Below are 57671 nucleotides of genomic sequence, written 5' to 3'. Positions count from 1 at the left end.
TGTAATAACTTTTTATATCAATCGCTAGCACCCCACTTTTTGTTTCAATGCGTACATCATAACGGTCTTTGTCTGGCCAAAGAATCGTTTGTAGTCTTAATTTTTGGCAGTACTTAATTAACTCTAATTCGTCTTTGCCTGGCAAACATATATATTTCATAACACCTGATTTTAACCTCATTTTTGTGTTAGGTTGAACAATGTCTTCTATGAAGAAAAAACCATCAGTTTCTAACTTGCAACGACTATCAATACATCTGCTATGAATAGTACTTTGTATAACGGTCCATCCACAATATCTACACTTTCCTAAAACATTTGCAGGTAAAGGTTCATAAGCAACCTTAATGAATTCGTCTAGAAACATTTCATTTAGTCCTGAAATTTTCCCAGTACGTTTAAAATCATAACTAGCTTTTACGTCCAATATAGGTTGTTCAATAATAAATTTACGCAAAAAACGGTATTGTTCTTCCGTCACTTGCATTAACTTTTGATACACAGCCTGTTGCATTGCATTTTGATTATATTCATGACATTGATCCGCAAGCTCTTTACACCATTCAGTAGTATAAAAAAATGTATCATTTTCATAAACATGCACTAGCACTTCTTCATCATCTGCAAGCATTTTTAATTCATTGAATGCTGGATTTACTGCACAAGGCCACTCGTCTAAAGGCTTTGAAAAATAATATATAATTGCTTCTGTTTCATTGTTCGGCGCAATGGGGATACCATCATCATCAACAATTCGATGCTCTAACATAAACAAAGCAAGCTTTTGAATAGATTTTATTAGTTCCTGCTGTTGAAAATAATAATAATTTTCATCCTTCTCCATGTTTTCATAAGCTAATTCCTTATTTACTAAACCATAAGCAATTTCTGTTAGTAATTCAAAAAACTTTTTTTTCATGTCTATCACCTCAAAAAAGTGTGCTTTGCGAAATATCACAAAGCACACTGAAATAAAAGATTGTAAAAATGAGCAAAATACACCCACTTACATTCAGATACTTTATTATATTATTCTCAGACAACTTTAAGATAACTGATTATCAAGATTATTTCAACCAGAAAAATGTGAAAATTAAGATAATATACAAAAGTAATAGCAAAGTATTACGTCATTTATAATACTAAATAAGCTCCCCACCTTTCCCTATAGAATATAAAATTCCTCCCAAACTATTAAAATGATAACTCGTCCCTACTATAATGCTTACACAAACATCCCAAAGTAAAAATATATGTAATGATTTTGATCAGCACACACCTATTAGACGTATGCCTCATATTCTAAGCGTAAAAGAAATGAGGTAGAACATGGGTACTTTAGGCGTAGATTTGTCGGCGTTACATTGGATTTATGTCGTGTTCATTGTCTTGATTATTGGGTTTATGGTGAAGCGTCGAGATACAACGTTGATCTGTATCATCGGGATCTTTATATTGGCAATTGTGGCAACTGGCGATTTAACTGCCTCCATTAGTGGTGTTTTTAACAGCTTTATTTATGCCATAACAGAGTTGTTATCAACGATTCTTATTATTTCTATTATTGTTGCGATGAGTCGAGTGATGATGACTTCAGGTATCAATGAGGTCATGGTTGCTCCTTTCACAAAGATCATTAAAACACCAGCTCTTGCCTATTGGACAATTGGTTTATTAATGATGCTGATCTCTTGGTTTTTCTGGCCATCGCCTGCTGTTGCATTGTTAGGAGCGGTACTCTTGCCTGTGGCGATTCGTGCGGGTCTGCCAGCACTGGGTGTTGCCATGGCGATGAATTTATTTGGGCATGGCATTGCGTTATCGAGTGATTTTGTCATACAAGGAGCTCCGAAGCTAACGGCTGATGCTGCGGGTATTCCTGTTGGGGATGTTGTATCAGCTAGTATTCCACTTGTTATCACGATGGGCGTTGTAACGACAATTGTTGCTTATATTTTTTTACGACGTGATATGAAAAGAGGCACATTCCTTTTAAACACTGTCAGCGAGGAAAATGAAGATAGTACACAAGCCATTGTGGAAAATTTACTGTCTGTTGGGCAAAAACGATTCTTTGCTGTGCTTATTCCTATTACTTTTATCTTAGATGTGATGGCAATGGCTGCTTTTAAATTGCAGGGTGGCGATGCTACTGCATTAGTTGGTGGAACGGCTGTTTTTATTTTACTTTTGCTAAGTGTTGTGGCACATAAAAAAGAAGGACTCGAAAAGACAACAAGCTACTTGATTCAAGGATTTCAATTTGGCTTTAAAGTGTTTGGACCCGTTATCCCAATCGCCGCCTTCTTCTATCTTGGAGATGCTGGCTTTACACAGATTCTTGGTGATCACCTCCCCGCTACCTCGCATGGTATTGTCAATGACCTTGGTGTTGGTCTTGCCGCAGTCGTGCCTTTAACAAAGGAAATAGCCGTTGTAACATTAACAGTGGTAGGTGCTATTACTGGATTAGATGGTTCAGGCTTCTCCGGAATTTCCCTCGCTGGCTCTGTTGGCAGTTTATTCGGCAATGCTATTGGCAGTGGAACGGCAACTTTAACGGCTTTAGGTCAAATCACAGCTATTTGGGTAGGTGGCGGAACATTAATTCCTTGGGCATTAATTCCAGCAGCAGCTATTTGTAATGTCAGCCCATTTGAGCTAGCAAGACGCAACTTAATTCCTGTAGTGATTGGGCTTGTTGTAACAACAATAGTAGCGATGTTTTTGATATAGGGCTATCAAAGAAAATAGTTAAGCGATGGGCATTTTTCTAGCCCATCGCTTTTAAAATAGGATCGCTCTTTTATTAAAGTGGTTTTCTGTCTTTATTATTTGTATAGTATTTGTTTAAATTCTCCTGAAACACTTGTTGAAGTTGCTGCTTATTAATCTCTAAAACACAAGCTTCTATCACTAGTTGTTCGATTTTTATAGACAGTTGTTGTTGGGTAGCACTTTTTGCTTCAGCAGATTTTTCAGTAATCACAAATGCTTTTGAAGAAGGCTTTATGGTGATAATGCCCTTTTTTTGAAGCTCCTTATAGCTTTTATGAACGGTGTGATAATTGAGATTTGTTTGCCCTGCTAAATCACGAATCGAGGGTAGCTGGTCCCCATGCTGTAAATTTCCTGCCGCTATTGCTAAAAGAAGCTGCTGTGCTAGCTGCTGATAATAAGGAGTTTTATTCTTTCGATCTATATTTACCTTCACTTATCTATATATCCTTTCATTATTGTGCTATTTAATAGTTTATATATTAATATAATTACAACTATCAAAATAATGACTGCTGTCAACAATGGAGAAATATGGAAAGTGAGTAAACCAAAATGAAGAAGGGCAATGCTTATTAATAATGGTAACCCATATAGTAAGCTGATTAATACAGTGGGATTAGATTTTATGGCCTCTGATGGATTTGTCCAATCAAGCAACGGATGTCTTCTATCATAAAGGGGTGATAAGATATTATAAGCAATAACTAACAGTAACGTAATTAATAATAATACTACGGTTATTATGTCTCCTTTACCAAATAGCGTATAAATAATATAGCTTATAACAACTGCTATTGTACTGATGCATGTGGAAATCATCACCTTTGCCCTATAAATTTTTTGAGGCTCGAATGGTAGTGTGATGCTTGTTGCATAGTATTTCCCCTCTCTCGAATAAGGTGTTCCGCTAATATTGTTTGTACAACTTAACAATAAAACCATATAGGCAAAGAGATAGGATTCAAAATGAGCAAGCCAGTCAGCCTCTAGTATATTCATCTGAAAAATCGTTAAAAAGATAATGGTACAGATGGGCGTTAAAATCACCCCTAAAATGGCATGCATTTTAAAGTAAGGTTCAACTTGGATAATCCAATATTCACGCTGCAAATAATTAACCCACTTCCCCTTACTACCCCATTTCCAAACCTTAGCTGTTTTTTCTACACTACTCACAAGCAAGCCATGCTCATAATACTTAGACGCAATCATCTTGATGGTTGCCTTAAATAATAAAAGGCATAGTGCGATTAATAACAAGAAACTTTGCATAGAAGACAATGAATACAATATTTCAATCAATGGCTGTTGCATAGCAAAACGATAACCTAAACTAAGAAAGTCTGATATGGTTGAACTATTAAAGTCCTCTAAAATAATACAAATTGCACGATATTCTTTTACTATAAAGTAGATAACTGGACTTGTTCCAATAGCTAACATCACCATCATTCTAGCTAATAAATACACAGATGGCTGAATAAAAGCTGTTCGAACATGATTCAAAATGGATAATATAAATAGAAGGCATAAGGTAATTAAAATATTCATCACAACGATAAAGAATATTGATTTTACAGTAATGGCTAGTTTAAATTCGATTAATAATAGGATAAATGTCGGTATTGATAGAATACTTACTGCTATTACGGGAAAAGCAACCCCACTTACGATTTTCGACATCACAATCCGCTCCGTAGGAATAGGCAACTGAGCAAGTATAAAGAAATCCTTTTGGCTAAATACGACCGAAATAGCAAAATAGGCTATTAATATATAGGTGACGGCATTTGAAAAAAGAATACTATAAAATAAAAACTCCTCTGGGCTTGCTATAAAGTAGATCATGAAATTAAGCACTGTATACTGAATGGCTATATAAATGATGGCAAGCACTAACAGTACCTGAATCATTGGCTGCTTTGGCTTGGCATACAAGGATGTTAAAAAAATTTTTATGAATGGTATATTATTCTTCATTAGCTTGCTTCTCCAAAAACATAGCCTCTAAGCTGCCATTTACCAACAAATGCTCTACACGCTCATGCAAAACAATTTTTCCATCCTTTAAAAATGCAATCGATTGACAAATTTTTTCTGCCACATCTAATAAATGCGTGGAGAAGATAATGGTTCCGCCATTTTCTACATAGTCCTTCATACAATTTTTAAAAGCAACAACAGCAAGAGGATCCAAACCATTTAGTGGCTCATCCATAATGAGAATAGATGGATGAATAGTAAACGCCGTAATTAATGCCATTTTATGAAGCATTCCATACGAATACGTGCCCAATGGTTTATCAATACTTTTTTCCATTCCAAAGACATTGATAAAATCTTGGAGCTTTGTACTATCCGTTTCTTCATATAGTTTTAAAACAAAGTGTATCCAATCATATGCAGTAATATTGGGAAACACTTGAATCGTATCAGGAATAAAATAAAATTGTCTTTTATAGTCAAGTGACTGTGATTTTGGCACATTGTTAATGATGATTGTGCCATCATCTTGCTCTACTAACCCAGTAATACAATTTAATGTTGTTGTTTTACCAGCACCATTCCCACCAACAAATCCCAATATTTCTCCCTTTCCTACCTTTAAATCTACCCCCTTTAAAATATTGCGTTGTCCATACGATTTCTGTAAATTTTCTATTACTAACAATTTTTTCACCCCATTCGAGTTAACATTTCTTTTTCGCAATATAACTTTGCATCATCACCATCATTAAAAGCACCAGTAACAGCGTGACAACACTATGGATGCCATACCACTTATCTATATTGCCTGTCATTAGTATATTGGTGGCAAACCAGCTATTACTTGCTGGATTTATAATGTCTATGAAAGGATGTAAGCCAGCAATAAAGCGACATATTAATAGCACAACAACACTGATTAGAGCAATGAAGGCAGGGCTTTTGAAAAACGTACTCATCATCGTCACAAACGTGATCACAAACAATAACCAAACACAGTAAAAAGCTAAAGCCCACAAAGCCTCTTTAAAAGGAACAAGCGTGAATAAATACGCTGAATAACCATAGGACACTGCATAGCTTAAAGTGATACAAATTACAGCTAAAAGATAATGGATCATGATTTTGCTGTTTAAATAGGATGTTATTGATACAGGTCTTGTAAGGATAAATGCCATCATCCCATTGGCTTTTTCTCCCTGAATAATGCTCATCGAAGCAACGACTAAAATAATAATACCTAGCTGATCAAATTGTGAATTGAGTGTTGAGGCAAGCACCTCTCGTCCTTCAGGTTTGGTCATTGCTGGATCAATGATTATCCCCTCAACACCACCCATCGATTGTAAAATAACAGGTAAGTAATGCATCATGATTGGCTGCGTAAGCCCTAGTAAGATAAAGACAATGGGAAGCCAAACTAGTTTAAACTCCCTTACCATTTGATGTATTTCTTTTTTACTTAATGCCAGAAAAGAATTCATTCACTCACACCACCAATTGTAAAAATATTTCTTCTAAGCTTTCTTGAATGCCTACTTCAAACTTCAAAAACAATACCTGTGCATCTAGTCCATGCTGTAATAATTTTTGTGCATCAGCTTCCATGTGATGGACATGGATTTTAAAGCCATCTCCATAGCTTTCTATTTTCTTAACATAGGGTAAATGCTCAATCCTCGCTAACCACTTAGTATCTTCTTGGCGAATCATCACAAAGATCGCTGATTCTTGATAGCGCTCCAGCAGCTCTAATTTTGTGGCATCCTCTATTTTATGGCCCTGTTTAATGACCACAAAGCGTTCACAAATTTCCTCTGCATCGCTTAAGATATGCGTGGAAAGTAAGATGGTCGTTTCTTTTTTAATCTCTTTTAATAGATTTAATACTTCACGTCTACCAATTGGATCAAGCGCTGATACTGGCTCATCCATAATCATTAAAGTTGGTTTATGCAATAATGCCTGTGCGATGCCAAGGCGTTGTTTCATTCCCCCCGAAAACGTCCCGACATGAAAATGTGCTTCATTTACCAAGCCTACCTTTTCTAATAGCACTGGAATTTCTTTCTGTAAATCGTGTTTTGCTAGACCAGAAAGTGTACCCATAAACGATAATGTTTCAAATGCGGTCATCCATGAGAAAAAATTAGGATACTGTGGTAAATAACCGATTTGATTTTTCATCGTTGAAATCTTTTGCCCATCGAGAAGAATGTCCCCTTCATCTGCATACAGGATGTCAGCAATAATTTGGATCAATGTAGATTTCCCTGCCCCATTTGGTCCAATAAGTCCGACACACTCATTCGTATCAATCATCATTGAAAAACCATTCACGGCTGTTTTTTGCTTAAACTTTTTTGTAATATTATTAATCTCTAAGCGCACGTTTATTGACATCCTTTCTCCCAATAATGAAATATAGAACAGAACCAATTGTATTAAAGAGCAAAATAATAACTACCCATATTAAAATGTTTTCTCTTGTGTGTCGATGTCGATATAAATCCATTAATGCAATAATAATTAATAAAAATCCTACCAGTAAAAAAGGTACAAGGATTGGAAGAATGCTTCCCCAATCAATTTGATCGAACTCATTAAATCCATAATGTAATTTCATTTTTTCAACTCCCTTCATTATCATTATTGATAATGATAACAAAAGGCAATAAAAATTGCATTATCTTTTTGCTGTACATCTTTTAAGAAAATATATATTATATTTTTTGATAATGTTATCAATATGAGAACATTTGATTGCTTCCCTTGATGCTATCTCATTTTTCCTGATAGGAGGATCGGTTTATGCGTAATAAAGCAGAGGTATTAATGCATCCTGTGAGAATGAAAATTTTACAGGCTCTGATGCACAATAAAGAAGAAGGTTTAAGCACGTTGGAGATGATTTCTGTTATTAAGGATGTACCACAGGCTACTTTATATCGTCATATTCAAATTTTAGTGGATGAAAACATTATAAAAATTGTGAAAGAGAGAAAAGTACGTTCTGTTACAGAGAAATTTTATGCATTAAATGAAGGAGCAGCAAAACTAAGTAAGGAGGATTGGACACAGCTTACAACGAAGCAAAAATTAAATTATATTTCCTACTATCAAGTGGCTTTGTTATCACAATATCAAAATTATTTACATTCTCTTGATGAAAAAGAAAGCACAGCAGATTTAGCAACTTTTTCCTTAGCCGATTTGACATTAACAAAAGATCAATTCATGAGCTTCGATCGTGAATTAAACGATTTATTAACCAAATACTATAATATGGCTGACTCAAATAAGGACGCTGAGACGAAAACAATTGCGATCAATATTATTCCAAAACCTTAGGTCGATTTTGTCGAAAGAAATGGGGAAGATTATGAAAAAAGGAAAGTTATCAGAAACCATACGAAAATTTATTATGATTGTTATTGGTGCAGCTATTGCTGGCTATGCACTAGAAGCAGTTTTAATTCCAAACAATGTTATTGATGGCGGTGTTACAGGGATTAGTATTATGGGTGCACATCTTTTTAGTATTCCATTAGGGGTGCTACTGTTCATCTTAAATATTCCATTTGTTTATATTGGCTATAAACAAGTAGGGAGAACATTTGCTTTAATGAGCAGTGTAGGTATTGCTGCGTTATCCATTGCTACAGTTCTGTTACATGATGTCGAAACAATTTTAGGACCAAGCGATCCCCTACTAATTGTTTTATCGGGTGGTATCTTGCTTGGTGTTGGTATTGGAATTGTCTTACGGAATGGTGGTGCTTTAGACGGTACAGAGGTATTAGCTGTCCTACTATCTCGTAAAGTGCCATTTTCAGTCGGTGATATTATACTATTTATTAATGCCTTTATTTTCTTAGGAGCAAGCTTTATTTTCGGCTTAGAAAGTGCTCTATACTCAGCATTAACCTATTATATTGCGAAAAATGTTATTGATATTATTCAAGTTGGTTTAGAAAAATCAAAAGAAGTTCGTGTGGTCAGTGCCAAGTCAGAGGAAATTGGCGACGCTATCCAGGCTCGTTTAGGGCGTGGTGTTACTTATACCAAGGGACGTGGCGGCTTCTCTAATGAACCAACTGAAGTTTTATACTGCGTTATTAACCGTATGGAGGAAAATAAATTAGTCTCTATCATTAAAGATATTGACGAGGGGGCTTTTGTTGTTATTTCGGATGTTTCTGAGGTTCGTGGTGGTAACTTTAAGAAGCGTGATATTCACTAATCTATATAGGGAGGGAGCCTAAAATTTTCTAGGTTCCCTCTTTATTTTATTTAAAGGCAGCAAGATGATAGTAAGTGTAGCATAAATAAAGAATGCTAACGAAGCCGACCCTTTAGTCATTTTATCCTTCATATTGAGGCTCTCCCACTGCTTCAACTGTTCTATCCACCACTTTTAAAATACAATCTGCCACAAAAGCTATTCATCAGAGAAATAGCCGTCAAACAGCTTTTTCTATCCTTTTCTTTGACGGCTGCATTTATTTTCTTTAGGCTTTCATTAGACACTCCAAAGGAGGAGCTTTCTATGGACCTTTTTATTGCTAGTAACCGTCAATTACCTATCCGTTATTATAGGCATGAAGCTGTTTGGATTCGGCGTGGGGGCAATGTCAGGCTTCCTTATTTAACATTGCCATTTTTCGTTGAAGTAGAAATTAAAAACCCTTTTTACTTATCAATTATTCGAGATTATATTATTGATCTTCAACAACAATATAAACAGACAGAAATTCAAATTTTAATTAACAACACAGCTCTTTTGGCGACAATACATGAAATACTTCCCGATCATCAGCAAACACATCATATTATCACTATTCATCAACTTTAATCAGAAGCACAATCTATTATCCCTATATGCACCACTTTTTCTGTAAGATTTACGATGAAATTTATTAACTAACCTAAGAATTTAATTATATGGCAATCTATTAATTATTTCTTACAAAAAATAGGCATAGAATGGCGATTAGTAGAATAGAAACCTATATAGAGCATAATTTTCGTGATGGAAAAAATAAAGTGGGGTGTGAAAGGATGCTGAAAGTAAAGAATGCAAAAGAAATGGTACTTGAAATTGTGCAAGGTGACCCATTATTTGTGGTACTACAACATACGCCTTTAGAGGAAATTCTCTATAATGATGCTTACTTAGCAGACATCGATGAAGCCAAACACTATACAATTGCAGAAGTCGCTAGCTGGTTTAATAGTACAGATGCGATGCTTCGCTATTATTTAAAGCCATTTGAGCAATATATTTTTGATAATACCACGCCTAGCGCAAATGGCAATATTCGTTTAAACCTACCAGCTATCGTCAAATTACGTATGATCTTATTATTAAAGGATGAATATCGTGTGAAAGGGATCAAGCTTTTGCTTGGTATTGATGATAATGGCCAGCTATTAAAACATCAAATTACTGCTACAACCAGTGATACAGAGGAATTATCCCATAAAGTGGCTGTTCTTGGAAACGTTCTTCATCAAATGATGCAAACAGGTCTCTTTCAGTTTGTGCCAGATGATGGACATGAAACTTTACAAGTGAATATTAATGAGGATTTTTTTGCTCACACGATTCAACAAGAAACTTTGGCGCTCAAGCAGGAAAATGACCACCTTCAACAGCAAATTTTCGAGCTACAAGAAAATAGCGTAAAGGATATTGTTCAAAAAATTAGAGAACGTCATATTGAAAATGAAATCGTCTCTACCTTACGAACAGAGGCATTACAGCAATTTACAGTGAATAATAAAGTAGGCTTTTTCGCAAAGATGTTCAAATCCTCTGAAATTGAAATGGAGAAAGAGCAGTTTGTATTACGTTATATTTCACAGCACTTAGAAGAGCGTTTAGAAGTGGCATTGAATGATTACTATGAAAAATAAAGAACATGAGGAGCTACCCCCTCATGTTCTTTTTTATATAGACGATACAAGCGTCCCAACAAGTCTTAGTAATCGAAAATGAATCATCACCATTTCCTCTGCACTTAAATCCTTATTCCCTTTGTCCAACCATTCCTGGATAACGCCTAAAATGGCCGATGCGATAAAGGCTTGTAAGTATTGTTGCAATTCTGGATCTTGCACTTCTTCACGTATTATAGATAATCGATCTAAAATATGGTTGCCAAAGATTGTTTTTACCTTTTTCGCAAATGTAGGGCTACCCTGCTCCCCTAACAAAACTCGAAAGGCAGGTGCATGCTCTTTAATATATGTAATAACGTGTACAAATGGCGGATAAAGATGACCTGTTTGTAAAGTTTGAAAGGCTTCCACTGGCTGCACCTTTTTCACATGACGCTCTAGTTCTAGCAATAGCTCCTGCTGTACCTCCTCCATTACTGTAAACTTATCCGTATAATGTAAATAAAATGTCCCCCGATTAATATGCGCAGTTAACGCCAAATTTTTAACGGTTACGCGTTCAAATCCTACCTCTTCCATTTGTTGAATAAAAGCTTTTTTAATGGCCTGCTTTGTTTCAAATGTCATTTGTTCATGTATCGACATACCTACTCCTCCATTTACTTAACACATGTTTGTAAACTGTTCATTGTATTTGCCCATATGCTACCGTAAAATTTTCATTACATCAACACTGTGTTCAGTGAAGGAGTGATATTAATGGGTAGCGATGCAATCTCTATTGAAAACCTTGAAAAAGGCTTTAAGCATAAACAAGTGATTGCCCCTCTTTCTTTGGCTATTCCAAAGGGGCAGTTAATGGGCTTACTTGGTCCATCAGGCTGTGGCAAAACAACACTTATTAAAATGATAATGGGTATGCTAAAACCAGATAAAGGCACTATTCAAGTATTTGATTTCGTTGTTCCGCATCAGCAATTATTAAAGGATATTGGTTATATGGCTCAATCTGACGCACTTTATTTAGACTTAACAGGTGAGGAAAATCTCCATTTTTTTGCAAAGCTTTATCGTTTACCAAAAAAAGAACAGCTAGAGCGCGTAGCCTATGCTGCCAATCTTGTTCGTTTAACAGATGACTTATCACTAAAAGTCACAAATTATTCTGGGGGCATGAAACGCAGATTATCGCTTGCCATTGCACTGATTCAAAATCCGCAGCTATTAATTTTAGATGAGCCAACGGTGGGTATTGATCCTGTTTTAAAAAAAGAAATTTGGCAGGAGCTTATTCGTTTAAAAGAGGAGGAACAAAAAACCATTTTAGTAACAACCCATGCAATGGATGAGGCGGAAAGATGTGATCAGCTAGCGATGCTGAGAAGCGGACATATTATTGCGCAGGGTACACCCCAAGCATTAAAAGAGCATTATCAAGCAAAGGATTTTGATGAGGTGTTTTTAAAGGCTGGAGGTGATATACAATGAGAATAGCTGCTATCATTACAAGAATCATCCAACAAATGAAACGAGATAAACGAACACTCGCTTTACTATTTTTAGCACCGCTTCTTGTATTATCATTAATGTATTTTATTTTTAATAGTGATGAGGCTTCAATGACACTTGTAGTCTCCAACGGCTCTGCCCCACTAATTGAAAAGCTAGAAAATGCAGATTTCAACATTATTGAAGACAATAATTTCACGAAAAAGCAATTAGAGGAAAAGGCATACAATGGCTGGCTAGCAGTAGCGCCTAATACAATCAAGCTTACTTTATTAAATGATAACCCCTCTCAGGCAAAGATTTTAACAATGCAGCTTGCTCAAATTTTACAGCCTACACCAGCCTCTCCAAATAGTTTGGAAACCGACTATGTGTATGGGGGTAAGGATACGGTAATTTTTGATATTTTTAGTCCGATGTTAATTGGCTTTTTTGTGTTTTTCTTTGTCTTTTTAATTACAGGCATTGCCTTATTAAAAGAACGTACTTCTGGCACATTGGAACGCTTGCTGGCAACACCAATTAAACGCTCAGAAATTGTTGCAGGCTATATGCTTGGCTACGGTTTATTTGCCCTGCTGCAAACCATTATTATTGTGCTATTTGGTATTTATGTACTTGATATTGTCCATATGGGCTCTATTTGGCTTGTTTTACTCATTAATATGCTGGTTGCCCTTGTGTCCTTATCTTTAGGTGCATTGCTCTCAAGCTTTGCAGCTTCAGAATTTCAGATGATGCAGTTTATTCCATTAGTCATTGTGCCACAAATATTCTTTTCAGGGCTTTTCCCGCTCGATAGTATGGCGGAATGGCTGCAAAATCTCGGGCATATTATGCCTCTTTATTATGCAGCAGATGCTTTAAATGGCGTGATGTATAAAGGCTATTCCTTCAACGAAATTTTGCTGAATCTACTTGTGCTCGCTTGTTTTGCGATCGTCTTTGTTGTGTTAAATATTATCAGCTTAAAAAAATATCGTTCATTATAACCCATCGTCTAAGGTTCTAAAACAGAGCCTTAGACGATTTGAAAATCTTCCTCTGATAGCACCTCAATACCATGTCTTTGTAATAACGCAGTCGTTACCCCTGCTCCAGCTATTTTAGTGCCGTTAAAATCACCGTTATAAATCATCGCACTGCCACAGGAGGGGCTATATTCCTTTAAAATAACCTTTGTTGCCCCTACTTCAAGTGCCTTGTGTAAAGTTACATAAGCTCCCCTGATATATAGCTCTGTAACATCACGTCCCGATTGTTCAACAACGGCTGCTTTCCCATCAAGTACATCTTCCCCATTGCCCCCTACAATTTCAGCAGGTTCACGGGGTGTTGAAAAGCCTCCCAGCAGCTCAGGGCAAACCGTGACAGCCTTATTTTCTAGTACAAGCTTTTGTATTTGCTCGTCTAAACTATTTGTACCGTTGTAACGAACATTGAATCCTGCTAAACAAGCACTAATTAACATCACTGCTATCCCTCATTTCTTTCTAGCTGATTGCTCTCTTATAAGTGTAGCACGATTACGAAATCTTTACTGTCACCATTATACTTGAAAATAGCCATATTGCTAAAAAGATAGTGTAATAAACTATTTCTTCTAAATTTAGTAGCCAATACTTTGAAACTATTCCTATATTTATTCGTAAATATAATTGGGAGGTAGGTGAGTCTCTTGATGAATGGCATCCAAAGTTGCTAGGTTTTATTCAATAAATATACTACCTGTGAAAGGGGAGAAGGCGATTTCAACCTTCTGTGCGAGAGAGTTGGATTTCTACGCTGATTATTAATGAAGAAATTGCTCGATATACAAAACATTACAAAGCAATATAGAGGTAAGAAAATTCTAGTAAATGTTTCATTTTCTATTGATGCTAACCAAATTATTGCCCTTGTTGGAAAGAATGGTTCTGGAAAAAGTACGCTTTTAAAAATGCTTGCAGGCTTAAGCGATCCTGATGATGGCATGATTATTCCATCCACACAATCCTTAAAAATTGGCTATGTGCCAGAGATAACCCCATCTCATATTTTATTTACACCAACAGAATATCTTTATCATATGGGACGTATTCGCGGAATGGCTAAACAGGAGCTAATAGCAAGAATAAATGAGTTGCTAAAACTCTTTTATTTAGAAGATGCACAAGATACAAGAATCACTTATTTTTCCAAGGGCATGAAGCAAAAAATCATGATTATGCAGGCTATGCTTGAGGAAACGGATTTATTGATCTTAGATGAACCATTATCAGGGCTTGACCTTCAAACACAAAATGATTTAGAAGAAACCCTTAGGAGCCTCAAACAGCAAGGACTAACAATTGTTTTAACCTGTCATGAAACAAAGTTGCTGGATCATCTCGTTGATACTATTTTAATGATTCGTGATAAAAATGTTATACATGCAGATTTATCCATTCATTCTATAGCACTTTATAATGAATTAATTTTTGAAATCGCTGATCCTACATATTTAGATGATATTCTACACTTAATGAAAATTCTGCAGCAATCATCATTAGCTACTGGCTCTTATGAAGTTACTATCCGTTGTCAAGCACAGCATACCGATTTTCTTTTACAGCAGCTACTTCATAAAGAGGCTTCTATTAAGCAAGTAATGCCTATTCATAACAAGGAGAAGTTTATACACAATGATTAGTTTAATGCGTTATCAATTGCTCAACTATGCTAGAAGCTATCAATATGTTCCACCTTTTTCAATTTTCGTGTTATGTCTGGTTGTCAATTATACCTTTACACCTCATCCCATATTAGATAGCTTTTCGTTGACCTCGATTATGCTCTTTTTCCTTATGGGCTGGTTTACCCTCATCCTCTTCCATACAGAGGATGAAGGGCAAAAAACAATTACATGCTTTCATACAAATGGCTCAGGTCGATATCATATTAGTTTATTTACGATTGGCATACTGATTGCTTTAAGCTTAAGCCTTGTATCTATCATCTATCCTACAGTTATTCAAGCTTTTGCAAAAACGCCAAGCTTGACACAGCTACTACTCGGTTTTCTTGCCCATTTTTGTTTAGCAATCTTAGGTATGGCTCTTTCGGCTTTGTTTACAAGAGAGCTCGTCAACAGCAAGCAAAATACCTGGTGGGGTGTTTTAAGTATCTTATTGCTCACATTAGTCTTAGCAACGGTAAAGGATTCCATTTTGCAAATAAAAGGGCTTATTTGGCTGCTACCACCGCTCCACCTTTCACTTGAAATCATGAATAGCGGCGACCAACTAAAGATTATACCCAGTCATTTTTATTGGCGATTTCTCTGGATAGTAGTTTATGCAAGCTTTATTATCTATTTATTCTTCCTCTTATCCAGGCTAAAAAGGAAATAATTTAATGAAAGGAGATGTTTCGAGTGACCCTAGAAACATCTCCTTTTATATGTAGTTAACCAGGAAATCGTTAATAGGCTACAGAAAAATGCATCAACTGTACGGACTACCAAAACGCCATAGCTGTATAAGGGCTGCTGATCAATAGCGTACCAAAAATATATAGAACTAAATGTTAGGCCAAAGACGGTTAACCAAAAAAGGAACTTCTGTTTTGGATAAATAGTTGGTAAGGAGCCCTTTGGAGAATGGGCTACTCTACCGTATATATAGCCTATAATTAACGCAATTCCAAGCAATGTACTGCCATGCTGTAATAATTTATAAACAGGGATTTGAAAAACGCCTATCTGGAAGGTCTGTGATAGTCTGGGTAATGTTATTACCATAAAACCATGCTGATGTGTAAAGGAATCCCAAAAAACATGTGTTAGCATTCCCAATAATGCAGAATAACTAAAAACAATTATATTAACCAGCTTGCTTTTGGTTACTGGCTGATAGGTTGTATCTTGCAGGCATTTTGGTAAATGCTGAATAAAACTTTGCGAAATATATACACGATAAATCATATAGAAAAGAATGGTAAGAGGTAAATTAAACATAAAAAAGCCTGTTAAGCTATGACCAATTTCTGCAATTGGTCTGCCTCTCACAAAATACTCAAAATCAGGAGCCATGCTTCCTAGTACAAGCGCTGAAAAATGAAGATATTTGCTTTTTCTCGAAAAAGGCAACACTGCAGCAGGGTGTGCAAATGTTAATGGCATGCCCTCACCTCCCTTTGTTCAGACGTTATTCCACTAGAAAAGTTACTGCTAGTAGGAGGGTTCCTAGGCGTCAGAAACAAATTCTTACGATCGTGGCTGTGCAAAACGCATTCTGCACATAGACCAATTCAAGGTTGTATGCTGGATTTCATCATGAATTTCCCATAAGCTCTCTACGATTTGCAGTTCAACATTCCGTGCCAATAATGCTTTAAGTAGATCATCAACCTCAAAGGTAGCGATGGGTATTTGCACTCTTTCACTAGTATAATAGCCTGCATTGTCATCCTGTAATATAAATTCCCTACTATCAAACTCATATAAGTACAATTTCGTATTCTTTAATACTTCAAACCATTTCCGTTCAATAACGACTACATGTGAAGCAGTTAAGAGATAGTTTCGTTTATCTTGCTCCGTTGTTTGTGTCCCTGCGTGAAAACATACACGTGGACAATTTCTCGGTGTTAAGTAATTTGGTAAACACCTTTCATTGATTCCCCATACAAGACCTTTTGTTGTATCCAAATCTTGCCGCTCTGGTAGACGGGGATAAAAAATTTGTATGGTAGGGTCCTCACTTACATGAAATAAGCGCAAGATTATTCCTCCTTTTTCGTCGAATAAGGCTTAACTACTCCTACTTGTTGGGTAAAGCCATGCTCTTTTTGACGTAGTTCCTCTCCTGTTATAATACTTTTTTCTGTATACGAATCAAGCTCTACCCCTGCTAATATTTTAAAATTATTAAGCTTTCTTCCTTGTCTACAAAGACAAAGAGGCTTCGCTAAAAAAAATTATTGACTTTTATTGAAATTAGCGTAATATTTTTTCTTAGTGATAAGGATTATCATTATCATTTTAAAAATAAAGTGAGGTTACTAAAATGCCAAAAATGAAAAATTCTATGTTGCTATTAATGCTTCTATCATTAATGGTTTTCGCTTTAGCAGCATGTTCTGAGTCGTCTAATAAAGACACTGCTAAGAAAGAAGAGCAAACAAAAGACAATACATCCGAAACTACGGATGAACAGCAATATCCAATCACCATTCAACATGCTTTTGGTGAAACAGTTATTGAAAAAAAACCTGAGCGTGTTGCAACAATTGCATGGTCTAATCATGATGTTGCACTAGCACTAGGAGTCGTTCCTGTAGGTTTCTCAGCAGCAAACTATGGTGTACAAGATGGTAGTGGTATGCTTCCTTGGACTGCGGAAAAATTAAAAGAGCTTGGTGAAGAAAATCCGAATATTTATCAAGATACGGACGGTTTAGACTTTGAAGCGATTGCTGATTCTAATCCAGATGTAATTCTTGCTGCATACTCAGGTATTACGCAAGAGGAGTATGATACATTAAGCCAAATCGCACCTGTTGTTGCCTATAAAGAAATTCCTTGGGTAACTTCTTGGCGTGACCAAATTTCATTAAATGCTCAAGGTATGGGGATGACAACAGAAGGTCAACAATTAATTACGGATACAGAAAAGTTAATTCAAGATAAAGTAAATGAACATCCTGAAATTAAAGGTAAAAAAGCAGCTTTTGCTATGTTTAGTGCAACCGACTTATCAAAATTCTATATTTATACACCTGCTGACCCACGTGGTGAATTTTTAGTGGAATTAGGGATGGAATATCCTGAAAGCGTTAAACAACAAATTACAGATGATAGTAGCTTCTATCTTGAATTAAGCGCTGAAAACGCAGATGCTTTAGCGGATGTAGAGATTTTCATTGCATATGGGGATGATACAACTTTACCAGCCTTACAAGCGGATCCAATTTTAGGGAAAGTACCTGCTATTCAAAACGGTAATGTTGTTGTAATTGGGGATAATACACCACTTGCAGCTGCTGGTACGCCTAGTCCCTTATCAATTGCCTATACAATTGATGAATACCTATCATTAATCTCAGATGTCGCAAAAAATGTGAAGTAATATGAATAAGTTACAAGCTACCGAACAAAAGCAATACTTTATTCCTAAACATTTTGGTAAGGTTTTACTATTTCTTATCATTGTACTAGCGTTATGCGTATTTGCTTCTCTTCTATTCGGTTCTCGTACAATTGGCTGGACTGGGCTAATGGATGGTTTATTCCATCCTGATGTCCAGTCTCATGAAGCCAGTGTTATACGTCAAAGAATCGTTCGAACAATTTTTAGTTTACTGTGTGGTGCAGCATTAGGCGTTTCTGGGGCATTGATGCAAGCTGTTACACGCAATCCAATCGCAGATCCAAGTATTTTGGGGGTAAACACAGGTGCATCCCTTTTTGTCGTTTGTGGGATTGCATTTTTAAACATTAGTTCAGCAAATCAGTATATATGGTTAGCAATTGCTGGTGCTATTATCACGGCTATTTTTGTATTTGGTATAGGCTCTATGGGAGCAAGTGGGGCCACGCCATTAAAGCTTGTACTTGCGGGGGCTGCGACAAGTGCCATTTTATCATCATTAGTTGTTGCGGTGATGATTCCGCGTACGAATGTGATGGATCAATTTCGATTTTGGCAAGTTGGAAGTGTAGGCTCAGGTAGCTGGGATGCTATTCAGTTATTTATTCCTTTTTTAGTTACCGGTATGGTGATTGCCCTCTTTACAGCACCAGCACTCAATGCTTTAGCGCTTGGAGATGAAGTCGCAACAGGTTTAGGTGTTCGTACAGGGACATTGCGTCTATTTGCCGCACTAGGCGGTGTGCTTTTATGTGGGGCTGCCACAGCTCTAGCAGGGCCAATTGGCTTTATTGGTTTATTAGCCACTCATGTTGTTCGTCTTATTATTGGCCCTGATATACGTTTTATCCTTCCAATGTCTGCCTTAGCAGGAGCGATTATTTTAACAGTGTCAGATGTTTGTGGTCGACTTCTTGGTAGTCCTGGTGAGTTAGAAGTGGGTATTTTAACAGCCTTTATTGGTGCACCTATCTTAATTTTAATTACGATGAAAGCGAAAATGCGTGCGTTATGATGAATGAAACATTGAAATCCATAATGGAAGGTAGACAACGAAGAACAAGACGCTTTGTGATCACAACTTCTGTACTTACTTTTATTGCCCTCATCCTTTGTGGCACAATGCTGATGCTGGGGAACACTATTTATCCTATTAAAGACGTGATCCATGTACTCCTCGGACAACAAGTACAAGGTGCTTCCTTTGCTGTAGGGACAATTCGCTTACCGCGGATGCTAGCAGGTGCATTTGCTGGCTTTGCGTTCGGTGTTGGCGGTTATATTTTCCAAACAATGCTACGTAATCCTCTAGCAAATCCAAATGTTATTGGAATTACAGCTGGTTCAAGCGCGGCTGCTGTCTTTGGTATTATTGTTCTACAAGCAAGCAATACGGTTATATCCATTGCTTCAATTATTGGTGGTTTAGCAACTGTGCTCATTATTTATGCTTTATCAAAAGGCTCTTCTTTTTCAATTGGGAGATTAATTTTAATCGGGATTGGGATTCAAGCAATGCTCAATGCGTTTATCTCTTATTTAATGCTGATTGGCAATACACATGATATTCCATCTGCAATGAGGTGGTTAAGTGGAAGCTTAAATGGCGCAAAAATGGAAACACTCTATCCCTTGCTAATTGTTGTGATTATCTTTACACCAATCCTATTATTTTTCGGGAAATATTTAGAAATGCTTGAGCTTGGTGAACAAGCCGCTACCTCTCTAGGTATAGATACAAATAAAACGCGAATCATCTTAATTATTTGTTCTGTACTAATTATTGCACTTGCTACAGCGACTACAGGACCGATTGCCTTTGTTGCGTTCCTTGCTGGACCCATTGCTAAAAAGTTAGTGGGTGTCGGGTTTTCAAATATACTTCCCGCTGGTCTAATTGGTATTATTTTAGTATTGGCGGCTGATTTAATTGGTCAATTCGCATTTACAGCTAGATATCCAGTAGGTGTTATTACAGGAATCATTGGCGCACCTTACTTAATTTACTTGTTAATTCGAATCAATCGAAAGGGAGATATATGATGAAACCAACACATACGCTTCAAGCTGAGCATCTGACATCTGGGTATGAGCAAAAAACAATTTTAGAGGATGTCAGCATTGCTATTCCAAGTAATAAAATTAGCATTATTATTGGTGCGAATGGTTGTGGCAAATCTACGTTACTCAAAACAATGGCACGCTTAATTAAACCGACTGCTGGTCAAGCTATACTAGATGGCAAATCCATTCATCAAATGCCACCCAAGCACTTAGCACGAGTATTAGGACTTTTACCTCAGTCCCCTATCGTTCCAGAGGGCATCACAGTGGCCGATTTAGTGGGGCGTGGTCGATTTCCTCATCAAACATTGTTTAAGGGATGGTCTAAGCAAGATTATGAGGCGGTTGCAGAGGCACTTGAAATGATGAACATTACAGAATTTGCTGATCGCAATATCGATGAACTATCAGGTGGTCAGCGTCAACGTGTGTGGATTGCCATGGCATTAGCGCAACAAACGGATATTTTATTTTTAGATGAGCCAACAACTTTTTTAGATATTACATATCAAGTTGAAATTTTAGATTTACTAACAGATCTAAATAAAAAATACGGTACAACCATTGTCATGGTATTACACGATATTAATCTTTCTGCTCGTTATGCAGACTACTTATTTGCATTAAAGAATGGTCGATTGCTTGCAGAAGGTTCACCAAAAAGTATTGTGACAAGCTCGTTAATCAAAGAAACATTTGACCTAGATAGCGTAGTTATTGAAGATCCTGTTTCTCAGACACCTTTAATTGTTCCTGTGGGTCGCTATCATGCTGTCTAATAAAAAGAGAGGGACTGTCGCAAAAGAAAAATCTTTGCTGACAGTCCTAATTTTTATAGTAAATTATTCCCTGAAAATAACTATTGCTTCTGAGATGGTCGCTCGCCCTTCTCTTTTTATATTTTATGAACGAGACTGGGTAATCGAGATTGTATTGTCAGCGACAGCTTGCTTTTTCATATCTAGCCATCTACCCACTAGCATGACAAGTAATGCTAGAAAAACAATCGTTCCTGCAAAAACAAGCGCTGCTTTATAACTATGATAAACTTCTACAAGCTGTCCTGCGATAATTGGTCCAATAATTTGTCCAAAAGCATACACCGTAGTTAATACAGATACAACTAAACCGCTTTGTGTTGGGAATAACTGGCGCGCATAGGATGTTGTTAATGTGACAATTCCAACAAAGGTTAAGCCAAATAAAAACGATGCTAGTAACACGCTCCAAACGGTTTGTGAAAATACAGGGAGCAGGATGCCTATCACTTGAAGGATATAGGCCACAATCAAAATTTTTATAGCTGAAAATTTTTCTAATAACAATGTCCAAACAGGTGCTGATGGAATCGCTGCCACTCCAACAACTACCCAGCTATAGGAAGAGTAAGCGCGTAAAGATGGGATATTATGGATTATATCCACTAAAAAAGTACCTGTAATAATATAGCCTAAGCCCTCCAAACCATATGATAAAATTAGCCACAGCATAAAGCCTTTGATCATTTTTGTGTCAAAGGATGCTGTTGTTTTGACACTATCCTGCACCTTTAAGCTTTTCCATAAACGATGCGTAATCCCTACAAAAATGGCGGATAATATGCCTAAGCCGATCCATGTACCCTGCCAAGCAAACTGTTTTTCAATCATTGGCACACATAAGCCAGAAATAGCAATGCCTAAGCCGATCCCACTAAATACATAGCCTGACCATCGTGATAGTGACCGCTTCGCTAAATAATCCATAATAATACTAGACGTTAAAACAAAAATAAGCCCGCCCGTAATACCAGCGATTAAGCGCAACACAAGCCATACACTATATAATTCTAGCAAGCCCATTAAACCTACTGATACTACATTTATCACAACACTGACTAATAGAATCGTTTTGCGCTGACGATAAATAAATCCTGCCCATAATGCCCCTATGAAATAACCAATATAATTGCTTGATGCTAAATAGCCCGCTACTTCCAATGAAAATCCTACATCATGACGCATAAATGGCAGAATTGGTGTAAAAGCAAATCGACTAATTCCCATTGCAATTACTAGTAATAAAATGCCACCAAAGACAATACCCATATGTTGTCGATTCATTTTTATCCACTCCCCCATGTTCTATACTGTAATTTATAGGATACAGAGTAAAAATTAATAAATCTAATATATAATATATATAAAACCATAAAAAAAATTTATTAAAGGTGTGTCGATTATTTATGAACTTACATGCACTACGTTTATTTACGAAGGTTGCGGAGCAAAACAGTGTTTCTAAAGCCGCTCAAACGCTTAGAATTAGTCAGCCTGCTGTTACTATTCAAATCCGAAATTTAGAAAGAGAGCTAGGCTTAACTTTACTAGAATCTAAAGGTAGAGGCATTGCATTAACACAAAATGGCGCTTTTTTATTTAAGCAGGCCCAGCGCTTATTTGATTTAGAATTGGATATTGAAAATAAAGTAGCTCAATTAAAAAGTACAGGCAATGAGGAATTGCAAATTGCTTCTACACATGTGCCCTCTCATTTTTTATTACCGAAATGGCTAGCTCATTTTAAACAAGTCCAGCCAACCACACATATTCATTTAAAAACGGCTAATTCACAGCAAGTAATAGAGGAATTGCTCCATTACCAAGCTGACTTAGCCTTTATTGTAAAAGAAGATGGGCATCATCCTGATATTACCTATCAATTTCTGATGAATTTAGACTATTGGTTTATCGTGCCTGATCAGCATCCGCTTGCAGGTCAAACAGTTACACTGGCAGAGCTCATGCAGCAGCCCTTTGTTTCAAGAGAGGATGGTAGCTCCACCAAGGAATTTTTGAATGCTTTATGTAAAGTACATAAAATTCCACCACCTAAAGTAGGACTACAACTAGACGGTATTAATGAATCGATTCATGCCATCGCAGCGGGCTATGGTACTATGCTTGCCCCATCTATAGCCGCTTCTAGCTTTCTTCTACAGCAGCAAGTTGCACGTGTTTTTATTAAGGATATGGAAATTCAGCGTCCCATTTATTTATGTACACGAAAAAACGAACAGCAACACTCCCCCTCCTTCCATAGCTTTCTTCATATTATTAATGAGTCTATTTAATACCAATTGGCGTTCTGTTTGAAAGTGGAGCGCCAATGAACCTTCTGATTGAGCGGGTTGTCCTATAAATTGAGCGGAGTTACTTCTGTATTGAGCGCTTCTACACTAGTATTGAGCACTCTTACTCCAATATTAAGCGAATACAGCCTGACATTGAGGGCTCTCGCCTGATGGGTTCTTATAATTTAATATTTATTGGACTCGCCAGTTGCAACAGCAGCGCACAGCCCCCTATTCAATGTTAAGTAGCCTTTTTTAGCTATTTAATTATGCGATATTCTGTTATACTAGATCAAAAAAGTAGGGATTTAGAATGCTATATGATGTTGTCATTGTAGGGGCAGGCTCCATGGGGATGGCTGCCGGTTATTATTTAGCAAAGGCAGGGAAAAGGGTACTTATGTTAGATGCCTTTCACCCTCCACATGAGGAAGGTAGTCATCATGGGGATACACGTATTATTCGTTTTGCCTATGGTGAGGGCACAAGCTATGTGCCTTTTGTTAAAAGAGCTGGCGAGCTATGGCAAGAGCTAGAAAGTTTAGTAGATGAACGCTTATTTTTACAAACTGGCGTTATTAATATTGGCGAGCCAACAAGCTCCTCTATTCAAAATGTAAAGGCAAGTGCCCAGCTCTATCATTTAGCACTTGAATGCTACTCAGCAGAGGAAGCAATGGAAAAATGGCCTGGATTAGCCCTGCCTGCAAATCTTGTGGCTTGCTTTGAGCCAACAGCAGGCGTACTTCGTGTTGAGGCATGTATACAAGCGTATAAAAAATTAGCATTGGCGGCAGGTGCAACCTTACAAACAAATGATAGGGTGCTTGCTATTCAAGCAGGTGACATTGTGCATATCCAAACAGCAAATAATGTCTATCAAGCAAAGCAATTAATTGTTACAGCTGGCGCATGGGCAACCGAGTTACTAGCAACAATGAATATAACAATTCCTGTTACACCAACGCGTAAAACCTTTGCTTGGTTTGAAGCAGATGAACAGCTTTATCGCGACGCTGTCTTCCCAGCTTATGGGATTGAGTTAGCAGATTCTTTTTATTATGGGTTTCCAAGCATGGATGGTGCAGGATTAAAATTAGGTCGACACGATGGCGGAGAAGTGGTAGATCCAAATGAACCACTACGCCCCTTTGACGATGATGATCGTGAAGATTTACAGCAATTTATTCAGCAATTTATGCCACAGCATGGTGCACTCAAATATGGAAAAACGTGCAAATATTCGATGACACCAGATGAAGATTTTATTATTGATTTTTTACCTAACCATCAAAACATTGTTATTGCAGCAGGATTTTCTGGGCATGGCTTCAAATTTAGTAGTGCGGTCGGAGATGTACTTTCCGAGTTATTACTAGATGGTACCAGCAAGCAGGATTTAACACCATTTAAACTTAGTCGATTTAGATAAATTATGAAAGGGTGGATGCAAATAGATTGCATCGATCCTTTTTATGTATAGATTAATCCCTCTCTTATATGGGTAAAATCATGTATACTTACGCTAATAGCTAACGTAACTAGGCAAATTTTTTCTATGGTAGTATACTTTACATTAGCCATTTTACCTGGTACGAAATCTATTGCTTTCGGTAATCACTGTTATATGAATCTTCCCTCTCTTTTCAATAGCTATCCTATAAACTTATTTAGTAACCGTTTATGGAAATGCCATTGTTTCTGTGCGGGCTCGTCTATAATTACCTGTAATAACGAAAGGAAGTTTAATAATGGACTTAGAAAAAAATGTTCAACTAAAACAACCAAAATATCAGCAAATAGCCATTGACCTTGCCTCTAAGATTGTAGAAAGAAAATATTATATTGGCGATAAAATCTATGCCCGTTCCTCTCTTGCAAGTCAGTATAAGGTGTCTGCCGAAACTGCTAGAAGAGCGATAGCGGTTTTACAGGACTTAGAAATTGTAGAGGCCTCAAAAGGTAGTGGTGTGATCATTAAATCATATGAAAAGGCAGCTCATTTTGTTCGACAGTTTCATGATGTGCAATCTATTCATGAAATACAAAATGATCTTTTAGCCAGCATTCACAAACAACAACAAGAATTAATTAACTTACAGGAAAAGGCAAAGCAGCTTATTAGTCGTACGGAGCATTTCCGTTCAGTTAATCCATTTATTCCTTACCAATTAGAGCTAAGTGCTGACAGTCCATGCATTCATCAAACTGTGCAAGCATTAAACTTTTGGCAAAATACAGCTAGCACCATCGTTGGTATTCGACGTGGCAATGAATTATTAATATCTCCAGGTCCCTATGTGTCTTTTGAAGAAGGGGACGTTATTTATTTTATCGGTAATGACGAAAGCTTTGCCCGCGTACAAAGCTTTTTATATCCGAACGCCTAATTTCGCTGTAGCTTACACTTTTGCAGATCGTATAAGAAGATAGCAGTCATCAATTTCGTCTATTTACTACACTAATTTAAATCCGTCTAAGCACTGATATAACAGCGTTTAGACGGATTTTTTCTTATTTGTCGATTTGACAAAAGTGACAACCCTTTGTTAAAGTAAAGTTGTTACTTGTTTATTTTTGGGTATCATTATTGTCAAATAGTAATAATCTATGAAAGGAGTGTTTCTATGGAGAAAATAAAAATAGAACACGTATCCAAAGTGTTTGGTAAACATATCCCCCAAGCACTCGAACTCGTTAAACAACAGAAAAGTAAAACTGATATCTTAAAACAAACAGGTGCAACTGTTGGTGTATACGATGCAAGCTTTACAGTAAATGAAGGTGAAATCTTCGTTATTATGGGACTATCAGGAAGTGGTAAATCAACACTTATCCGACTCTTAAACCGCCTTATCGAACCAACGAGCGGAAATATATATATCGATGGTGAAAATATTTCTACTATGGGAAAAGAAAGTTTACGGACTGTAAGAAGAAAAAAAATGAGTATGGTTTTCCAAAACTTCGGTTTATTCCCTCATCGTACATTACTTCAAAACACCGAATACGGCCTTGAAGTCCGAGGCGTCCCAAAGGAAGAACGACAAGCAAAAGCTGAACAGGCCCTCGAAAATGCTGGACTACTCGCTTACAAAGATCAATATCCAAATCAATTATCAGGTGGTATGCAACAGCGTGTTGGTTTAGCACGAGCGCTGGCAAATGATCCTGAAATATTATTAATGGATGAAGCTTTCTCTGCACTAGACCCTTTAATTCGTAAAGAAATGCAGGATGAGCTACTGGATCTGCAACAAACATTGAAAAAAACCATTATATTTATTACCCATGATTTGAATGAAGCCTTACGCATAGGAGATCGTATTGCTATTATGAAGGATGGCTCTATCATTCAAATTGGTACAGGTGAAGAAATACTTACAAATCCTGCAAATGATTATGTCAAAACATTCGTTGAAGATGTAGATCGTTCAAAAGTATTAACAGCAGAAAATGTTATGGTGAGACCTGTTTCTGTCAATGTAGACCTTGATGGTCCTAAAGTAGCACTAAAGCGTATGCGTCAGGAAGCAGTGAGCTTGCTGATGGCTGTTGATAAAAACCGTCATTTGAAAGGCTATATTACAGCTGATGATGCATTAGCCGCAGCTAAACAACAGGAGCAAACCGTTCATTCAATTGTGCAAACAGAAGTATTAACCGTTCCACCGGATATGCTGATACAGGATATTTTAGGAATGATTTATAATTCCCCTACTCCAATTGCTGTTGTCAAAGATGAACGCCTACTAGGTGTACTGATTCGCGGCGTTGTCATCCAAGCACTTTCAACGAGTGAGGAGGAGGCTGAAGCACATGAATAATTTTTTAGATAATATTCCAAAAATACCTTTAGCTCCATGGGTAGAATCAGCTATGGACTGGTTGACGAGTAACTTTTCAGCGTTCTTTAACTCTATTCAACAATTTGGAAAGCTACTCATGAATCAGGTCACTGATTTATTAATTAGCATCCCAGCCATTCTTTTAATAGTACTTGTAGTGCTACTTGCCTTTTTCATCACAGGCAAAAAATTCGGCCTTGCCGCATTTTCATTAATCGGCTTGTTGTTTATCTACAATCAAGGTTTATGGACAAATCTTATGGAAACAACCACGCTTGTAATCTTTTCAAGTATTATATCCGTTATTATTGGTATCCCACTGGGTATTCTAATGTCCAAATCAACAATTGCTGAGAGCATTATTAAACCAGTGCTTGACTTTATGCAAACAATGCCTGGCTTTGTATACTTAATTCCTGCGGTTGCATTCTTCGGTATCGGTATTGTACCTGGTGTTTTCGCATCTGTTATTTTCGCCCTACCACCAACTGTACGTATGACAAACTTAGGTATTCGTCAAGTACCTAAAGAGTTAGTAGAGGCTGCAGATTCTTATGGTAGTACAGGTAGCCAGAAGCTATTTAAAGTAGAAATCCCTCTGGCTAAATCAACAATTATGGCAGGGATTAACCAAACCGTTATGCTATCACTTTCAATGGTTGTTATCGCCTCTATGATCGGTGCTCCTGGTTTAGGACGTGAGGTTTTAACAGCACTACAACGTACACAAGTTGGTAATGGCTTCGTTGCTGGCTTAGGTTTAGTTATTTTCGCGATTATTATTGACCGCTTAACACAAAGCTTTAATAAAAAGAAGACATTGTAGAAAAATAGTTAATTTCTTACCAATACCCATTTAGTTGAAGCTTATAACATTTTTATAAAAAAAAAATGATGTTGGATATTGGTCAGTTTAATACAAAATTAGCAAAAGAGAGGGAGATTCGATGAAATTGAAAACATTATCAAAATTAGGAATGGCTCTAGGCCTAGGCTTGATGCTCGCTGCATGTAATGGTGGCGATACAGGCTCAAGTTCTGGAAAAGACAGTAATTCTAAGGAGGTAAACCTAGCCTATGTGGAGTGGGACACAGAAATTGCCTCTACCAATGTAGTTGGGCAGGTACTTGAAGATTTAGGCTATGAGGTAACATTAACACCATTAGATAATGCGATTATGTGGGAGGCTGTTTCGAAAGGTGAAGCAGACGGTATGGTGGCTGCATGGCTACCTCATACACATGCTGATCAATACGATAAATACAGTGCTGACTTAGATGAGCTTGGGGAAAACCTTGCTGGTGCAAAAATTGGCTTAGTTGTACCGCAATATATGGATGTTAATTCTATTGAAGATTTAACAAATGAAGCGGACCACACAATTACAGGTATTGAACCTGGTGCTGGGATTACAGCTGCTACAGAAAAAGCATTAGAGGACTATGATAACTTAGCGGATTGGAGCCTTGTTACTTCTTCTTCTGGTGCGATGACAACTTCATTAGACAAAGCACTTAAAAATAATGAAGAAATCATTGTGACAGGCTGGTCTCCACACTGGAAATTCGCAAAATATGAGCTTAAATATTTAGAGGATCCAAAGGGTTCATATGGTGGCGAAGAAACAATTAACACATTTGCACGTAAAGGTTTAAAGGAAGATTTACCAGATGTGCATACAGTATTAGATAACTTTCACTGGACACCAGAAGATATGGAAAGCGTGATGTCTGAAATTACAGATGGTAAAGATCCAAAAGACGCTGCTAAAGACTGGATTGCAGCAAATTCAGATAAAGTTAAAGAATGGACAAAAGATGTAGCAAAATAAGCTGAAAAAATGCACTTCCGTGATTGTAAGCGGAAGTGCATCTTTTATATTCATGATATTAATTTCAGCATAATAGCTGCTCCTAAAACAAGTATAATACAGACAACTCTTCGCCAATCCTTGGATTCATAAAAAAATAGCATCCCTAGCAAGGCTCCTCCTGCTGCACCAATACCTGTCCAAATTGCATAGGCTGTTCCCATTGGCAAGGTCTCCATAGCATAAGCAAGCCCTACAAAGCTTAAAACAAAGGCTAAAATTAACAGCCCTAGATTTTTTATATTCTTTACCTCATTATATTTACTGATCATATAAACACCCATCATTTCACATAGCCCAGCAATCACTAATGCTATCCATGCCATTATCTACTCACCTCTTTTTCCTGTGGCTCTCCTGTTACAAGCTTTAAGCCAACAACCCCTGCAAGCAACACAACAATGCATACGATCTTCGCCAATTTCCACGGCTCTCCAAACAACAAGCTATCTGCACAGACAGTACCGGTTGTTCCTAAGCCGACAAAAACGGCATATACCGTACCAACAGGTAAATGCTCCCCTGCTTTAATGAGCAGATAAAAACTAATAAAGATAGCAATAGCTGTACCTATCCACTCCCATACACTAGTGGCATGCTTTAAGCCAATAACCCAGCCAACCTCAAAGCAAGCCGCAATAATAACACTTAACCATTGTTTATTCATCCTAAATCCCTCCCATATTTTTAACCAAATAAAAAAGCCCGAAGAAACTGTCTAACAACAGTATCTCCCAGGCTTTTATCCTTCCGTGTCACAAAATAAATTTGTGGTTTTCTCTCGGTCCAGACTAGCATAAGCTACGGAACCCTAGAAAACTTTAGCTCTATAATGTTCCTTTTAGTATAGCAAATCTTTTAATTCTTTTCCACTGGTACATAGCCAACCTTTTCGATCATCGCCTGCCCCTCATTTGAACATATCCAATCAATTAGCTTCTGCGCATTTGAATTTTCTGTTCCTGCTGTCACCGCATAAAATTCAGCTATTAAAGGATATGTACCATTTTGGATATTCTCTTTTGTCGGCGCTACACCGTCAATGGATAATAATTTAATTTCTTTATTATTGACCATCTCCGTTGAATAATAACGAAATGTATAGCCAAGAGCATTTTTATAATTTCGATACTTTGAAACCTCTCGAATAATGCCACCCATTCCTGAGGCAATATCTTCGGTTGGCGCTTCCATAATAGGCTGATTGCCCATCATCTTTTCAAGTGCTGTTTGACTGCCGCTATCTGCTGGACGCTGAAAAGCACGGATGGCAGCATCCTCACCACCTACCTCACGCCAATTTGTTATGTCACCCGCATATATTTGCTTTACCTGCTCAAGTGTTAAATGATCAATACTATTTTTAGCATGAACAAAAAAGACAAATGCCTCTCGCCCAATTGGTGTCATTTTAAAGGTCAGTCCCTTGTTTTCAGCCAGCCATTCCTGTGATGTAGATGGAGCCGCTGCAAAAATAATATCTGTATCGCCTGCTATTAAATTTTGATAGGCCTCTGGTGTGCGGCTAACCTTTACAATACTTTCATACGGTGAATAACTATTTTTAGGATAGGTCGCCTCTACAAATGCTGCATATAAAGGATACATAGCTGTTGCACCATCTAAGCGTGGTAATGGCTGTGTTAACTGTAAGGATGCTTTGGTATCAGGCGTTATTACCTTGTTATTGCTCGAAAATGGCTCATAGGCAAAGACATCAATTTCTGCATCTACAGTAGGAATACTCATTTTATAATAATGATGAAGAGGTTTGATGGCCGCAAGCAGTAATGCCACACCCATTATACTCATTAACCATCCCTTTTTCTTTTTTGTATTAAGCCAATTGAATAGATAACAAACAATTAGTACAAATAAACAAGCAGAAATTGTCCAAACTAACCCCATAAGATGTAAATGTCCGCTTAGTATGAGAATAAACGCTACTATAAATGTTACAAATGATAGAGCAATTAATACGCTTACTATTTGGAGTAATTTAACCATTACCCATCCCTCCCTTTTAGTGTAATTTTACACTAATAATACTTAAAAAATAAGCCACTTGCAACCATATATTTTGAAGATTATGATAAGATGATTTTATACAGCAAGGAGGAATGTACATATGGCTATAGAAAAAGTACGTCAGCATTTAGCGCAATGGCATGTTGAGCATAAAATACAAGAATTGGAGGAGAGCTCTGCCACTGTTGAATTAGCTGCACAGGCACTGGGCTGTGAGCCTGAACGCATCGCAAAAACCTTATCATTTCTTGTGGACGACAAAGCCATCCTAATCGTTGCGGCAGGCGATGCGAAAATTGACAATACCAAATATAAAGCATTGTTTGGTACAAAGGCGAAAATGTTGGCAAAAGAGGATGTAGAAGAGAAAATTGGCCATGAGGTTGGAGGCGTTTGTCCTTTTGGGGTCAATGAAGATGTAAGCATCTATTTGGACGAATCACTAAAACGTTTTACAACTATATTTCCAGCCTGTGGAAGTAGCAATTCTGCTATCGAGGTCACTGTTTCAGAGTTAGAAACATACACACCCTATCAAGAATGGGTGGATGTCTGTAAGGGCTGGCAGCAATAAAACACTTAGCTATGATCGGCAACATTTTTAATTAGTGTTGCCGATTTTTAGTGTCTTTCTGTCTAAATAGTTTGTTTTTCATTTTCAAGTGATCCCAAGCTTAATCACAAGAACCCCCAGAGTCAGATGAACTACTGGAATCATTTGAGGTTGAATAACTATCATAGCTGGAACTATAAGAATCACAACGCTCACTGGAAGTACCAGAAGTAATATCCATTGTGTTAAATGTATAATCATTCGTTGATTCCTGTGTTAAACGATGTAGCCCTTTACGCTTTCTACGATTCTCAAAATATTTTTTAAACATCCTCATTCCCTCCTCAGCATTTAATCAACCACTTCATTATCTATATTGAATATAAATCATTTTTTATACGAATACAAAGATAGTCTACGCTGCTCTTGCTAATACGGTTAAAAAGTATCACTAATTGTAGCATTCAACTATTGATCCTTATCACTATTTTGCCACTGTTTTTTACCATAGGTCATATAACGCCATAGTTTTTCAAATGGGCCTATAGTAAAGAATTTAAACCAAATCACACTAAAGAATATTTGAATCATAAAAATAATCAGTGCGATGACAACAGTATCTGACGGTGAAACAACTTCTAACCCCATTAATGAAATAATCATCGTACCAATTAAGCTTTGTAGTAAATAGTTCGTCAATGCCATTTGCCCTACTCGTCCAATTGGCTGAAAAATCTTGGCTAGCTGTTTATTGTCCATAAGTATAAATAAACAAGCTAAATAAAAATAAGTGGTTGGAATCGCTCCTAAGCTAATAATGGCTTGGATATAAGGTTTGTCCGCCTGTGATGCAAACCAAATCCACAGCGAAAAACCAATAAAAAATGGACATGTTATATAAAGTATCCGTTTAATGTTGCGCATACAGTGTTGAATATGATCAATCCAGCCTGCTTTTGCTACATAAAAGCCACTTAAAAACATAATAAAAATAGTTATTGTATCATTGCCTAAAACATTCAAAGCAATGGATAGGGCTGTGTTAGTAGGCATCAACAATTGTCCTACAGTAGCAAGTAGATGAAGGGTAATAATAGCAAACAGCCATTGACGAATTGTTGCCAGTTGTGCACGATAAAATGGTAACAATAAAAACCCAACGACTGCATACATCGCTAGAATTGAACCCCAAAATACAACAATATGCACAATACCTATCACCAATAATGCCATTAAACGTCTAACAAAGCGTTGTTTCAGTTGATCTCCCCGAGCCTCTGCACGGGATGCAAAAATATAAAAACCAATCCCAAATAAAAAAGAAAAGATGGAAAAAAACTTTTTTTCAATAAAAATAGTAATAAGTGAATTGATCACACCATTGATACCACTGTAGTCAGGTCTTGGTCCGCCTTCTATTAAAACCTGATAGGCTCCGACATTAATAAATAAAATTCCCAGTAGCGCCAATCCTCGAATAATATCTAAGGAAGCAATTCGTTCTTTTGGTGTAACGGATGGTTTCATGTTGATGATGCTCCTTTTGTTAAACTATAGCCAGTATAGCTCGCCACCCTTACAATTATTTTCTTTTTAGCTTACAGCAACCTTACAAAATTAGTTTATTTTCTAGTTTTTCATCCTTTTTAGGTATGAAATTTTACATATTTTATAGTAAAAGGTTTTTAGTAAAGGGGGTAAATAGATGAACAACAGGCGCAAGTTCGGCTTTTGCTACCCTGGCTATCGCTATTGTGGACCAGGTTGCTCAGGTCCAGGTAAGCCTACAAATGCTGTGGATGCTTGCTGCCAACAGCATGATGAATGTTATGCACGTTATGGCCGTTCAAGCCATTGTGATGAATTATTTCAGCAATGTCTTCGCCCTCATATGAATACCTCTCATCAAACCGCTAAAGATGCTCGATTATTTTATCGGGTTTTTGAATTACGCAATCGCTTCTTTTAACAACCAAGCTCACGATGTTTTTAAAAGCAACGTGGGCTACTTTTTTGTATAAATAGCAAAGGACAAGCTTTGTGTATAGAGAGATCGATACCATATTCGAAATATCCTTATCCTAGCAAGGCTAGCGAAACTTTACTAACACAGATAGCTTTTAATATGCTTGATTTTAACAATGCTAGCGCAATAACTGTTAATTTTTCCTTAATGCTACAAATGAGTTGAGCAAGATTGAATAGTCTTCTTCATTCAGAATTTCTATCCTTTTTAGACAAAGCGAATTGACAGGTATATTTTTGCTAGATATAAGACTCCTTATTTGTATGTTCTGTAAATTTGTATATTTTGTAAAAATAATAAATCTATTAGATTAGAATTTTTAGGGCTTTCTGCATCATGTATGAATAAAGACATTATAGAATAATGGAATAAGAGAGAAGGAATAAAAATGGGTGCTTTTATAGGAATTGCATATAGAAAAGTTTCAGCCATACTTTGACAGCTTAACTATAGAACACAAATTTTTGAATTTGTAAACATAGCATAAAGGATGGGAGAGAAGATATTATGAGTGTGTCTCTTTATTATACATGTGTACGTAATAAACCATTAACGAACGAAGAAAATAAAAAGATAACTACCATTATTACTACATACAATAACAATTTTCAATGGTCAGATATTGGGGAAACTTTTTATGTGTATGATGCTGATACAACTACTACCATTTTTCAAGGGGCAACGAAACTGCCTCTAGTAGACGACTATGAAGCAACGGTACAAACACTGTTTTATTGGCTCCAATGTTTAACAGAAATTCGCACAGTCATAGTCGATGGCGATTGGCATGTGCATTTAGATGATGTAGAGGCTATTTGGGATAATGAAAATGGCTGGCAAATGCCAAATTAATATAAAGGAGCGGAATGTGATGAAGGAAATAAAATATTTAGAAATTATGTATAAGGATGATTATTATCCAACGTTCTTAGTTGATAAAATTAAAGAATTATTAGAGGATGTTGTTCAATATTTAGCGCAGAATTCTCATTCCTTAGAGGCTATTCAAGACAAGTTTGATGAAATGACATTAGCCATTAATGATTTAGAAGATGAGTTTTATAAGCATAATAGTGAAATTGAAACAGTGGCGAGAGATAGTATTGCAGAAACTGTGATAGATATATTGCAAGTATACAATATTGCTATTGATGTGGAAGAAGCATTAAGGGAACGTGAATGGTAAAGGCGTTTCCTAAGAAAAGTCTGCTACTTAGATAATGCTCTCCAAAAGCGAGCGTAAAAACTCTAACTTGAAGAGAGCACTATCGTAGCTCCACCCCTTCTCAGCCTTTTACCTGTTATAGATAGGTAAGTTATGTGTAACAGCGAGTTGTCATTAATTATGTTAAGAGCAAGTCATAAATTGCACGCGCAACACCGTTCTCATTATTAGATGTCGTTTCATAATCTGCAATAGCCTTTATAGCTGGAATAGCATTTCCCATTGCAACTCCACATCCTGCAAATTGAATCATAGATAAGTCGTTTGCATTGTCTCCTATTGCTAGTACTTCTTCACGTTGAATGCCTAACTTTTCAGCCAACTGTTTGATAGCAGCCCCTTTATTCACTTCTTTATGAAGAATCTCCAAATAAAACGGCATACTTTTCACAAGCATATACCTTTCCTTCATGATTGCTGGGATACGCTCAATTGTTTGATTCAATAAGGCAGGTTCATCAATAAACATAGCCTTTGGTATCTCAATATCTCGGGGTACATCATCAAATGCCGTATAGCGAAAAGGTATTTTGGTCACATATGCTTCATATACCGTGTAAGGGCTAATTAATTTATTCGTTGTATATAGACAATTTTCATCAAAGAAATGCATGGGCGTTTGCAACTCATAACTGATTTGGTGAATCAACGTTAGGTCCTGATAATTCAAGAATTGCTTCGATATAACCTCATTAGTAGAAGTATTTTGTACAATGGCTCCATTATTAATAATGATAAAATCCTCTTCACCATCCAACTGAAGCTCCTTTATGTACGATTGAACACCTGCTAGTGGTCTGCCTGTGCATAGCACCACCTTAACTCCCTTTCTGCGCACTTCATCCAGTGCCTCACGAACTTCTATGGTCACTTCATGGTGCTCGTTTAATAATGTGCCATCCATATCAATTGCTAGTAGTTTATACATAATTGATCTCCTTTCTTCATTTCATCTAAAACTGCAAACGAAATAGGAAGCTTTTTATAGGTCTCCTTGCTCGCTAACATAAACGAAAAACATGTTATGATAATGCTAGTCAGCAAAGGAAGGACGCATCAGACATGCAAACTATTATCTTCGATGTAGATGATACTTTATATAATCAATTACAGCCTTTTTGCAAGGCATTTGAACAATATTTTGGTCACCTACATCATATTCCAGTCGAACAGTTCTATATTGCTAGTCGAAAATATAGCGATGAAGTCTTTACTAGTACAATGTCACAACAAGAGCAGCAAGTATATCGACTAACGGCAGCTTGCCATGATTTTGGTATTTCCCTTGATGAAAACACAGCTCGCCAATTTCAAAAAACTTATGAAGAAGAGCAGCAAAAGATCACACTATTCCCTGAAATTCGACAGTTATTTGAGCAGCTGCTACAGCAAAATAAGCAGCTTGGGATACTAACCAATGGTCCCTTTGAGCACCAAATGAGGAAAATCCAACAGCTACAGCTCACTAAATGGATCCCAAAAGAGCATATTTTTATTTCTGGTAGTATCGGCCATGTTAAACCGTCAGCACTTGCCTTTGAATTTGTAGAGCATAAACTTCATTTACAGAGGACACATACTCTTTATATTGGGGACTCCTATGAAAATGATATTATTGGAGCGAAGCAAGTAGGATGGCAAGCTATTTGGTTTAATCACCGTCAAAAAGCACAACCAAATGCACCTTTTCACCCAGACAAAACCTTTATCTCACCACAGGCATTATTGGCTTATTTCACCGAAAAGGAGCAGCTTTAACATAAAGCACAACTAGCAATTCACTTCTAGTTGTGCTGACCGTTCTTTCAATAATGGAAAACACCCTTATTATGCTAAGGCATCATTCACTGATTTTATACAAATATTTAATGGCAGGATTTTTAGGGTCTCTCATTTTTATAAATGGTATTTCCTGATCTTCTAATCGATAATGCTCATTGATAAGCGGTCTTACATCCACTACCCCCTCTTTCAGATATTGGATAGCAGCCTGCCACTCAAATCCTGGGAATGGTGCAGAATAAGACATCCAAGAACCTGTAATTTCTATTTCTCCTCTAAGAATTCTTTCAAATACCTGTGGAGGAAATGTTACTTCCCTTACTGCTGTTCCAATATAAACAACTTTCCCTAGCTTATCTACAATTTCGATACTTTGAACCTGCGTTTGTGCAACACCTGCTGTTTCAATTACTACTTTTGGCTTCGGATGGGTCGTGAAATAATCATTCAAATCGACTTGTAAGGAATTCACTGTATAAGTAGCACCAAGCTCTTTGGCGATTTTTAATTTATCTTCATTAATATCAATAACTGTTATTTCTCCTGCTCCTCGTGCCTTTAAAGCTAACAATGTCATAATGCCAATTGTTCCAGCACCAAACACCACAACAGCAGCACCTGCATGAAATTGAATTCTTTCAATGCCATGAATCGCAACAGTTAATGGCTCAATCAATGCGGCTTCCTCGTTGCTTACTTCAGCAGGTAGCACTAATATATTTCTTTCATCTACAGCAACATACTCTGCCATAGCTCCTTGCTGTCTCGAACCAATAAAGCTATAATGCTCACATAATGCTGGCTTGCCCTGTTGGCAATTTTCGCATTGATCGCAAGGCACTAAGGGTGCAACTGCCACCCGATCTCCTTTTTGCACAGCGGTTACTTCACTTCCCACCTGCTCTACAACACCGGAAAATTCATGTCCCAATATAGTTGGGTAGCTATGCACCTTTCCTTCAAAAAATCTTGCTAAATCAGAACCACATATCCCTACAAATGCTACCTTTACTAATACTTGCTTACTGGATATTATAGGTTTCTCAATATCTCTTAACGCAAACGTTGCTTTACTTTCTAAGACGAGCGCTTTCATTGTTTCTCTCCCTCTCTCTGCTATTGCAAAATCACTCTTCACAAACGACGATTATTGTATTTTTGGCTTCTATTTGTGCTAATATTGCTTGGTTTGTCTTGACATCTGTTATTAAAACCTCAATCTCCTCAATAGCAGCTACTTTATTCCTAGCAACTTTATTGAATTTTGAGTAATCAGCCATTAAAAATTTCCTGTGACTATGCTTCAGCATTAACCGTGAAATTTCTGTTTCACCTACATGTATATTGGTATAGCCTGCATCAATATCTACAGCACCTACGCTAAAAAAAACTTTATCCACATTGATTTTTTCAATACCCCTACAGGCTATAGGACCACTTAAAGATTTTTCATTTTTCCTCACATGACCACCAATAACAATCACATCAAACTTGGAATGCTCCATCAATTCATTGGCAACAGGTAAAGAGTTTGTGACAACTGTTAATCCTTTTTTCTTTAAAATTTCCTGTGTAAAGAATAAGGTTGTTGTCCCATAATCTATATATAAAATATCGCCATCTTCAACAAATTGAGCTGCTTGTTTGGCTATACTACGTTTTTCAACTTCATTTATCACTTTACGATAAACATAGCTGGTCTCATTATTTGCTTTATTAATAATTGCTCCACCATGAATTTTATGAACTAGCCCTCTCGCCTCTAACTCATATAAATCTTTTCGGATTGTTTCCCTTGTTACATTTAAAATTTTACTTATGTCAGCAATTTTCACTACACGGTTTTTTTGTAGCTGTTCCATAATTTCATGTTGTCGCTCTTGTGGAAGCATTGATTCACCTCCAGAGGCTATTTAATCTGTATTTATAGTTTGACTATAAAGCAAAAAGCAAAATAATGCAAAATGTTTTATTGTTATAATCATAAAATATCTTTGCTTTTTTTTGCATATCAGCTTATTATGGAAATATAAATCATTTAGGAATGGATTGTATTCTGTATTTATGCTCCCAATTAATACGAAAAATAAGGAGGATTTATTGATGAACTTAACAGCAGGAAAACAAAGAGGATTGGCGTTAATTTCAGATGAAAATAATATTATTTTAGCGACGGCAATGGATCAACGAGGCTCCCTTGGCAAAATGATTCAATCATACAATGATTCACTTTCATATGAAGAAGGATTAGTTCAATTTAAAGAAGGCGTTAGTGAAGTACTTGGCAATCACTCTTCTTCTCTCTTATTAGACCCTGAGTATGGTTGGAGTGCTGCTCAAAAATTAAATGAAGATATTGGTTTAATTATGGCTTATGAAAAAACAGGCTATGATGCATCTGAAAAGGGCCGTCTACCAAATTTAGTAGATGATTATGCGGTGCAAGATTTAGTCAAAGGTGGCGCAAGTGCTCTTAAATTACTAGTCTATTATGATCATAAAGAAGAAGAACAATATAATCTTATAAAAAAGGCGTTTATTAAACGTGTAGGTGATGAATGTAAGCAAAATGATTTACTATTTATTTTAGAACCTGTTTCTTATAGCGCAGCTGGTCTGCCAGAAAAAAGCCCTGAATTTGCTAAGGTTAAACCTGAAATTATCGAATATTTTATGATGGAGTTTTCAAAAGAAGAGTATGGTATTGATTTATTAAAGGTCGAGGTGCCTGTTTCTATTTATAATATTGAAGGATATAGCCAATATTCAAATTACCAACCTGTATTTTCTCCTGAAGAGGCGGCACATCATTATAAAAATTGCTCTGATAAAAGTCGCCTCCCATTCATTTATTTAAGTGGTGGTGTTACAAATGAGCAATTTATCGAAACTTTGCATTTTGCCAAAACAGCAAATTCTGAATTCTGTGGTATTTTATGTGGACGTGCTACTTGGAAAGATGGCATCAAGACATTTGCCACAGAAGGCAAAGAGGCTTATTATACATGGCTTCAAACACAAGGCATTGACAATTTAAAGAAAGTAAAAGAAGCTGTTACGGCTACAGCTACTCCGTGGAGTACCTTTACTCGATAACCAATAAATAGAAGGAGCTGCCCCAAAATATAGGACAGCTCCTTCTATTTATTTATCGAGAAACCCAGCAATTAATCATCATGTTGGATTGTTTCTATGATGACCTCCACATTTTTTTCAATGATTTGCTTTAATAGAGCCTTATTTGCTTTTTCATCCGTCACTAAAACATCTACTTGTTCAATTGATGCTATTTGATTCATGGAGACAATATTAAATTTTGAAGAATCAGCCATTACAATATTTTTTTTACTATGCTGAATCATCAGCCTGGAAACTTCTGATTCCCCCATATGTATATTCGTAAATCCAGCCTGAATGTCAACGCCACTCACCCCAAAAAAACCTTTATCCACATATATTTTTTCAATCCCGCGATAAGCTAAAGGTCCAAATAAAGATTTTTCATTTTTCCGTACTTGACCACCAATAATAATCACTTCAAAATCTGAAAAATCAATAATTTCATTTGCAATAGGTAAAGAATTGGTCACAATGGTTAAATTACGCTTATTTAAAATTTCACGGATAAATAATAAGGCTGTTGTGCCATAGTCAACGTACAATGTATCACCATTTTCGACAAAGTCAGATGCTCGCTTGGCAATACTTCTCTTCTCTGCCTCATTCGCACTTTTGCGATCTGCATAATTTATTTCTAAATTTGCCTTATTTAGAACAGCACCTCCATGGACTTTACGCACAAGTCCTTTTTCCTCCATATCATATAAGTCCTTACGAACCGTTTCTCTCGTCACATTTAACATCTTACTAAGACTAGAAATTTTAACAGTTTGAAATTCATACAGTTGTTTCATAATTTCTCTATGCCGATCTTGTGGAAGCATTTCTCCACCTCCAAATAATATATCAAATCAATTTTACACTATATTGAAATCTACTGCTATTTATCTCCATTCAGCAACTGTTTAATCATAGCCCAATGTAAAATAGCATGCTAGAATAGTTCTAGCATGCTACACGTTGTTGAAAAAAGATTATGTCCATGGCATTTTGGCAAAGCAAGGGGGTGATTTCCGTTACGACCGCGTGCTTTCCTGGGGGGCGTCCGATGAGCCTCCTCGCTGCGCTGTGGGGTCTCATCTGCGACGCTAATCCCCAAGGAGTCACGCGGTCTTCACTCCAATCAACCATTCTTTAAAAGTGTTCCTCCTCACAGATTGCCTAAGCTTATGAAGTAGCACGATCCTTTCATGACTAGCAACTTTCGCGATCACTTCTATTTGATTGCCACATAGAGTCCCTTGAAAAATTGGAATGGAAGGCTACTCCCATCACGGTCACTTCGCTGGCGCACAGAGTAAATTTCCGAGTAAAAGCAACGTACCACTTAACCGTACATGCTCCTTCTATTGGCGAAACATCGTATCAAACAAATCGCCTGAAATCAGAAGTCTCTCGCTAGGATTCATAAAAATTTTATGGACAATTTTGTTTTTCAACACAGTGTAGCATGCTAGAATAGTTCTAGCATGCTACGTCTATCAAATATACGATTAAAATAATGTTAATAAATCAGATGGCCGTTCAATCACGTAGTCATACTGCTCTGGTTGACCAAACCCGTAGGAAGCATAGACAAAAGGGATTCCTGCAAATTGTGCCGCAAGCATATCTCCATTGGTATCGCCTACATAGACAGCATTTTTTATATTATTCCGTTCCATGATTAATTGGATATTTTCACCCTTTGATAAGCCTGTACGACCAGGATTTTCAAAGTCTAAAAAGTATTTTCCTAGTTGATGATAATCATAAAAGGTTTCAATATAACCTTCCTGACAGTTGCTAACAATAAACATTCGAAATCTTGCGGACAAGGCCACTAATGTTTCTTCTAACTGTGGATATAAAATACCACCCTCACGTAACAGATCAATTTGCTCTTGTTGACAACATGCCAAAATAAGTTCTAACTGCTGTTGTTCATTCAGATAATGAAATAACATAGCTGCAATTTCTTTAATTTGTAAGCCCATCGTTTTGGATAAATCCTCTTCTGTCACACTACCTTTACCGAGTGGTGACTCTTGAACAACCTTTGTCCACGATTTTGCGACTGTTTTCCTAGAATCCCATAACGTCCCATCTAAATCAAAAATAATGCTATCTATGCTCATATACGCCCTCCTTTATTAAACAAAGTGCCCGAACCATGTACTGATCCGAGCGCTCTTGTTGCTTTAGTTCATATAGGAGAAGACTATGCAAACATCCTCTCTGATTAACATTCTATACTAGTTATTTCGTGCCTGCTGTATTTCTTGTATAAATGCTTGTGCTGTATGGGTAATTTTGCTGTATCCATCAACCTCTGGATTACCAATCAGACTACCACCTGCACCTACTGCTACAGCACCAGCACGAATCCATTCCCCTACATTATTGACATTCACACCACCAGTAGGCATTAAATTTGCTTGTGGTAGCGGTCCTTTAAATGCTTTAATTACCTTTGGTCCCATCAATTCACCCGGGAAAACTTTCAACACATCTGCTCCATACTCCATTGCTTGTACAGCCGCTTCAATGGTCATGACGCCAGGTAGATAGGGAATTTGATATCGATTACATAGCTTAGCCGTTGCTACGCTGAAACTTGGGCTAACAATATATTGTGCCCCTGCAAGAATGGCGATACGAGCTGTTTCAGCATCCAGTACAGTTCCAGCTCCCAAAATAATGTCTGATTGAAAAGTACTAGCTAGTTCTTCAATCACCTTTGTTGCCCCTGGAATTGTATAGGTAATCTCAATTGCAGCAACGCCACCATTTAAGGCTGCTTCGGTAATTTTTTTTGCTTGTTCAATATTATCTGCACGGACAACTGCTACAAGCCCAGCATCCGTAATCTGCTTTACTGTATGGTGTTTTGTAATCATCGAAACACTCCTTAATTCCATTTAGGATTATCAATAATCTCAGGCTGACCCTCTTTTTCAACGACTAATTTTCGATAGCCTTTTGTTTCGATTGTGCCATAATCATGTCCTGCATCTGCACGGAATGCATAAAAGGAAATAAGCGGTTCAGTGCCTGTATTAATGCTTCGATGTGCATAGCGTGGTGGCACATAAACTGCCTGACCTGGGCTAAACTTTTCGATTTGCCAATCACCTTCAGGGTTTTCCATCAACATAACCCCTTCTCCACTTAAACAATAATAGACTTCTCCAGTTTCTAAAATTGTATGGAAATGTCCTTTTGTCATATGATATTCATTTCCTACTTTTCCTGGATATAAAACGCTCGTACCAAATAAAATATCGCCACTTGTTTGTGGGATATCTAACTCATAAAATTCATAAACTAATGGATCATTATCATCTTGCAATTTACGATCGTACGCTCCTTGGTCAGCATACATGCCCTTCATACTTGATAATGAACGTTTCGTTGAAGGTGTCTTTTTCGATAAACCTGTTACTAGATCAAAATCAATCGTGAAAGCTTTTACTGGCTGTGTCATCCTTATTCCCCCCATGTACTACCTTAAATTATTTGAAATGTTCTCTATTTTATCCATTATTTCATCTGTTAGTGGTATATCAAAAACCTCAGCAATCACCTGCGTCCATCCATGGATGAAATAGATCCAACCATCCTCTACATGTAACTGCTTGCTTTGCTGTTGTTGCTTTGCTTGATGAAGAAAACCTAACTCACCTCTATAATTTAACTCCCAAACAAAACTATTCGTTGGAAATACAGCTTTGTCACTAATCGGTGAACCTGGTCTATCTTTTCCTAATCCTGTGGCATTGATGACCAATGAATTCGATGGTAATGTAGCCAATAATTCATCTGTTTGTCCATGCTCAGTAATTAAATGATAGTCGACATTTGCTGTATGATTTACACCCTGTAAAATATGTTTAATCTCTTCTAAGCGCTTATGATCCAAATCTGTAACGATCATACGCTGAGGAATTTCTGCTCCGTTTTCCTTGTTCAATAAATAAGCTGAAATAGCAATAGCACTTCCTCCCGCGCCTAAAAGCATCACTTCTCCATGTTGCTCTTGCCAATATCTTGTAGGAATAAAGCGTTGTAAAGCAAGTCCACTTGAAATAGGATCTTTAGCATGACCAATTAATTTGCCATTACGCTTGGATATACAGGATAATTCACCAAACATTTGAGCATACGTATCCAATTCATCAAACAAGTCTTTAGCCGACTCATAAATATCAATTTTATGTGTTGTAACAAGTGCGCCTAAAGATAGTGCGTCATTTTTGATAAATTCAACAACTGCTCGATAGTCTTCAGGTGCTGCATGAATAGGTAAATCAATTCCGACTAATTTAGCTTCTGGAAATCCTAAAATCTTGATCCACTCAGGGAAAATTTTCATAATGGAAGACTTAGTCGTCGTTACTCCTATAAAATACATTGTTGGTACAGTTGCTGCTTGCGGTATGCTACACATGTACAGTCATCCTTTCTTGTTATTTCGCTAATGCACGGGCAGCATTTGCTATCGTAATTTTTCGAATAATGTTCTCACCAACACCTGCTTTTCTAAGCATTGGTAAAAATGTTACTTGCAAATAATCTAAACCTAAATCGCCACCATTGTAATGACGCATTCGTTTATTCGTTGTATCGAGACTAAGTAAAATACGATCTTCATGCCCCTTATCCAACAATTTCAGAATCATCTTTACCTCATCTTCATCTGAGTGATAACGAAAACGACCAATTGTATCTAGTTCCAGATAGACACCACTTTCTGCCACATGGAGCATATAGTCCAGATTCTCCACTTTACGATCTAAGTGACAGATAATTAGTTGTTCAGGTGGTACTTCATGTTTTTCATAAAATGCAATCTGCTCCAAGGCATGATAGCCCATTTCGGTATGGGACATAATCGCCGTATTTGTTAATTTTGCGGCTGCGGCTGCGGCTGTAAATAATGAAAAATACCGCCCCCCTACACCTTGCATATCTGCTGCTGTTTTAATTAACCCTGCTTTTCCAGTAATAGCTGTAGATGGCCAATCATCCTCACCATCTCGATAAAGATGCTTTGTTATTTCTGTCACAAATAGCTCTGTTAATGCTTCTGAAGATGCTGTGTGAATCCAATGATTTTGCGCGTAAAAAACAAGCTTATGGAAACCTGTACAGGCAACGATATGAATACCACTCTCCTCAGATAATCTCCTTAGCAATAAAGCATCTCTTCCTGCCCCAATTGGCTGTGCATCAACAATTGTTTGCACACCATGTGTCATTGCTAATGCTACTTCTTTTCTTGTTTTCTCATAATCGTCAAGAACAAGAGAAGCATCTACTTGCGCTGGAACTCCGTTTTTTAAAAAAAGATGCTCATGTGGATGAATAATACCTAGCTTATGTTGTTGTACTTCACCAAGTATAGTTGTCACAGTAGCTTCCAAATTCATCATCACTCCTGTTCATTTAACAGGTTTATTATATTTTGAGTTGAAACGATAGCCATACGCTCCACTGCTTCTTCTGTATAAGCACCAATATGTGGTGTTAAAATAAAATTATTAAGTTGTACCAACGCATCGCCTACTTCTGGTGGCTCCGCTGAATATACATCTTGAGCTGCAACAGCAATTTGACCCTGTTCAAGTGCAGTAAGTAGGGCCTGCTCATTCACCAATTCTCCTCGAGCTGTATTGATTAACATAGCAGATGGCTTCATTTTTTCAAAAATGTCTGCATTCATAAGATGTCTTGTCTCTGCTGTAGCTGGTAAATGCAATGAGACAATATCTGCCTGCTGAATTGCTTCTTCAAAATTAGTTGTATAATTTATTTGATAGGTCTGAAGAAATGCTTCATCCTGCATATAGGGGTCATAAATCGTCACTTCCATTGCTAGGCCTTTTGCTCGTTTGGCTACTTCTTTCCCTATCTTGCCGCCACCAACAATTAGTAAATGTTTTCCTGTTAGCTCTATTCCTATAAAGCGGTCCCATCCGAACTGTTTAACGCCTTGAATTGTAGGGGATAATTTTCTTGCACATTCAAACATTAAAGCAATCGCTAATTCACATACGGAAATATTATTTGTATCTCTCGCATTGTCAACTTTAATACCGAGAGAGGTGGCTACATGTAAATCAATATTATCCATACCAACACCATATTTAGAGATCGCTTTTAAATGAGGGAATTGCTGTAGCACTTCTTTCGTTAAAGGATCTACACCCACAATTATGCCTACAATCTCCTGCTCTGCAAAGCTTAACAGTTGTTCTTCTGTCAATGTTTTCCCTGTAGTATTTTCAATTACTTCGTAGCCCATAGCTGTTAGCATCTCAATTGGCTTTTCTTTATATTTTTGAAATGACTTTGGCGTAATTAATATCTTTGACATCTGTTTCTCTCCTTTTATACGAAGCGACAACCCATATTAATTCACATCAATAATGACCTTCATGACCTTATCCTTATTTTCCTCAATAATATGATATGCCTCTAAATAATTTTCAAATTTAACATGATTGGTGATTAATGTTTTCACTTCAACCTTCTGCTCTGTCAATAAATCAACAGCAGCGTCAAAATCTTGTGATTGATACATTGCTGTTCCTAAAATTTGTAATTCATGGTCTTGCACAAAGCCCATATTGATTTCAGTTAAATTGGAAACAACGCCTACAATCACTACTATACTGCCTTTACGCGCAATATTAATAGCATTGGCTACAGTGAAGGAGGAGCCTACGCATTCAAAGATAATATCAGCCTTTTGCATACCAAAATGTTTGCTAATACCTTCTTGTAAATCTTCATTTTTACCATCAATAACCTCTAGCCCTACTTCTTTAGCCATCGCTAATCTTGTTTCACTTAGCTCAGATACAACAACCTTACTAGCTCCATAGGCTTTAGCTGTTTGGGCAACAAGATTGCCAATTGGTCCACCACCAATCACTAAGACATTTTTATTGTGAATAGCTGAAACTCTTTTTACAGCATGGACAGCTACAGCTAATGGCTCGATCATCGCACCTTCGTCAAATGATAGGCCATCAGGAAGTACCGTAAGTTTATCTTCATCAATGACAAAATACTCAGAAGCAAGTCCTGTCGTTTGGAAGCCCATTACCTTTAAATCCTCACAAACATGGTACATGCCATTTTGACAGGGGAAGCAGCTCCCACAAACAACTTGAGGTTGTACTGTCACATTTGTACCCACCTGTACGGACGAAACATTCGCACCAATCTCTATCACTTCAGCGGCTATTTCATGTCCTTGTACAACCGGGAATTGTGTATATGGATGCTCACCATGATAAACATGAATATCTGAGCCACAAACGCCAATTTTTTTGATGGCTAATTTAACTTGATTTGCGCCTACTGCTGGAATCTCTACCTCTTGAAATACGATTGTAGCAGGCTTTGTCATAAGAGCTTGTTTCATCTTCATATCAATAAACCCCTTTACTCATAGATAACCACAACTTTACGTTCTGTTTTACCAGTTAAATAATCTTCAAATGCTTGCAGAATATGTTCAAATGAATAGACATCCGATAAAAAATCATGCAGTACTAACTTGCCTTCTTCAACCCACTGTAGAATTTCTTCATGACAATCACCCTCTTCTTGCTTATAAGGCATTTGCTGGAAGTTTATTTTCCAATTATAAGGTGCTTCATGATAATCTAAGTGCAGTTGGTTTCCCTTTGGTACGCCATAACACAGTAATTCACCACGATCCTTTAATAAGGTAATCCCCTCATTCAAAATTCGTTGATCGCCAACAGCATCCAGTACATAATCAACACCATTCGGATACAATGCCTTCACTTGTTCCTTGACTGTCCCATTCTCAGTGTTAATAATGACTGGTACACCAAATGTATGCATGAGATCTTCTTTCGCTTTATTTCGAACAACCACTGCAAGCGATTCAACACCACTTAACTGTAAAAGTTTGATAAATGCCAATGCAACAGGACCACTGCCATAAATTAATACAGTGGCTCCCTTGTTAATTTGAAAATATTGAATCGTACTATAAACCTCTCGTAATGTCACTAATATTGGAGCCTCTTCTATTAAGTAACTGGAAGGTAATACTTGCTGTGCATAGGAAACCTCCGGTGGTTCATGTTCTTCATAAGCTTGTTGGTCATCAATAATGCCAAATTCACTAAAAGCTCCCCATCCTGAAGTAAATGTTGTACCATCTGTTTGAACAGTAGGTGTAAAAGGCAATAACACAATATCGCCTTCTTTATAGGACACTACCTCCTCTCCTATTTTTTCCACACGTCCTACCGCCTCATGCCCAAGCATAATAGGGTAGGCAGAAGTATCAAAGCCTTTAAATCCACCCTTAATAATCGTGGCATCTGTACCACAAATACCACATGCCAACACTTTGACAAGGGCTTGTTTTGTAGTAATAGTAGGAATAGGAACTTCTTTCAAAAACAACTCATTGTCAGCATTCACAGCTAATGTTTTCATCATATCTACACTCCTTCTCTTACATTAGATCGTTCTTTCTTTTTTACTCGTCATAATTTGAAGAAGTACAGCAGCAATAATAATAATTCCTTTAATAATATCCTGAGGATATGACGGTACAGCCATTAAATTCATAATGTTACCAATAAGACCAAGAATCAAAGCGCCTGCTACGGTATTGAGCACAAAGCCCTTTCCGCCCATTAAGCTTGCTCCACCAATAACAACTGCTGCAATGGCATCTAGCTCTTGCCCCATGCCAATCGTGGCACTACCAGTAGATGTACGTGAAGCCACAAACACACCTGCTAATGCAGCAAGTGCACCAGAAATTGCATAGGTAGACATCACATAAACCTTTGTGCGAACACCTGCTAATTGAACAGCTGTTTCATTACTTCCAATCGCGACAACCTTACGTCCAAAACCTGTATAACGTTGAATAAATGTAAACATCACAATTAATAACATTGCTATCCAAATAAGTGGATATAGGAAATCTTTACTTGTCAAGACATCAATTGTTCCAGTTTCAACCTTTATAGGTCTACCTTCTGTTAAAACAAAGGCTACCCCTCTAGCAATTGTCATCGTTGCTAATGTCGCGACAAACCCTTGAATACCGGTATAAGCTACAAGCGCACCAGAAAAAACACCAAATAATAGACCCACAATAACTGCTACTGCAATGGATACAGAAAAATGTAAACCTATATCAGTAATCAAAAGTGCTGATATTGTCGCCCCTAATGCCATAATAGAACCTACTGATAAATCAATACCACCGGCTAAAATTACATACAGCAAACCAATTGCTACAAGTATTGGACCTGCTTGCTGTAATAAAATATTACGAATATTCATGGTTGTTAAAAATGTATCAGAAAGCATTGCACTAATAATGATGAGCAGCAATAAAATAATAAACGTATTATTATTAATTAAAAACTCTTTCCAGTTAAATTTCTTAGCTGTAGATGTCATCATTTAAACCCCCATCGCTAATTTGATTAAATTGTTTTCTGTTAAAAATTCTTTCTCTAAATTCCCTGTAATTTGTCCCTCACGCATGACGATTGCGCGGTCGCAAAGCCCTATAATTTCAGGCATTTCCGAGGAAATAACAATAATAGCAACACCTTTTTCCGCCAAATCATTAATGAGCTTATAAATTTCTGTTTTAGCACCTACATCTACTCCACGAGTTGGCTCATCGAGAATGATTAATTTCGTATCAATTGCTAACCATTTAGCAAGTGCTATTTTTTGTTGATTACCGCCACTTAAACTATCAGCGAGATCTTCTGTTGAACCATACTTTGTATTAATACGTGCTAATAATGTTGCAACTTCCTGCTTTTCTTTTGCATGTGCAATCCATCCATTCGATTGGTTGGATACCATTGTTGTATTTATACGAATAGATTGTTTTAACAACAATCCCTGTTTTTTTCGATCTTCAGGTAATAGGCCAATTCCTAATTTAATAGCTTGTTTAGGGCTTTTTACATTAATTTCATTTCCAAAATAAATAATTTTTCCATTCTTTTTTGGAGAAGCACCAAAAATAACTCTCATTGTCTCTGTTCTACCTGAGCCAACTAAGCCACTAAATCCAACTACTTCACCAGCTTGAACGGAAAAACTTACATCGCGAATAAGTTCCTCTGTAGATAGATTTTCAACACGTAAAACCTCTTGACCAATAGCAGCATGTCTTTCAGGGAATAATGTTTGAATTTCTCGTCCAACCATCATTGTCACAAGCTGCTCTTTTGTAATCGATTTTGTTGCTACTGTATCCACATACTTTCCATCTTTTAACACAGTAATTTTATCGCTAATCGCAAATAATTCTTCGAGGCGATGTGAAATATAGACAATCGTCACACCTTGTGCTTGTAATTTTTTGATTAATTCTAATAATTTTTGAGTTTCAGAATGCGTAAGTACTGCTGTTGGTTCATCAAATACAAGAACCTTAGAATTTTTCGCGAGACATTTACAAATTTCGATAATTTGTTGATAGGCTACACTTAATTCTCCTACCTTTTTATTTGGATCAATATGGCCAAATCCAATTTTCTCTAGCTCTCGTTGTGCATCTTTCCTCATTTTCTTCCAATTTATAAAAATACCACTATTGCTTAATTTATCGATATAGATATTCTCTGCAACTGTCAAATCAGGAGCAAGCATAAATTCTTGGTAAATAACCGAAACGCCCATATCAATCATCGCTTTCGGTGTTGCTGTTTTTGCTTCCTGACCATCAATAACGATCGTACCTGTATCTTTTGCATAAGCACCAGCCAATATTTTCATTAGCGTGGATTTTCCTGCTCCATTTTCACCAATCAGAGCATGTATTTCTCCTTTTTGCACTTTTAATTGCACATCATTCAGTGCCTGAACACCACCAAAGTGTTTTGATATATGATTCATTTCGACGATGTATTTAGAATCCAATTTGCCTACACTCCTTCCTTGTTCTTCATCTTACTAATAAGCTAAATGAATTATATGTATAGAGAATCCCCACTCTCACCTTTCGAAAGGGGGGATTCTTTACTATTTAGAACTTTTAGAATCCAAACTCGTAATATTCATCTACGTTGTCTTGTTTAACAGCTGCTGGTTGCGTTAATGTAATTTCTTCATAGCTTTCTGGATCTTTGCCATCCACTAAAATTTCTTTCGCGATTTCTACACCCAATTTTGCTACCTTGAATGGGCTGTTTTCACCTGTTGCGAAATATTTACCTTCTTTAATTAAATCGTAGGCCTCAATCGCTCCGTCTGCTGCTGCTACAATGTCTACATTTGAGCTATTAGCATTTTCAAGAGCTGTCATTGCACCAAATAACATCTGATCATTTTCACCTAATACCGTTGTGATATTTGGATTTGCTGTAATAAGGTCCTCCGCAGCAGTTAAACCTTCCTCACGTGTCCAAGCGCCCCAACCTTGTCCAACTACAGAAAACTTTGCTTCTGTATTTGTCGCTTTACCACTTGAAGCAAGTTGTGCATCCATTTCGTCTGCTAGCTTCCATGCCTCTTCCTCTGTCACACCTAGCTTACCTTCTAAAATACCAGCAAATAAACCTGTTCGACGTTCAGTACCTGCTACATTCCCTTTTGCACCACTTAAAACAATAGAGATGATTTCTTCATCACCCATTTTTTCAGCATACGCTAAACCTACTAATCGACCATTTTGTTTATTGTCAGAATAAACCGTTGTCACATCATTTGCTTCTTCCGCGACACCACTATCTAAGTTAATAACGGGAATACCCGCTTCAGCTGCTTTATTAATGCTTGGTACTACTGCGTCTGGCTCTGTTGCATCAAGGAAAATTAAATCCATACCTTGTGAAATAAATGTTTCCATGTTTTCAGCTTCTTTTGTTGAATCACCATTTGCATCAAGAACAGTTACTTTCCAGCCCTCAGCTTCTGCATACTCTTTCACAGCTTCCACTAGCGATACAAAATAGGGTGAGTCTTGCGTTTTAATAGCAAAACCTACTTTAAATGTGTCATCCCCTTTACCATCCCCTGAAGAATTTGAATCCCCTCCACTACATGCGGCTGTGATAAGCATCACTGCAAATAGAGCTACAAATAACATCAACTTTTTTACCTTCATTGTTTTTCCCCCTTATTATTTAATCATCATAATATCACTATATCCTAATGTCATGACATTACAACTTAATAAATATACTATACTATCTAAAGGAAGCGTTTACAACCATATTTTTCGAGTATTCAGTAAATATTTTATTTCTACCCTTAAATAATAGTAAATCCTCCATCTATTACAAGCTCGCTTCCTGTCGTAAAAGATGCTGCATCTGATAATAAGTAGATAACTGCCCCCATTAATTCAGCTGGATCACCTAGACGTTGCATCGGCGTCAATGTAGCCCATTGTTCTCGCCAATCCTCTCGAACAAAAGAAGTAAGCTCTGTAAACATATAGCCTGGACTAATACAGTTTACTCGAATACCATACTGAGCCCATTCATAGGCTAAGGATTTTGTTAAATGTGTAACACCGGCCTTTGATGTATTATATGATGCCTGTAATTGTGGATAATTCACAATAATACCTGACATGGATGCTGTATTAACAATCGCACCCTTGATTTTATTTTCTACTAAATACTTTCCAAATAGCTGAGCGACATAATAAACCCCATTTAGATTGACATCAATCACACGCTTCCATTCTTCTGGTGTTGCTTCAATAACTGGCTTTTGAATAACAATTCCTGCATTATTAAAAAGCAGCTCAATACTCCCCATTTCATGAATTGAACGCTCTAATGCCTGTTGAATCTCCTGATAATTTGTTACATCTACTTTCTGAGAAAATGTCTTTCTTCCTGTATTCTTGGCAATTTCTTTTGCTGTCGCTTCCGCCTGCTCCCCATTAATATCAAAAATCACCACATTGGCTCCTGCTTTTGCTAAGCCTTCTCCAACTGTTTTACCAATGCCCCGAGCTCCCCCTGTAATTAAAACGGTTTTGCCCTCTAATGAAAATAACTCTGTCAATATTTGCATCGCTCTACCTCCTACTTTTCCACATATACTTCCACTTTTGAGAAAATCTCTTCTACCTTATTCAAATCAATATCGCCTGTTTTTTCAGATAAAGTGTTTACAGCTGAAACCGCTACACTATAACGCAACATTTCCTCAGGTGTCTTGCCTTGTGCAATAGAAACCGCTAATGCAGCTACCATAGAATCTCCCGAGCCAACAACATTCACCACCTCCATTTTTGGTGGAACAGCACGAATAACCCGATCCTTCATAACCAATAAAGCTCCATTTTCGCCCAAAGAAACTACTACATATTTCACATAATTGTTTACTAACTTATCACTAGCTCTAATAATATCTTCTATAGAAGCGATTTCTCCTCCTACTAGCTGCCTTAGCTCTTGCTGATTTGGTTTAATTAACGTTGGCTCTCCCTCGATACCACACTTCAATAATTCTCCACTTGTATCTAACAACACTGGAATACACTTTGTTTTACACAAGGCAATAAGTTGGTTATATACCGTTTTTGGCATCCCCACCATTGCGCTACCAGAAAAAGTAACAACTTTAGCTTCAGCTAGCATAGCTGAAAATTCCTTGATAAAAGATTCTAAATGCACTTCTTCTAATTGCTCACCCGACTCTAACAACTCTGTCGATATACCTGATTCATCAACAATGTTCATACATTTTCGTGTTTCAATTGGCGCTTCCATAAAATGATGGGCTATTCCATCTTCTTTCACTAATTGCAATATCCTTTGACCATTAAAGCCACCAATAATACCCGTTGCTTTTACATCTGCCTGCAATTGGTGAATGACTCTCGCTACATTTAGTCCTTTTCCACCAGCAGTTACTACTTGCTTCGCTACACGATGTACATTCCCAATTCTGAAATGAGGGACATAATAATAATGATCAAGTGCAATATTTAGCGTAACAGCAAGAATCATTTTGACACCTCCATAAAACTCTTCATAAGCCTTTTTCTAAAATACAATTTTGCGTTCTATTTACTAATTTTAGGAATTTATATAGTCATGATACATCTCTTCAGACAGTAGCTTTGATAATCTTAAATATTCAGTCATCGCTTGCTGATAAACGGTCACATTCTCGCTATTTGGAATATGCTCCCTTTGCAGTTGAATTGTTTGACTAACAGCCTCTTCAAATGATGAATAAACTCCCACGCCAACACCTGCCAACAGAGCTGCCCCCCAAGTTGTTGCTGTATCTGAACCGGGGACGTTTATTTTACAATTGGTCACATCTGCATAAATTTGTATCCACAATTCACTATTTGCTGCACCTCCCATTGCATAAAGGGACAGTTTTTCTATCTCTACGCCTGCTTCTTGGGCCACAAGTAAATTATGATTCACTGATAATGCTACTCCCTCTAAAACAGCTCGAATCATATGGTCTCTCGATTTATCAAAGCTTAAACCATAGAATACACCTTTCGCCTGTGGATTCCACAAAGGACTTCTTTCTCCAGATAAATAAGGTAAAAATAACACACCGTCAGACCCTGGCTTAATCGTCGCTGCCTTCATGGTAAACTCTTGGAATGATTGTTGTGTACCAAACTCCTGTTTAAACCATCGTAAAGCACCGCCTCCACCAACTGTTCCTCCCTGTAAAAGCCATCTATCGGGAATAACATGAGGAGAGAAAATTAAATCAGGATGTGCCTTTACCTCATCTAAGCAAATGCTTACCCCACCTGCCTGTCCTCCTTGAAGCTGTGTTTCAAATGCTTGCAGAACGCCTGCCCCTAAAGTGCCACACGCTGCATCTAATCCACCTGCCACAACAGGCGTGCCAATAGCTAAGCCTGTTTGTTCGTAAGCCTTATCATGTACATAACCAATAACTTCATGGGAAGCATAGATTGGTGGTAATTTCTCTAAAGGGATGCCCAATTTACTGGCTAATTGCATATTATATTCATAATTCACAGGATCATAAATATGCAAGCCATAATTTTGGCATCTATCGGATGAAAATACACCCGTCAATTTCAATGCAATATAGCTATTGCTTTGCAGAAATTGATAGGTTTCTTCAAAAAGCTTAGGCTCATGCTTCTTGAACCATATTAACTTTGGTGTTGTATAAGATGGAGACCATGTATTTTTGGAAATACTAAAAATTTCTTCCTTTGAGACGTTTCCTTCAACATCTTTCCACACATTTCTTGCTCTTGTATCAAGCCAAATGGGGGTTTTACGTAAACAATTTCCCTCTTTATCCACTGGTATAGCTGCCCATCCTTGTCCTGCAATCCCTATACCAGCAATTTCATCCCCTTTAATCGTTTCAGTAGTTAAAATTTTGCGAATACAAAATGCGATTTTATTCCACCATTCATCTGGATCTTGTTCTACCCACCCATCGTGAGGATAGTAAAGGGGATAGGTTTCACTCTCTTGTGCTACAATCTGCCCATTAAAGTGAAATAAAGTAATTTTACAGGAAGAAGTTCCAATATCAATTCCGAGTAAATATTTTTTCATTGTTATCACGCCTTCAGCTATACTAAATATTTATTATTTTCAGGCAATTATAGACGGATAATTCCCATCTATTTCATTTTTTAAAAGATAGGCTTTAACCATTTATCTACATTGCACATACCCTATCTTCTCTTACAATTTCTGCTTATGATGAGTGAATGATTCATTAGCGTGAACTAATAGACAGATTTATGTTTTTCATATACCTTCTGTAGCGCAAAATAGAAGTCATCAAATTGTCTTTTAGCCAATTGATACGTTTTATTCAACTGTGGGTTAGGCTGTTGGGAATCTTGAATATGCAAGAAATTTTCAATAACATCAAAGCTATCGTACATACCTGCACCAACACCTCCTATAATTGCCGCTCCCATAGATCCAGCTTCATCCAAATAATTAGGGATATGGACAGGTAACTGAAAAACATCCGCAATAATTTGACGCCAAACCTTACTTTTTGCGCCGCCGCCAATTAAAATCAATTCATCTATGTCGATATGTTCCTTTAAAATGTCATAAATAATTCCTAGATTATAGGTAACACCTTCTATAACACTTCTTAGCATCTCTTCATGAGTAGTATCTGATTTAATCCCTACATAGCTCCCTTTCGAAACAGCGTCCCAGCGCGGAGCTCGCTCTCCCAAAAAGTAAGGTAAAAATAGCACACCTCCTGAACCAGCAGCCGCCTTCTCAATCTTGTCATTGATTAGATCGTATGGAGAACTACCTGTTTGCTCAGCAGCTTGTAGTTCCGCCTGACATAGCGTTTCCTTCATCCAGTTGAATGAGCCACCTGCATATTGCATTGTACCATTAGGGGCATAGTATCCGGGAATAGCATGTGCCCATGTTACAATACGCATTTCTGGATCAAAAATAGGCTTTTTAGAAGTCGTAGTCACCCATGCAGATGTCCCAAGAGAGCAGTATGTCTTTCCTTCCCGCACCGATCCCGCACCAATATTTGCTGTCACACCATCTCCAGCACCAATCACAACTTTTGTTCCTTCTGCAAGACCAGTCGCTTTTGCTGCATCTGGTAAAATGACACCTGCTTGATAAGTAGATGGCTGTAAGTCAGGCAGTTTCGAGCTATCAATCCCACTCGCCTCAATAATACGATTAGACCATGTAAATGTATGTAAATCAAAACAGCCCATACTATTTCCATCTGAATAATCGGTAACAAAAGCACCTGTTAATTTAAAGACAATATAATCTTTAGCATTTAGTGTCTTATAGGCTTTATTATAAATTTCAGGCTCATTATCACGTATCCACATTAATTTTTGTATACCATAAGAAGGTGTGTTACGATGCCCCACAATGTGATAAAACTCTGTTTGAGAAATACCTTGCTCTAATTCACTTGACTGCTTAACTGCGCGTTGGTCAGCCCAAATAATGGATGGTCGCAATGGCTCCCCATCTTGATCTACTACTAAGCACCCCATCATTTGACCACTAAAGCTCACTACCTCAATTTGTTGTGGGTCAATTTTCGAGTTTTTAAGGATATTCAAAGTAGATGAACAAACCGCATTCCACCAATCATCTGGGTTTTGTTCTACCCAATTTTCATTAAAATAGTGCGTGGGATACGAAGAAATATAACTATCTACTAATCTTCCTGATTCATGAAATAATGTTGCCTTATTTCCTGAAGTACCAAGATCATGTGCTAAAATATATCTTTCCACTTTTCTGCTCACTCCTATTTAAGTAGCTGTAATAATAATTTCAAAACTGTTCTTATCCCCCCTATAACGGGCAATAGAATATTCAATTGGTTCATCTCGATAATTAAACCCAATCGAAATAAATCGCTGAACAGCCTTACCTTTTTCCATATTCAAATAGTCAAAATCGTATTTTTCCGATTCAACCGCCTCAATATAGCGTCTAATTTTACGTATCTGTGTTTCCTTAGATTCGCCTAAAACAGGGTACAATGATTCCTTAACAAAATCTCTTTCAATTACAAATTTACATTTATTATAAGGAAGATATGTTTTAACCATCACAATAGGCTCATTATCTGCAAACCTTCGTCGATGTAAATAAATAACCTTTGAGCCTAATGGAATATTTAATTTATCCGAGACAAACCCAGGAACATCTATTACTTCTAATTCCAATACTTCTGTACTTGGTGTCATACCAAGATCTCTTATCTGGTCATTAAATGAACC

General features: G+C 37.1%; 62 protein-coding genes and 1 riboswitch (2 of these 63 only partly in view). Of the genes, 25 read left to right on the top strand and 37 right to left on the bottom strand.

Going from position 1 to position 57671, the window contains the following annotated elements; genetic code table 11:
• A protein-coding gene (locus MHB44_RS07135) for a hypothetical protein (protein WP_341302154.1) crosses the window boundary here: on the bottom strand, positions 1-919 show its 5' portion. 221 nt of this gene lie to the left of the window's left edge; only the first 919 of its 1140 coding nucleotides appear in the window; it begins with the start codon at positions 917-919; its stop codon lies off the left edge, out of view.
• A gap of 410 nt (positions 920-1329) precedes the next feature.
• On the opposite strand from MHB44_RS07135, the gene MHB44_RS07130 reads away from it, so the two are divergent.
• The gene (locus tag MHB44_RS07130) at positions 1330-2736 is read left to right on the top strand and encodes a hypothetical protein (RefSeq protein ID WP_341302153.1); all 1407 of its coding nucleotides are present in this window, start codon (positions 1330-1332) and stop codon (positions 2734-2736) included.
• 73 nt (positions 2737-2809) lie between these two features.
• Here the strand turns inward: MHB44_RS07130 and MHB44_RS07125 are convergent, their stop codons facing one another.
• Genes MHB44_RS07125 through MHB44_RS07100 form a run of 6 tightly spaced genes read right to left on the bottom strand, consistent with a single transcriptional unit; the run spans position 2810 to position 7393 of the window.
• On the bottom strand, positions 2810-3214 hold the full coding sequence (locus MHB44_RS07125; protein ID WP_341302152.1) for a GntR family transcriptional regulator: 405 nt from the start codon (positions 3212-3214) through the stop codon (positions 2810-2812).
• The gene (locus MHB44_RS07120; RefSeq protein WP_341302151.1) at positions 3211-4761 is read right to left on the bottom strand and encodes a hypothetical protein; all 1551 of its coding nucleotides are present in this window, start codon (positions 4759-4761) and stop codon (positions 3211-3213) included. The genes MHB44_RS07125 and MHB44_RS07120 overlap by 4 nt, the downstream gene beginning before the upstream one ends.
• Positions 4751-5452, bottom strand: a complete 702-nt coding sequence (locus MHB44_RS07115; RefSeq protein WP_341302150.1) for an ABC transporter ATP-binding protein — start codon at positions 5450-5452, stop codon at positions 4751-4753. Before MHB44_RS07115 ends, MHB44_RS07120 begins: the two co-directional genes overlap by 11 nt.
• A 19-nt stretch (positions 5453-5471) precedes the next feature.
• Positions 5472-6251 carry a hypothetical protein gene (locus tag MHB44_RS07110; protein WP_341302149.1) on the bottom strand — a complete coding sequence of 260 codons (780 nt, stop codon included), beginning with the start codon at positions 6249-6251 and terminating at the stop codon, positions 5472-5474.
• 4 nt (positions 6252-6255) lie between these two features.
• Positions 6256-7158: an ABC transporter ATP-binding protein gene (locus tag MHB44_RS07105; protein WP_341302148.1), complete on the bottom strand. Its 903-nt coding sequence runs from the start codon at positions 7156-7158 to the stop codon at positions 6256-6258.
• Positions 7142-7393: a PLD nuclease N-terminal domain-containing protein gene (locus MHB44_RS07100; RefSeq protein ID WP_341302147.1), complete on the bottom strand. Its 252-nt coding sequence runs from the start codon at positions 7391-7393 to the stop codon at positions 7142-7144. The genes MHB44_RS07105 and MHB44_RS07100 overlap by 17 nt, the downstream gene beginning before the upstream one ends.
• 185 nt (positions 7394-7578) lie before the next feature.
• On the opposite strand from MHB44_RS07100, the gene MHB44_RS07095 reads away from it, so the two are divergent.
• The 4 genes from MHB44_RS07095 to MHB44_RS07080 all read left to right on the top strand — a co-directional run bounded on the left by MHB44_RS07095 (position 7579) and on the right by MHB44_RS07080 (position 10686).
• Positions 7579-8118: a transcriptional regulator gene (locus tag MHB44_RS07095; protein ID WP_341302146.1), complete on the top strand. Its 540-nt coding sequence runs from the start codon at positions 7579-7581 to the stop codon at positions 8116-8118.
• Between the two features lie 31 nt (positions 8119-8149).
• Positions 8150-9010 carry a YitT family protein gene (locus MHB44_RS07090; RefSeq protein WP_341302145.1) on the top strand — a complete coding sequence of 287 codons (861 nt, stop codon included), beginning with the start codon at positions 8150-8152 and terminating at the stop codon, positions 9008-9010.
• Positions 9011-9316: 306 nt separating this feature from the next.
• Positions 9317-9622: a hypothetical protein gene (locus tag MHB44_RS07085; protein ID WP_341302144.1), complete on the top strand. Its 306-nt coding sequence runs from the start codon at positions 9317-9319 to the stop codon at positions 9620-9622.
• Positions 9623-9828: 206 nt separating this feature from the next.
• A complete protein-coding gene (locus MHB44_RS07080; RefSeq protein ID WP_341302143.1) occupies positions 9829-10686 on the top strand; it encodes a hypothetical protein in 858 nt (285 codons plus the stop codon).
• A 33-nt stretch (positions 10687-10719) separates the two neighbouring features.
• On the opposite strand, the gene MHB44_RS07075 is transcribed toward MHB44_RS07080, so the two are convergent.
• Positions 10720-11316, bottom strand: coding sequence for a TetR/AcrR family transcriptional regulator (locus MHB44_RS07075; protein ID WP_341302142.1), 597 nt, complete (start codon positions 11314-11316; stop codon positions 10720-10722).
• A gap of 114 nt (positions 11317-11430) precedes the next feature.
• Between MHB44_RS07075 and MHB44_RS07070 the strand changes: the two genes are divergently transcribed.
• Positions 11431-12159: an ABC transporter ATP-binding protein gene (locus tag MHB44_RS07070; protein ID WP_341302141.1), complete on the top strand. Its 729-nt coding sequence runs from the start codon at positions 11431-11433 to the stop codon at positions 12157-12159.
• A complete protein-coding gene (locus tag MHB44_RS07065) occupies positions 12156-13172 on the top strand; it encodes an ABC transporter permease (protein WP_341302140.1) in 1017 nt (338 codons plus the stop codon). The genes MHB44_RS07070 and MHB44_RS07065 overlap by 4 nt, the downstream gene beginning before the upstream one ends.
• A gap of 29 nt (positions 13173-13201) precedes the next feature.
• On the opposite strand, the gene MHB44_RS07060 is transcribed toward MHB44_RS07065, so the two are convergent.
• Entirely contained in the window at positions 13202-13654 is a 453-nt protein-coding gene (locus MHB44_RS07060) for a DUF523 domain-containing protein (protein ID WP_341302139.1), read from the bottom strand.
• A 321-nt stretch (positions 13655-13975) separates the two neighbouring features.
• Here MHB44_RS07060 and MHB44_RS07055 point away from each other — a divergent pair, with 321 nt between their 5' ends.
• Both MHB44_RS07055 and MHB44_RS07050 read left to right on the top strand, forming a co-directional pair.
• Positions 13976-14851, top strand: a complete 876-nt coding sequence (locus MHB44_RS07055; RefSeq protein ID WP_341302138.1) for an ABC transporter ATP-binding protein — start codon at positions 13976-13978, stop codon at positions 14849-14851.
• The gene (locus MHB44_RS07050) at positions 14844-15551 is read left to right on the top strand and encodes an ABC transporter permease (protein WP_341302137.1); all 708 of its coding nucleotides are present in this window, start codon (positions 14844-14846) and stop codon (positions 15549-15551) included. Before MHB44_RS07055 ends, MHB44_RS07050 begins: the two co-directional genes overlap by 8 nt.
• Positions 15552-15580: 29 nt before the next feature.
• Here MHB44_RS07050 and MHB44_RS07045 read toward each other — a convergent pair whose 3' ends face one another.
• The gene (locus tag MHB44_RS07045; RefSeq protein WP_341302136.1) at positions 15581-16321 is read right to left on the bottom strand and encodes a DUF4184 family protein; all 741 of its coding nucleotides are present in this window, start codon (positions 16319-16321) and stop codon (positions 15581-15583) included.
• A gap of 84 nt (positions 16322-16405) precedes the next feature.
• Positions 16406-16921 carry a DUF6886 family protein gene (locus tag MHB44_RS07040; protein ID WP_341302135.1) on the bottom strand — a complete coding sequence of 172 codons (516 nt, stop codon included), beginning with the start codon at positions 16919-16921 and terminating at the stop codon, positions 16406-16408.
• 286 nt (positions 16922-17207) lie between these two features.
• Here MHB44_RS07040 and MHB44_RS07035 point away from each other — a divergent pair, with 286 nt between their 5' ends.
• Genes MHB44_RS07035 through MHB44_RS07020 form a run of 4 tightly spaced genes read left to right on the top strand, consistent with a single transcriptional unit; the run spans position 17208 to position 21133 of the window.
• Entirely contained in the window at positions 17208-18269 is a 1062-nt protein-coding gene (locus MHB44_RS07035) for an iron-siderophore ABC transporter substrate-binding protein (protein ID WP_341302134.1), read from the top strand.
• 1 nt (position 18270) lies between these two features.
• A complete protein-coding gene (locus MHB44_RS07030) occupies positions 18271-19305 on the top strand; it encodes an iron ABC transporter permease (protein ID WP_341302133.1) in 1035 nt (344 codons plus the stop codon).
• Positions 19302-20333, top strand: coding sequence for an iron chelate uptake ABC transporter family permease subunit (locus tag MHB44_RS07025; RefSeq protein WP_341302132.1), 1032 nt, complete (start codon positions 19302-19304; stop codon positions 20331-20333). The genes MHB44_RS07030 and MHB44_RS07025 overlap by 4 nt, the downstream gene beginning before the upstream one ends.
• Positions 20333-21133, top strand: coding sequence for an ABC transporter ATP-binding protein (locus tag MHB44_RS07020; RefSeq protein WP_341302934.1), 801 nt, complete (start codon positions 20333-20335; stop codon positions 21131-21133). The genes MHB44_RS07025 and MHB44_RS07020 overlap by 1 nt, the downstream gene beginning before the upstream one ends.
• A gap of 123 nt (positions 21134-21256) precedes the next feature.
• Here MHB44_RS07020 and MHB44_RS07015 read toward each other — a convergent pair whose 3' ends face one another.
• Positions 21257-22456, bottom strand: coding sequence for a YbfB/YjiJ family MFS transporter (locus tag MHB44_RS07015; protein WP_341302131.1), 1200 nt, complete (start codon positions 22454-22456; stop codon positions 21257-21259).
• Between the two features lie 122 nt (positions 22457-22578).
• Here MHB44_RS07015 and MHB44_RS07010 point away from each other — a divergent pair, with 122 nt between their 5' ends.
• The 6 genes from MHB44_RS07010 (at position 22579) to MHB44_RS06985 (ending at position 29146) form a co-directional block, all read left to right on the top strand.
• Positions 22579-23466 (top strand): LysR family transcriptional regulator, encoded by an 888-nt coding sequence (locus tag MHB44_RS07010; RefSeq protein ID WP_341302130.1) that lies wholly within the window; start codon positions 22579-22581, stop codon positions 23464-23466.
• 313 nt (positions 23467-23779) lie between these two features.
• Positions 23780-24898 (top strand): N-methyl-L-tryptophan oxidase, encoded by a 1119-nt coding sequence (gene solA, locus MHB44_RS07005; RefSeq protein ID WP_341302129.1) that lies wholly within the window; start codon positions 23780-23782, stop codon positions 24896-24898.
• Between the two features lie 319 nt (positions 24899-25217).
• Positions 25218-25856, top strand: a complete 639-nt coding sequence (locus tag MHB44_RS07000) for a TrkA C-terminal domain-containing protein (protein ID WP_341302128.1) — start codon at positions 25218-25220, stop codon at positions 25854-25856.
• Positions 25857-26093: 237 nt separating this feature from the next.
• The gene (locus tag MHB44_RS06995; RefSeq protein WP_341302127.1) at positions 26094-27293 is read left to right on the top strand and encodes a glycine betaine/L-proline ABC transporter ATP-binding protein; all 1200 of its coding nucleotides are present in this window, start codon (positions 26094-26096) and stop codon (positions 27291-27293) included.
• Positions 27286-28140 carry a proline/glycine betaine ABC transporter permease gene (locus MHB44_RS06990; RefSeq protein WP_341302126.1) on the top strand — a complete coding sequence of 285 codons (855 nt, stop codon included), beginning with the start codon at positions 27286-27288 and terminating at the stop codon, positions 28138-28140. Before MHB44_RS06995 ends, MHB44_RS06990 begins: the two co-directional genes overlap by 8 nt.
• Positions 28141-28261: 121 nt before the next feature.
• Positions 28262-29146, top strand: coding sequence for a glycine betaine ABC transporter substrate-binding protein (locus MHB44_RS06985; protein WP_341302125.1), 885 nt, complete (start codon positions 28262-28264; stop codon positions 29144-29146).
• A 50-nt stretch (positions 29147-29196) separates the two neighbouring features.
• Here MHB44_RS06985 and MHB44_RS06980 read toward each other — a convergent pair whose 3' ends face one another.
• From MHB44_RS06980 to MHB44_RS06970, 3 genes are all read right to left on the bottom strand, one after another.
• Positions 29197-29511: a multidrug efflux SMR transporter gene (locus MHB44_RS06980; protein WP_341302124.1), complete on the bottom strand. Its 315-nt coding sequence runs from the start codon at positions 29509-29511 to the stop codon at positions 29197-29199.
• Entirely contained in the window at positions 29511-29852 is a 342-nt protein-coding gene (locus tag MHB44_RS06975) for a multidrug efflux SMR transporter (RefSeq protein WP_053994174.1), read from the bottom strand. The genes MHB44_RS06980 and MHB44_RS06975 overlap by 1 nt, the downstream gene beginning before the upstream one ends.
• A gap of 62 nt (positions 29853-29914) precedes the next feature.
• Positions 29915-30011, bottom strand: a riboswitch (guanidine-I (ykkC/yxkD leader).
• A gap of 32 nt (positions 30012-30043) precedes the next feature.
• Positions 30044-31192, bottom strand: coding sequence for a substrate-binding domain-containing protein (locus tag MHB44_RS06970; protein WP_341302123.1), 1149 nt, complete (start codon positions 31190-31192; stop codon positions 30044-30046).
• Between the two features lie 121 nt (positions 31193-31313).
• Between MHB44_RS06970 and MHB44_RS06965 the strand changes: the two genes are divergently transcribed.
• The gene (locus MHB44_RS06965) at positions 31314-31787 is read left to right on the top strand and encodes a YbaK/EbsC family protein (protein ID WP_341302122.1); all 474 of its coding nucleotides are present in this window, start codon (positions 31314-31316) and stop codon (positions 31785-31787) included.
• 100 nt (positions 31788-31887) lie between these two features.
• On the opposite strand, the gene MHB44_RS06960 is transcribed toward MHB44_RS06965, so the two are convergent.
• The gene (locus tag MHB44_RS06960) at positions 31888-32097 is read right to left on the bottom strand and encodes a hypothetical protein (protein ID WP_341302121.1); all 210 of its coding nucleotides are present in this window, start codon (positions 32095-32097) and stop codon (positions 31888-31890) included.
• 137 nt (positions 32098-32234) lie between these two features.
• The gene (locus MHB44_RS06955) at positions 32235-33293 is read right to left on the bottom strand and encodes a DUF418 domain-containing protein (RefSeq protein ID WP_341302120.1); all 1059 of its coding nucleotides are present in this window, start codon (positions 33291-33293) and stop codon (positions 32235-32237) included.
• A 178-nt stretch (positions 33294-33471) separates the two neighbouring features.
• Here MHB44_RS06955 and MHB44_RS06950 point away from each other — a divergent pair, with 178 nt between their 5' ends.
• The 3 genes from MHB44_RS06950 to MHB44_RS06940 all read left to right on the top strand — a co-directional run bounded on the left by MHB44_RS06950 (position 33472) and on the right by MHB44_RS06940 (position 34978).
• The gene (locus tag MHB44_RS06950) at positions 33472-33735 is read left to right on the top strand and encodes a phospholipase A2 family protein (RefSeq protein ID WP_341302119.1); all 264 of its coding nucleotides are present in this window, start codon (positions 33472-33474) and stop codon (positions 33733-33735) included.
• 564 nt (positions 33736-34299) lie between these two features.
• Positions 34300-34644: a hypothetical protein gene (locus MHB44_RS06945; RefSeq protein ID WP_341302118.1), complete on the top strand. Its 345-nt coding sequence runs from the start codon at positions 34300-34302 to the stop codon at positions 34642-34644.
• A 19-nt stretch (positions 34645-34663) separates the two neighbouring features.
• A complete protein-coding gene (locus MHB44_RS06940; protein ID WP_341302117.1) occupies positions 34664-34978 on the top strand; it encodes a DUF5713 family protein in 315 nt (104 codons plus the stop codon).
• Positions 34979-35135: 157 nt separating this feature from the next.
• On the opposite strand, the gene yidA is transcribed toward MHB44_RS06940, so the two are convergent.
• Complete coding sequence (gene yidA / locus MHB44_RS06935; RefSeq protein ID WP_341302116.1) at positions 35136-35945, bottom strand: sugar-phosphatase; 810 nt, start codon at positions 35943-35945, stop codon at positions 35136-35138.
• Between the two features lie 134 nt (positions 35946-36079).
• Between yidA and MHB44_RS06930 the strand changes: the two genes are divergently transcribed.
• Positions 36080-36775: an HAD family hydrolase gene (locus MHB44_RS06930; protein ID WP_341302115.1), complete on the top strand. Its 696-nt coding sequence runs from the start codon at positions 36080-36082 to the stop codon at positions 36773-36775.
• A gap of 82 nt (positions 36776-36857) precedes the next feature.
• On the opposite strand, the gene MHB44_RS06925 is transcribed toward MHB44_RS06930, so the two are convergent.
• Positions 36858-37895 (bottom strand): galactitol-1-phosphate 5-dehydrogenase, encoded by a 1038-nt coding sequence (locus MHB44_RS06925; protein WP_341302114.1) that lies wholly within the window; start codon positions 37893-37895, stop codon positions 36858-36860.
• A 31-nt stretch (positions 37896-37926) separates the two neighbouring features.
• Entirely contained in the window at positions 37927-38691 is a 765-nt protein-coding gene (locus MHB44_RS06920) for a DeoR/GlpR family DNA-binding transcription regulator (protein ID WP_341302113.1), read from the bottom strand.
• Between the two features lie 211 nt (positions 38692-38902).
• Here MHB44_RS06920 and MHB44_RS06915 point away from each other — a divergent pair, with 211 nt between their 5' ends.
• Complete coding sequence (locus MHB44_RS06915) at positions 38903-39895, top strand: tagatose 1,6-diphosphate aldolase (RefSeq protein WP_341302112.1); 993 nt, start codon at positions 38903-38905, stop codon at positions 39893-39895.
• 71 nt (positions 39896-39966) lie between these two features.
• Here MHB44_RS06915 and MHB44_RS06910 read toward each other — a convergent pair whose 3' ends face one another.
• From MHB44_RS06910 to MHB44_RS06830, 17 genes are all read right to left on the bottom strand, one after another.
• Positions 39967-40743 carry a DeoR/GlpR family DNA-binding transcription regulator gene (locus MHB44_RS06910; protein WP_341302111.1) on the bottom strand — a complete coding sequence of 259 codons (777 nt, stop codon included), beginning with the start codon at positions 40741-40743 and terminating at the stop codon, positions 39967-39969.
• Between the two features lie 669 nt (positions 40744-41412).
• Complete coding sequence (locus tag MHB44_RS06905) at positions 41413-42036, bottom strand: HAD family hydrolase (RefSeq protein WP_341302110.1); 624 nt, start codon at positions 42034-42036, stop codon at positions 41413-41415.
• Positions 42037-42153: 117 nt separating this feature from the next.
• On the bottom strand, positions 42154-42798 hold the full coding sequence (locus tag MHB44_RS06900) for a bifunctional 2-keto-4-hydroxyglutarate aldolase/2-keto-3-deoxy-6-phosphogluconate aldolase (protein ID WP_341302109.1): 645 nt from the start codon (positions 42796-42798) through the stop codon (positions 42154-42156).
• 11 nt (positions 42799-42809) lie between these two features.
• Positions 42810-43385 (bottom strand): glucose-6-phosphate isomerase, encoded by a 576-nt coding sequence (locus MHB44_RS06895; protein ID WP_341302108.1) that lies wholly within the window; start codon positions 43383-43385, stop codon positions 42810-42812.
• An 18-nt stretch (positions 43386-43403) separates the two neighbouring features.
• Positions 43404-44348, bottom strand: coding sequence for a shikimate dehydrogenase (locus MHB44_RS06890; RefSeq protein ID WP_341302107.1), 945 nt, complete (start codon positions 44346-44348; stop codon positions 43404-43406).
• 19 nt (positions 44349-44367) lie between these two features.
• A complete protein-coding gene (locus MHB44_RS06885) occupies positions 44368-45333 on the bottom strand; it encodes a hypothetical protein (RefSeq protein ID WP_053994155.1) in 966 nt (321 codons plus the stop codon).
• Positions 45333-46277, bottom strand: coding sequence for a phosphoglycerate dehydrogenase (locus MHB44_RS06880; RefSeq protein ID WP_053994154.1), 945 nt, complete (start codon positions 46275-46277; stop codon positions 45333-45335). Before MHB44_RS06880 ends, MHB44_RS06885 begins: the two co-directional genes overlap by 1 nt.
• A 36-nt stretch (positions 46278-46313) precedes the next feature.
• Complete coding sequence (locus MHB44_RS06875) at positions 46314-47339, bottom strand: alcohol dehydrogenase catalytic domain-containing protein (protein ID WP_341302106.1); 1026 nt, start codon at positions 47337-47339, stop codon at positions 46314-46316.
• 14 nt (positions 47340-47353) lie between these two features.
• Positions 47354-48391: a zinc-binding dehydrogenase gene (locus MHB44_RS06870; RefSeq protein ID WP_341302105.1), complete on the bottom strand. Its 1038-nt coding sequence runs from the start codon at positions 48389-48391 to the stop codon at positions 47354-47356.
• Between the two features lie 21 nt (positions 48392-48412).
• A complete protein-coding gene (locus MHB44_RS06865) occupies positions 48413-49375 on the bottom strand; it encodes an ABC transporter permease (RefSeq protein WP_341302104.1) in 963 nt (320 codons plus the stop codon).
• Positions 49376-50857: a sugar ABC transporter ATP-binding protein gene (locus MHB44_RS06860; RefSeq protein ID WP_341302103.1), complete on the bottom strand. Its 1482-nt coding sequence runs from the start codon at positions 50855-50857 to the stop codon at positions 49376-49378.
• A 115-nt stretch (positions 50858-50972) separates the two neighbouring features.
• Positions 50973-52043 (bottom strand): substrate-binding domain-containing protein, encoded by a 1071-nt coding sequence (locus tag MHB44_RS06855; RefSeq protein ID WP_053994150.1) that lies wholly within the window; start codon positions 52041-52043, stop codon positions 50973-50975.
• A 146-nt stretch (positions 52044-52189) separates the two neighbouring features.
• Entirely contained in the window at positions 52190-52966 is a 777-nt protein-coding gene (locus tag MHB44_RS06850; protein ID WP_341302102.1) for a glucose 1-dehydrogenase, read from the bottom strand.
• An 11-nt stretch (positions 52967-52977) separates the two neighbouring features.
• Positions 52978-53907, bottom strand: coding sequence for a 1-phosphofructokinase family hexose kinase (locus MHB44_RS06845; protein WP_341302101.1), 930 nt, complete (start codon positions 53905-53907; stop codon positions 52978-52980).
• A 69-nt stretch (positions 53908-53976) separates the two neighbouring features.
• A complete protein-coding gene (locus MHB44_RS06840; RefSeq protein WP_341302100.1) occupies positions 53977-55476 on the bottom strand; it encodes an FGGY-family carbohydrate kinase in 1500 nt (499 codons plus the stop codon).
• Between the two features lie 176 nt (positions 55477-55652).
• Entirely contained in the window at positions 55653-57179 is a 1527-nt protein-coding gene (gene xylB / locus MHB44_RS06835; RefSeq protein WP_341302099.1) for a xylulokinase, read from the bottom strand.
• Between the two features lie 18 nt (positions 57180-57197).
• Positions 57198-57671, bottom strand: partial view of a GntR family transcriptional regulator gene (locus MHB44_RS06830; RefSeq protein WP_341302098.1) — the 3' portion only. It continues 267 nt past the right edge of the window; 474 of the gene's 741 nt are visible here — the last part of the coding sequence; its start codon lies beyond the right edge, outside the window — the gene reads right to left on this strand; the stop codon is at positions 57198-57200.

Source organism: Lysinibacillus sp. FSL H8-0500 (genome assembly GCF_038051955.1).
Classification (GTDB): Bacteria; Bacillota; Bacilli; order Bacillales_A; family Planococcaceae; genus Lysinibacillus; species Lysinibacillus macroides.
Note: the sequence above shows the minus strand (reverse complement) of the source record. Positions and strands in the feature narration are given on the sequence as shown.

What these genes read in the sequence shown, in the direction of transcription:
- MHB44_RS07130 (WP_341302153.1), top strand. Translation starts at nt 1,330, where the DNA reads ATGGGTACTTTAGGCGTAGATTTGTCGGCGTTACATTGGATTTATGTC.
- MHB44_RS07120 (WP_341302151.1), bottom strand. Translation starts at nt 4,761, where the DNA reads ATGAAGAATAATATACCATTCATAAAAATTTTTTTAACATCCTTGTAT.
- MHB44_RS07110 (WP_341302149.1), bottom strand. Translation starts at nt 6,251, where the DNA reads ATGAATTCTTTTCTGGCATTAAGTAAAAAAGAAATACATCAAATGGTA.
- MHB44_RS07100 (WP_341302147.1), bottom strand. Translation starts at nt 7,393, where the DNA reads ATGAAATTACATTATGGATTTAATGAGTTCGATCAAATTGATTGGGGA.
- MHB44_RS07095 (WP_341302146.1), top strand. Translation starts at nt 7,579, where the DNA reads ATGCGTAATAAAGCAGAGGTATTAATGCATCCTGTGAGAATGAAAATT.
- MHB44_RS07090 (WP_341302145.1), top strand. Translation starts at nt 8,150, where the DNA reads ATGAAAAAAGGAAAGTTATCAGAAACCATACGAAAATTTATTATGATT.
- MHB44_RS07085 (WP_341302144.1), top strand. Translation starts at nt 9,317, where the DNA reads ATGGACCTTTTTATTGCTAGTAACCGTCAATTACCTATCCGTTATTAT.
- MHB44_RS07080 (WP_341302143.1), top strand. Translation starts at nt 9,829, where the DNA reads ATGCTGAAAGTAAAGAATGCAAAAGAAATGGTACTTGAAATTGTGCAA.
- MHB44_RS07075 (WP_341302142.1), bottom strand. Translation starts at nt 11,316, where the DNA reads ATGTCGATACATGAACAAATGACATTTGAAACAAAGCAGGCCATTAAA.
- MHB44_RS07070 (WP_341302141.1), top strand. Translation starts at nt 11,431, where the DNA reads ATGGGTAGCGATGCAATCTCTATTGAAAACCTTGAAAAAGGCTTTAAG.
- MHB44_RS07065 (WP_341302140.1), top strand. Translation starts at nt 12,156, where the DNA reads ATGAGAATAGCTGCTATCATTACAAGAATCATCCAACAAATGAAACGA.
- MHB44_RS07055 (WP_341302138.1), top strand. Translation starts at nt 13,976, where the DNA reads ATGAAGAAATTGCTCGATATACAAAACATTACAAAGCAATATAGAGGT.
- MHB44_RS07050 (WP_341302137.1), top strand. Translation starts at nt 14,844, where the DNA reads ATGATTAGTTTAATGCGTTATCAATTGCTCAACTATGCTAGAAGCTAT.
- MHB44_RS07045 (WP_341302136.1), bottom strand. Translation starts at nt 16,321, where the DNA reads ATGCCATTAACATTTGCACACCCTGCTGCAGTGTTGCCTTTTTCGAGA.
- MHB44_RS07035 (WP_341302134.1), top strand. Translation starts at nt 17,208, where the DNA reads ATGCCAAAAATGAAAAATTCTATGTTGCTATTAATGCTTCTATCATTA.
- MHB44_RS07030 (WP_341302133.1), top strand. Translation starts at nt 18,271, where the DNA reads ATGAATAAGTTACAAGCTACCGAACAAAAGCAATACTTTATTCCTAAA.
- MHB44_RS07025 (WP_341302132.1), top strand. Translation starts at nt 19,302, where the DNA reads ATGATGAATGAAACATTGAAATCCATAATGGAAGGTAGACAACGAAGA.
- MHB44_RS07020 (WP_341302934.1), top strand. Translation starts at nt 20,333, where the DNA reads ATGAAACCAACACATACGCTTCAAGCTGAGCATCTGACATCTGGGTAT.
- MHB44_RS07015 (WP_341302131.1), bottom strand. Translation starts at nt 22,456, where the DNA reads ATGAATCGACAACATATGGGTATTGTCTTTGGTGGCATTTTATTACTA.
- MHB44_RS07010 (WP_341302130.1), top strand. Translation starts at nt 22,579, where the DNA reads ATGAACTTACATGCACTACGTTTATTTACGAAGGTTGCGGAGCAAAAC.
- solA (WP_341302129.1), top strand. Translation starts at nt 23,780, where the DNA reads ATGCTATATGATGTTGTCATTGTAGGGGCAGGCTCCATGGGGATGGCT.
- MHB44_RS07000 (WP_341302128.1), top strand. Translation starts at nt 25,218, where the DNA reads ATGGACTTAGAAAAAAATGTTCAACTAAAACAACCAAAATATCAGCAA.
- MHB44_RS06995 (WP_341302127.1), top strand. Translation starts at nt 26,094, where the DNA reads ATGGAGAAAATAAAAATAGAACACGTATCCAAAGTGTTTGGTAAACAT.
- MHB44_RS06990 (WP_341302126.1), top strand. Translation starts at nt 27,286, where the DNA reads ATGAATAATTTTTTAGATAATATTCCAAAAATACCTTTAGCTCCATGG.
- MHB44_RS06985 (WP_341302125.1), top strand. Translation starts at nt 28,262, where the DNA reads ATGAAATTGAAAACATTATCAAAATTAGGAATGGCTCTAGGCCTAGGC.
- MHB44_RS06980 (WP_341302124.1), bottom strand. Translation starts at nt 29,511, where the DNA reads ATGGCATGGATAGCATTAGTGATTGCTGGGCTATGTGAAATGATGGGT.
- MHB44_RS06975 (WP_053994174.1), bottom strand. Translation starts at nt 29,852, where the DNA reads ATGAATAAACAATGGTTAAGTGTTATTATTGCGGCTTGCTTTGAGGTT.
- MHB44_RS06970 (WP_341302123.1), bottom strand. Translation starts at nt 31,192, where the DNA reads ATGGTTAAATTACTCCAAATAGTAAGCGTATTAATTGCTCTATCATTT.
- MHB44_RS06965 (WP_341302122.1), top strand. Translation starts at nt 31,314, where the DNA reads ATGGCTATAGAAAAAGTACGTCAGCATTTAGCGCAATGGCATGTTGAG.
- MHB44_RS06960 (WP_341302121.1), bottom strand. Translation starts at nt 32,097, where the DNA reads ATGTTTAAAAAATATTTTGAGAATCGTAGAAAGCGTAAAGGGCTACAT.
- MHB44_RS06955 (WP_341302120.1), bottom strand. Translation starts at nt 33,293, where the DNA reads ATGAAACCATCCGTTACACCAAAAGAACGAATTGCTTCCTTAGATATT.
- MHB44_RS06950 (WP_341302119.1), top strand. Translation starts at nt 33,472, where the DNA reads ATGAACAACAGGCGCAAGTTCGGCTTTTGCTACCCTGGCTATCGCTAT.
- MHB44_RS06945 (WP_341302118.1), top strand. Translation starts at nt 34,300, where the DNA reads ATGAGTGTGTCTCTTTATTATACATGTGTACGTAATAAACCATTAACG.
- MHB44_RS06940 (WP_341302117.1), top strand. Translation starts at nt 34,664, where the DNA reads ATGAAGGAAATAAAATATTTAGAAATTATGTATAAGGATGATTATTAT.
- yidA (WP_341302116.1), bottom strand. Translation starts at nt 35,945, where the DNA reads ATGTATAAACTACTAGCAATTGATATGGATGGCACATTATTAAACGAG.
- MHB44_RS06930 (WP_341302115.1), top strand. Translation starts at nt 36,080, where the DNA reads ATGCAAACTATTATCTTCGATGTAGATGATACTTTATATAATCAATTA.
- MHB44_RS06925 (WP_341302114.1), bottom strand. Translation starts at nt 37,895, where the DNA reads ATGAAAGCGCTCGTCTTAGAAAGTAAAGCAACGTTTGCGTTAAGAGAT.
- MHB44_RS06920 (WP_341302113.1), bottom strand. Translation starts at nt 38,691, where the DNA reads ATGCTTCCACAAGAGCGACAACATGAAATTATGGAACAGCTACAAAAA.
- MHB44_RS06915 (WP_341302112.1), top strand. Translation starts at nt 38,903, where the DNA reads ATGAACTTAACAGCAGGAAAACAAAGAGGATTGGCGTTAATTTCAGAT.
- MHB44_RS06910 (WP_341302111.1), bottom strand. Translation starts at nt 40,743, where the DNA reads ATGCTTCCACAAGATCGGCATAGAGAAATTATGAAACAACTGTATGAA.
- MHB44_RS06905 (WP_341302110.1), bottom strand. Translation starts at nt 42,036, where the DNA reads ATGAGCATAGATAGCATTATTTTTGATTTAGATGGGACGTTATGGGAT.
- MHB44_RS06900 (WP_341302109.1), bottom strand. Translation starts at nt 42,798, where the DNA reads ATGATTACAAAACACCATACAGTAAAGCAGATTACGGATGCTGGGCTT.
- MHB44_RS06895 (WP_341302108.1), bottom strand. Translation starts at nt 43,385, where the DNA reads ATGACACAGCCAGTAAAAGCTTTCACGATTGATTTTGATCTAGTAACA.
- MHB44_RS06890 (WP_341302107.1), bottom strand. Translation starts at nt 44,348, where the DNA reads ATGTGTAGCATACCGCAAGCAGCAACTGTACCAACAATGTATTTTATA.
- MHB44_RS06885 (WP_053994155.1), bottom strand. Translation starts at nt 45,333, where the DNA reads ATGATGAATTTGGAAGCTACTGTGACAACTATACTTGGTGAAGTACAA.
- MHB44_RS06880 (WP_053994154.1), bottom strand. Translation starts at nt 46,277, where the DNA reads ATGTCAAAGATATTAATTACGCCAAAGTCATTTCAAAAATATAAAGAA.
- MHB44_RS06875 (WP_341302106.1), bottom strand. Translation starts at nt 47,339, where the DNA reads ATGAAGATGAAACAAGCTCTTATGACAAAGCCTGCTACAATCGTATTT.
- MHB44_RS06870 (WP_341302105.1), bottom strand. Translation starts at nt 48,391, where the DNA reads ATGATGAAAACATTAGCTGTGAATGCTGACAATGAGTTGTTTTTGAAA.
- MHB44_RS06865 (WP_341302104.1), bottom strand. Translation starts at nt 49,375, where the DNA reads ATGATGACATCTACAGCTAAGAAATTTAACTGGAAAGAGTTTTTAATT.
- MHB44_RS06855 (WP_053994150.1), bottom strand. Translation starts at nt 52,043, where the DNA reads ATGAAGGTAAAAAAGTTGATGTTATTTGTAGCTCTATTTGCAGTGATG.
- MHB44_RS06850 (WP_341302102.1), bottom strand. Translation starts at nt 52,966, where the DNA reads ATGCAAATATTGACAGAGTTATTTTCATTAGAGGGCAAAACCGTTTTA.
- MHB44_RS06845 (WP_341302101.1), bottom strand. Translation starts at nt 53,907, where the DNA reads ATGATTCTTGCTGTTACGCTAAATATTGCACTTGATCATTATTATTAT.
- MHB44_RS06840 (WP_341302100.1), bottom strand. Translation starts at nt 55,476, where the DNA reads ATGAAAAAATATTTACTCGGAATTGATATTGGAACTTCTTCCTGTAAA.